The sequence below is a fragment of the Niallia sp. genome, from assembly GCF_031978665.1.
GTDB lineage: Bacteria > Bacillota > Bacilli > Bacillales > Cytobacillaceae > Niallia.
Genome location: NZ_DALZDK010000015.1, coordinates 34,675 through 92,345, shown reverse-complemented (window position 1 = coordinate 92,345; position 57,671 = coordinate 34,675). Strand labels below are relative to the sequence as shown.

Here is a 57,671-nt window from a genome sequence, read left to right as displayed (position 1 = left end):
CAATCGTCCAGCTCTTTCTGTGATTTTCCCATGCGTGACACCAAAATCATCCAAACGTTTTACCCAGTAATCTAATGCTTTATCACTTGGCACCCGAAGCGAGGTTGCTGAAATACTGCTTACACCTTCTCTGTTAGGTGCCATATGGGGAATTTCAAAAAATGTAAGCTCTGTCCCAGGATTTCCTTGTTCATCTCCATAAAATAGATGATAGACAGAAGGATTATCTTGATTAACCGTTTTCTTTATTAATCGGAGACCTAGTACAGTTGTGTAAAAGGCATAATTTTCTTTTGCTTTCGCTGTCATGGCAGAAACATGATGAATTCCTTTTAAATTCATATAAAAAGTTCCTCCTTCTCATTATGTATGGATGAATCTACGATAATATATATCGTTCCATTGTTAAGCTTTAGTAACCACTAAATAGTTATAGGTAATTTAGGCAAAGTGGAAAAAAGGCATCTGCCTTTTATTCTAAGGATATGATTATCTCTTTAGAATGTTAGCTAAAATGATGCCCTTTAATTATATTATATTTGGATTTCAAGTTGCACAGGGCAATGGTCGCTTCCCATTACATCGCAATGGATATTTACATCAGAAATATTGTCTTTTAATTGATTGGAGACGATAAAATAGTCAATTCTCCACCCAATATTTCTTTCTCTTACCTTTGCCATATAGCTCCACCATGTGTACATATCTGTTCGTTCTGGGTATAAATATCTAAAGCTATCTACAAATCCTAATTGTAGTAAGCTAGTCATTTCCCCTCTTTCCTCCGTGGTAAAACCTGAATTTCCAATATTCGGCTTCGGATTTTTTAAATCAATTTCTTGATGGGCAACATTCAAATCTCCACAATATATTACTGGCTTCATTGCTTCCAGTGATAAAATGTAATGCTGTAGTTGTTTTTCCCATTCTATTCGATAGGACAATCTGCTTAAATCACGCTTTGAATTTGGCGTATACACATTCAGTAGAAAGAAGTTTTCAAACTCTAACGTAATGGCTCTTCCTTCTAATTCTTCAAAGTCTTCCCCGATGCCATACTGGACAGAAAGGGGGTTTTCCTTTGTAAAAACCGCTGTTCCTGAATAGCCCTTTCTTTCTGCATAATTCCAAAACTGGTGGTAGCCTTCTAATTCTAATTTAATTTGTCCTTCTTGGAGCTTGGTTTCTTGAAGACAAAAAATATCTGCATCTATTTGCTGAAAAAAATCCAAAAAGCCTTTTTTCACACAGGCTCTAATTCCATTAACATTCCAAGTTACTAATTTCATAAAAATACTCCTAACTATATCATTCTTCTAATAAATAAGAGTATCATGAAATAGGGATTCGTTAAAGGATTATATCTTGGAAGAAAAAGCTATTAATTTACTAGCACATCTCTAAAAAAATGTTGTTTTATCTAACTATCATTTACCAACATAAAAAAATGCTCTATATGTCTACATTAAAATAAGTATAAATGTCTTATTAATCTTTTCCTACCAATAACCATTATCTTAGCTATTCATTTTTCATCACAAGAATTCATACTTAGTAACCATAAAGGTAGATTAACGCTTAGTTATTTAATTGATTGAATTCTGGATATTGTAACAATAATGTTTCGTTAGCTAATTCCATCTGTTTACAATATGCTGAGTAAGAACTACTTAATTTTTTCATTGCAGGAATAAATACTTCATAATAACCACTAGTTTTATTAAACTCTTTAAAAATATTATGGATTTTATAAACGGGAGAGTTCTTATATTCTTCGGATTTTTTGTACTCCAAATATCGCTCAATTGCTTCCTTGTTTTCTGTTAAGAATATATTAGGATTTTCAATAGATTGTTTTGTACTTTCTATCATCTCATGAATATTTTCTGTTTTAAAATCTTTTGTATTTTCTATTAAGAACAATTTTAAATCCTCCGTTAACTGCAATGTAGGCACATTATCTAAAAACGATATTATTTCTTTATACGCCGACTGCTGCACAGAAGTTGTAATAGGCTCTTTCAAAAAATATGCAAAATGCAGACAAATAAATCGACCAAAGTAGTCCGGAAAAGCCTCCAATATCTTTTCTGTAACAGTTGACCTCTGTTCTAACGTTTTTAGTTCCTTGAGTATTTCAGAATAATCTTTATCAAAACTTAGTTGATCCAGAATAGATTTTTTCGTTTGATCCCTTTGAATAGTTAATTCTCTTTGTACGGATATCTTTTGTAATGTGTTATTTGTCTTATCGGCAAGGGCTGACTTAATTTCTACTATACTAAGCCCAAGTTTTCGAAAAACATAAATTTTCCTTAAACAATCTATATCATTTTCACTAAAATCACGGTAACCATTATCCAAAATTTTAGGACATATCAACTTTTGTTCCATATAATACTCAATAGCTTTTTTAGTCAAACTTGTTAATTTACTTGTTTCATTAATTAACATACTGTCACCTCTAAAATTAAGCTTAAGCTAACACCCAAGGGGATAGTCAATAAATTTTAGTAAATAATTCTTGTTTCCCTACTATTCAAATATTGAAACGACATGATTTAATTCAATTAGAGCTTGAGGTTCAATTTTTAACGAGCATGTTGATTTTCCTGTCCCTCCAAAGACATATTCGAAAAGTTTTTTATCAAGCACACAAGGTAAATCAAGACCTACCATACGAACATTTCCAACCTCAAATCCTGTAACCTTTTGAACTTCTTTGGGTGAAGCTAATTTTACTTTACTACATCCTAATATATCTGCGATTTTTACAAAATCAAGTTTGTCACGATTACCCGATACAATGAAAACAAAGTATCCCATATCAGTTTTTAAAATGAGAGTTGGAGCGGTTTGCCCCACCTCTATCCCAAATATTTTGAACCATCCTCTCTCGAAAGTATTGGTTTTTGATGCTCAATTATTTCGTATGTATATTTAGATTTTTCCAGAATTACTTGTAATTTATTCACAAGAACACCTCCAATTACGACTTAAATATATCATGTTCGGATGACATTAAAAAGAAGTAACTGCATGACTGTGACAGAAAAAAGCCTCTCCGTTGTATTAAGGAAGGCAGCAAACTCGTTTATAGTCAAACGTTAAATCGCAAAATTACATTTGTATATTTTGTAGTGTCTAATAATTTAACAGTCAATCTCCTATTTTATACATAAATAAAGACGATGTTAGCAATTGTTAGCATCGTCTATCTAGTAAGTTCCAATAAAACTTACTATTTTTTATTTAAATTTATTAGGGATGAAACTGTTTAATTTGTGAATATAAGACGCAGACATTATTAACAAATACAAGCTCCCACAATGATTAATAAAATAAACAACACGACAACTAAGACAAAGTCATTCTTTTGATATGTTGGGCCGCAATAACTGTAAGCGGGTGCTGTGTAGGTAGGGAAAGATGGAGCATTCATAAAAAAAGCAGGCGACGTGTTCGGCTGAGGAGGAACATTCGCACCTTGAGTTGGAGATGCATTTACGTTAGCATACATTTTCATTCATCCTTTCTTATAGTAAGGTTATCACTACATGATACTCTCAAAAATGAAAATGGAGCCCGTCTACTGAAAAATGGGTATGTACCCATTCGTGCAAAAAGAATCTTACAGAATCGATAAACTGAATCAGCCTTTAAACAGATACCCTAACTGTATTAGATACTTCTGATATCTTAGAGTTGATATGGAACTGTGGTTATGATGCACAACAGGTAGTCGGAGTTTGTAAGCAATGTTTCTTGTTTGCCCCTTTGCCAATCCTGATATATGGATAAAAGATGGTCTTGTCACCAAACTTGTTAGTTCAGCAGATCGATTACTTCCTGCTATTCTTCTTTCATTAAGAACCTGAATGATTTCATGATTAGTCTTTATGGAAAATCCATGTCCGAAAAATCTACCATCATCAAGAATAATAGCATTCAATCCTCTAAACCAGGGTGTTTTTAAATCAAAGTCTGGATTTTCAAAGTAAACAATGTCTCCAGGCAAAAAACTACTTGTATAAAACGTAACTAAACCAAGGTCAGTATCCGCATGCCAACTGTAAAGATAAAGATTTTGAAAATAAGCATCGAATAAATGTTTTCCGATAGTCTGTAACATTGCATAGTAATAGATAATGACAGAAGCAGTTGCGCATTCAAACGCATACAGCGAACTGTTCTGATAAATATCCATAATGGCATCTGAAGGTTTCACATCCAATCTCTGCAAAAAACCACCAGCCGCCGTTAATTGCCAGTAAGCAGGGTTGCACCTTGATTGCTCGAAAATTGTAAACTGAGCCTTGGTTTCATTCATTTCTGTTGCACTATTTATGATATTTTTGCGCATTTTAATTTCAAACTGCAATTCCTCCAAAGAAGGATAAGAATAGATGTTATGAGCATCTTGCATGTGCTGTAAGATGCTTTTTTCAATGTGATCCAATGGCCAATTTTCTTTAAACTGAAAGGTTGTTCCCGATATTTGTATCATCTGCTCCTCCACTTATCATTCTTTCCTCTATGATATTCCCCTCCGTACTTAATTCTTCCTTCGTAATAATCAGCAAATCAATATTTTACATTCCGTCGAGGTTATTTCTTCCATTTTTTTAGCTATTTCCATTTTAAATAATCAAAAGGGTAACTAAATCTAAAATCAAATAAAAGGCAATGCCTCATTCAAGCATCACCTCAAAAATGTTATTTAGAAACATGTAAACGAAACAATTCTTCTTGTATCAATACCAAAAATCACCCAAAATCTTCCGTTCCATCTGAAACCGGCGACAGATCTTGGACCTATGATAATAGGATAAAACCAAAATCCCTGACCATTACTTAGCCATATAAAGGTATTACGAAACATGCATAAGCTAATTGCTCCTGGATCAATAGCAAATGGCGAAGCAACCGCTTGTTGAGGAATAAATGGTGGAGGGGGAGCCGTTGGAGCTTGTGAAGGTTGTAATCCAGGTCCTGGGAAACCAGGAATACCTGGAGGTCCTCCCAATCCAGGTGCTGGAAGAGATGGGATTAGAAAATTCAGAAATTGTCTCTCTGCTTGTTGATTAACATTTACAGCGGGATAGACTTCTTGATTAAACATTCAAACATAACCACCTTATTTTTAATAAATCTCTAAAGTATTGTATGTTTTCCTGTATTTTGTGAAGCTTATTCGCTGTATTAAGGACCGCCCAATTTCTACTGAAAATATTTTGCGACTACAAATATGTGTTTGGTAATATATTTAAATTCAAAAAAAGCCAAAAAGATGCAAAATTAATCCATGCATGTTTTCAGCCTATTCATAATTCTCATCCTTTATAAACACTATCACATGTTCCAGCCTTTGGTTCATAAAAACAATGTTGTTTAAATTGACCAGTAAAAGGTTGGTCATACCAGGTTGGAGGACATGCTCCACTTGGATTAAAGTACCATAAAGCAAATCTTGCTGGGTGATCTCTCCAGTATTTCACATTTTGAAGTGCTAATCTTCTTTCCGACTCTCTTGCTCTTTGATAAAAGACATTGCCTTTTTGAACAGCTTCAAAAGAGTAATTTCCCCCTTGGACTTGGAAAATTACTTGTTGAACGGTTCTTACATCTTTAAAGTCTAAACAATTTCCTATAACACGGTTTACGATTACATTTCCAACATATAGCATTCCTTGGTTTCCTTCGCCTTCAGCTTCAGCTCTCATCATTCTTGCCATTAAATCAATATCTGAATCTCTGTAAGCTATTCTTGCCATTTTTTCACCTCCAAAATATTGTACGAAAAAAAAACATCCTATATGACCTTGTTTTGAAATTTTCATCCTAAGTTTTTTATAGTATGGTTGATTTAAGTAAGTAGCCTGTACAAAATGGATCCTATTTAACTTAATTAAATGCAAAAGATGTTCTCCGATAGTTTAAGTGTATTCTATCACAATAGAAGCTTTCACTTATTACAGGAATATTGCATCTATTTTTATATAAGTAATCACTTTTTTATGAAAATAAGCTTTAACTTCTAGATTGAGCGTTAAATCCTTCTTATGCTTAAATGTGGTATAATAACTAAAACGTCTAATCCTTTATGTATCAAGGTTTTAGACGTTTATTATTAGAAAAATATCGAATTATTAAATGATATAATACGAATAATTGGATTATCCTTCTTAAAAAAGCATGGATTAATTATTTGGTTATCCTCAAATAATCAGTATTTCTTTTATGCACTCCAAAATATTATAGAATTTAGAACTTTAATATTGAGTTGAGGTAATTAATCCAATTACGTATATTTTTTTGTTTTCTAGATTGTTTTTTCAATGATAGAAATATTAATCTTATGTTTTATTAATGAAGTATAGCTTAACAATTGATGACATCAGAGACTCGAAAGATTTATGGATCACTATTTCCTTTTAATTTGCATGGTACAATTCTTCTCTTTTAATATTAGCAATTTCACCCGCATTTCCACCTACTCTATACTCCTTTTACTAAAGCCTCTTCAGAATGCTGATAAAGAAGGTCGCTAATTCCTTCCCTTATCTCTTTTCCATACATTGGCACTCCATGCCCTGTATATAAAATTTGTGGATTAAGTTCTAGTAGCTTTTCAATGGACGTTAAGCTAGTTTCTACGTCTGGTGTAAAGTATGCTGGTGGCCCATGAATCTCCTTCTTCTGGGTTAAGACCGCAAATAGCGACTCTTGTTTGACTGTAATCAGTGCATCTCCTGCAAGAAGTAACCGATCTTTTTCTCTAAATAAGGAAATATGTCCGTCCGTGTGTCCTGGCGTATGGATCCATTTCCAGCCATCTAAAAATGGTAAGGAATCTTCACTTGATATAGGTTTTATTCTAGAATGAAAATTGATTCCATCTCGCGGATATAATGGCGAAAGAAATGACATCATTCCTTTTTCTTTAAAAGGTGTAGGCGGCGGATATTTCTTCTTGCTTTCTAAATAGGGAATTTCTTTTGCGTGGATATATACAGGCACATTCCACTCATTCACAAGTGTCTGCAATGCTCCAATATGATCAAAATGAGCATGGGTTAAAATGATTGCTAGCGGCTTTTTTTCGTTAAAAAGTTTCTTTGTGTTTTTCAAAATAAACGGTGCTGAATATGGTATCCCTGTGTCGACAAGTACCCAATCATCTTTTGTAGACCCTAATCCTGCTATATAAGCTATGTTAGCGATTGCTGTACGATAGCCAAATACATTTTCTGCAATTTTCATGCTCTTGCCTCCACTTTTTACTTTTAGTGTGACCAAATCAATAAAAGAAACACATCTTATCTAGTTGAATTATTCCTTTCCTTGTAGTGTAAATATAGTGTTTAAGAGAAAATAATTGATAATTGAAATGAAAAGGTGTACGATACAGTTAATTAAATAGTTATGATTACACAATATGTGTGATCGCCTTCGGGGTCGGGTGAAAATCCCAACCGGCGGTGATGAGTGAACGTAAAACTCTAAGCCCGTGACCCGTTTTATGTGAATAATTATTGGCTAATTTACAATACCTATTTTAAATCGTGTATCTGTTACATATGGCCAATTTATAAAACGGTGGATTTGGTGCGAAACCAAAGCCGACAGTAAAGTCTGGATGGGAGAAGGCAACTAACAATAAACAAATAGGTATGATTTATAGAATGAAAAAGAATGTGTACTCCTTTCTTCTTGCTGTTTTTCTATAGTTTTGTTTTGGTAGTATTTTGTAATGCTGTAAAGTTTGCTCAGTTGTAGCTGTTTATATTTATACAGACTAAAACTAGGCTTCGTTCTTTCTTTTTTGCCAAAAAAGAATATCCACTGACAGCACAATTTACAAACAACAATCAACGAAAAAACAGCTGTTCTATCATACGATACGTTTATTACGTTTATTTAAGTATGTATTTGACCCCGTATAATTTTTTATACGGGGTTTTCTTTTGTATTTTTTTATGGACTTATAGAATATTTATTTCTATCCATTAAAAAATGTATGGACCCCTTTAGCTATTTAAGAACTTTACAATACACTTTGCAGAGAGGAGGAAATTCCTTTGTTTACTGGGCTAGTCGAAGAATTAGGAGTCGTTAGACATAGCAAAAAAACGGGTCATACTATTTCCATATCCATTCAAGCAGAACAAATCATGGAGGATATTAAAATCGGTGACAGCATTGCTGTAAACGGAGTTTGTTTAACGGTTACTTCTTTTAATAACAATTGGTTTACTGTCGATGTTATGCCAAACACTTTCTATGATACAACGCTTAAACTTCTAAGCGGTGGGACAAGCGTTAACTTAGAACGAGCAATGGCGGCTAATGGCAGATTCGGCGGACATTTTGTATCTGGACATGTTGATTGTACAGGTACTATTGTTTCGACAGAAAAAATAGAAAATAGTACGGTAGTAGAAATTCAGATTCCAGAAGACCAGTTACACCTAACAATGGATAAAGGCTCCATTACAGTTGATGGAACGAGTTTAACTATATTTAAAACAACTCCTAACTCCATCTTTGTATCGCTTATCCCGCATACTTCGAAAGTTAGCATGATTGGAAATAAACGAAAAGGTGATCTTGTTAATATCGAATTTGACCTTTTAGCCAAATATTTTCATTCATTTATGACGAGAGACAAAGATCCAGTCATAAAACAAGAATCAAAAATTAATGCTACATTTTTAAGAGAAAATGGTTTTTATTAATTAATTTATACAACGAAAGGAAGAAAACGATGTTTGATTCCATTGAAGAGGCTTTAATCGATTTAAAAAAAGGCAAAGTAGTAATTGTTTGTGATGATGAAGATCGGGAAAATGAAGGTGATTTTATTGGATTGGCAGATCATGTCACTCCAGAAATGATTAATTTCATGGCAAAAGAGGGACGTGGCCTAATTTGTGTTCCCATTCAACAAAATTTAGCAGATAAACTACACCTCCCTCCTATGGTTACAAATAGTAGTGATCCGAGAAGCACTGCATTCACAATTAGTATTGACCATAAAGAGACATCAACAGGTATTAGTGCATATGAACGCGCCTATACAATAAGCAAAATGGTTGATACAGACACCAGTGCTGATGATTTTACAAGACCAGGTCACATCTTTCCTCTTATTGCAAAGGATGGCGGCGTGCTAAATCGCAATGGACATACGGAAGCAGCAGTTGATTTAGCGATGCTTGCAGGCGCAAAGCCTGTTGGGATTATTGTAGAGGTCTTAAAGGAAGACGGAACAATGGCGAGAGTGAACGATTTGAAGCTGATTGCGGAAAAATTTGATTTAAAAATGATTACAATTCAAGATTTAATTCAATATCGACAAAATTTATTACAAAAGGTGGAATAGCAAATGAAACAAGTATTTGAAGGAAACTTAATTGGAACAGGCTTGAAAATTGGGATTGTTGTATCCCGCTTTAATGAATTTATTACGACAAGACTTTTATCTGGAGCAGAAGATGCGTTAAAACGTCACGGTGTTACAGAAAATGATATATCCGTAATGTGGGTGCCTGGCGTTTATGAAATTCCTTTAGCTGCCAAAAAATTGGCTGCTTCTGGTAAATATGATGCGATTATTACACTTGGAACTGTTATTCGTGGAGCAACTCCTCATTTTGATTATGTAAGTAACGAAGTCGCAAAAGGTGTGGCAAACGTTTCGTTAAGTACGGAAATCCCTGTAATCTTCGGTGTTCTTACTACAGAAAATATTGAGCAAGCGATTGAACGAGCAGGTACAAAAGCTGGAAATAAAGGCTGGGAAGCTGCGGTTAACGCGATTGAAATGGGCAACTTATACAACCAATTAACAAAGTCTTAAAAGAAATACAAAAACCTATAAACGTGTGAAAAACCTCGTTTATAGGTTTTTGTTTATTAATATGGGAAAAAAGTAAGCAGTGTCCCGCCAACTGCACCTGTAAGAACAACAACCCATGGTGGTAGCTTCCAATATACTAACATCGAAAATAAAATGGCAGCTAAAGCAAAATCACTAGCATTTATGATACTACTCGTCCATATTGGATGGTAAAATGCAGCAATTAGTATACCAACAACTGCAGCATTTACCCCCATTAAAGCACCTTGAATTTTTGGATTTTTCCTTAAGGAATTCCAGTACGGAAGCGTACCAACGATTAATAAAAAGGCTGGCAGAAAGATTGCAAATGTAGCAAACAGGCCACCTCCCCATCCATTCATTACAGTGCCAATATAGGCAGCAAATGTAAACAAAGGTCCCGGTACAGCCTGGGTTGCTCCGTATCCAGCAAGAAAAGCTTCTTCACTCAACCATCCACCTGGAACAAATTCACGCTCTAAAAGAGGCAGCACCACATGGCCACCTCCAAAAACAAGTGAACCAGCACGATAAAAACTATCAAACATAGCAATCCATGGATATGTATAAACTTCCCGAATGACAGGTAAAAGGAAAAGAAGGACAAAAAATAACACTAACGATATACTTGCGACTCGCTTCGAAAGCGGGAAAGAAACATCCCCATGGTTTTGTTTTAAAGATTGCTGTTTATATAGAAAATAGCCGACTATGGCTGATAGTATAATAACCCCTACTTGCGAAAAAACACTTTGCCATAAGAGTGTAAGTACTAAAGCAAAGAGTGCAATCGTCTTCCTTTTTAAGTCTGGTGTTAAATTCTTCGCCATACCAAGTACCGCATGCGCAACAATGGCAACTGCTACTATCTTTAGTCCATGTATCCATCCTGCATTCCTGATGTCTAGCCCCTCGATTAAGTAAGCGAAGATTATTAAAGCGATCACAGAAGGAAGTGTAAAACCTAAAAAGGAAATAATCCCACCAATAATCCCACCGCGCAAGATTCCAATTCCAATCCCGACTTGGCTACTGGCAGGACCGGGTAAGAATTGACAAAGAGCTACTAAATCAGCATAACTTTTCTCATCAAGCCATTTCCTCCGCCGTACATATTCATCATGAAAATAACCTAAATGTGCAACGGGCCCACCAAAAGAAGTCAATCCGAGCTTTGTAGAAACAAGGAAGATTTCTAAAAAAGTCTTACTTTTCTTCAATTGTTTTGTTTTATCCAATGACAAACCTCCATTTAAATTAGTAACCTTTATCATATCGGACGGTATCTATTTAACCAAGTTAATGGAGAAAAACTTTACAAAAAATTTATAAAGAGTCTCCTATTTATGGAATAATCCAATAAATAGGAGACTCTTATTCTTTTGTTTACATAATATAATTATGGTAAATTTTCAATTGCTGTCCGGACAGCTTCCGTTAATTCTTCCGCCATTTCCTCTAATTTAGGCTCCATAAGATTATTTGTTAAAGTCGGAAACGTTCCTGTAGAATTGATTTCTAAATATCCTGTCATTTTTGTTTCAATTCCATCCTGTATTTCTACCAAAAAATATCCATTTCCTTCAAAATGCTCATTAATTCCTACTAAATTAAAGGTAACTTTCGATGGTTCTTTCCATTCTAAGATGGTTACTTCCATTTCTACTTTTTTCTTGAAAAGTCCCATATCAATTTTAAACTCCCAGGTTGAAACCTTTTCATTTAAAATGTGATGACTAATATACCCTGGCACTAACGGAGCCCAGTTATTCATAGAGCGAACAAAATCCCAAACCTTTTTCGCATTTGCATGGACGATAATAGAATGTTTTTTACTCGGCATGGAAAAACACTTCCCTTATCTTTCGTAGACAGACTAATCCCTCCTCTTAGTGCAAGCACATCGGATATGGCTTTGCTGTAAAGAAAAGGGGTTGTATTTTCATCTTTAATCATGGTTATATATATTCTTACCAAAACAAAAATATGTATAGGAAAACTCTTTAGTTTACATAATGTAATTATGGTATTCTTAAAGATACTCTGATATTTCTAAATCCATCGCTTTTTCCTTTTGCGAATCAGAAACATGGGTATATTTTTGTGTTGTATTTAAATTGGTGTGCCCAAGCAACTCTTGTACCGTTCGGATATCACGACCATCCCGCACTAAATGTGTTGCAAAACTATGTCTTAATTTATGGCTAGAAATCCCTTTTTCCTTCCATTTTAATTCTGGATAGTCTTTAGCCATTTGTTCAATAATTCGTTCTGTAATTTCTTGGATTCTTCTTCTGGAAATTCGCTTTCCTCTTCGCGAAATAAAGAGTGCATCTTCCTGCCCTTTCATGGGAAAAATCCGATTTTCTTCTATATATAATTGTAATTCTTCCATTAGTTTTTTTGGCAACGGAATATATCGTGACTTATTCCCTTTTCCCAGTACGTGAATGCCTCTATTTTGATTAATGGAAGACAGATTAAGAGAATGAATTTCCATTACCCGCAAGCCAGCGAACGCCATTAGACCGAGGATTACTTTATTTCGTCTTTGATGTTGCTTTTGCGATACCTTTCCAACCATAACAAAAAAAGATTTTAATTCGTCTTTTTCCAAATAGCTTGGCAATTTGCCCTTCTGCTCTTTCGCACTCTCTAAATCGATCGCTGGATTTTTTGGAACAAGCTCATAATCTACTAAACATTTATAAAAGGAACGAATGGCCGTTAATCTTCTATTTCTCGAACTGGAACTATTTGCGCGCTTCGTTTTTAGTTCATTCATAAATAGGGTAATCTGTAATTTCTTGACCGTACTTAAATCCGTATACGCTTCTTTTTTTCGCGTAATAAACTCTAAAAAGAAATAAACATCCCGCATATAATTTTCAATCGTAAAGTTACTATAATCTTTATTGTCCATTTCTGTCCGAAAAAGGGTCAGCTCTTCTTCATACCAAGAAAATAGGGTTTCCTTTGTGATCATATGTATAGTCATCCAATCTATTAAGTAGTAATTTTAGTATACTATATTTCTTAATAAACCGCACATAAGAGATATTATGCGCGGTAATGTTGTAAAAACTCCTACAAAAGAATGAAATATAAAATGACCTATATCAATCTATCGCTAAAATTGGGATAATTAGGGATAATGAAGAGGAGTGATTATTTGAAGATTCTGTTTATTTCGCTAAGCTTATTAAATTTTTTTGATGGTATTCTTACCTTTCTCGGAATTAAATCAAACCAAATAGCTGAAGCTAATCCATTGATGAACTCTCTATGGAAAATTTCACCATCTTTATTCCTTATCCTAAAATTAGGTTTGTCCATTTTCCTCTTTTATTTAGCCATCTATTTTTATAGCAAGAATGTGCGCCTTTGGATTTTTCTTTTATCCATTCCATTAGTCTTATATTCTTCCGTCCTCCTTTTACATATGTTTTGGATAACAAAAATCGTTAGTTAATCATAATCTAATTATGTAAACAACAAAAACCTTTCTTTTTAATCGATTAAATATTAAAATAATTATATACAAAATGTAAGGAGCTAGAATATGAGTGTACATAAGGCGATTAGCAAGCATGTAAAACAAGTGAATTCTCTAGTCAATCATTATAAGCAATTAGATCAACTGCGTGAATCCTTCATTGAAGAAGCAATTTTACGATGCAAAGCTGGGGAGAATTTTTCTGTTGATAAAATAAACGAAGTAACGGAACAAATGAATGAGTTAGCTCGGCTTGGTGTCGTTCCACCACGAAAAAAAGTTTCTATAGAGATGGTTTTTGAATTTGTTAATCGTTCCAATTAATTAAGAAAAGCGTTGGTAGATGATATGAATTCTCCACCAACGCTTTTTCGTTGTCTATATTAGTACTTTTCTACGATTGGATAAAATCTGAAAATCGCCTTCCCGATAACAGCCTTCTCTGAAATACACCCTATCTGTCTGCTATCCATACTATTTTGCCGATTATCACCTAATACAAAAATATGGTTCTTTGGCACTGTTATCTTAATATTTTCTGTTAATTTTTGATTAGGAAGCAATTCGCTTTTATTTTGCTGTAAATACGGTTCCTCGAATTTTTTTCCGTTTATGTAAAGAGCATCATCTTGGATTTCAATCGTATCGTTAGGTAAGCCGATAACTCTTTTTATATAATCTTCATTCTCAATCGGTGAATGAAAGACAATGGTATCGAAATGCTTGATTTGACCAATTTTGGAGACAATTACATGATCTTGATTTTCATATGTTGGCTGCATTGATTGCCCGACTACTTTAACAGGAGTAAATATAAAGTTCCTGCATATGAAGACAAATAGCAATGCACATACAAGAGCAATTATCCATGATTTTAGTTCTTTCTTAAACTCTGTATCCATATCTATATATCGATCCCACCCTCACCCTTTATTAGCTACTATTTAAGAATTTCCTTATAATTTTGCTGTTGCTCCATGTCTATATCTAAACTGTTTATTTAATTAAATAGAAATTCAAAACCAATCTGGAATTATTTTCATTATACCATATTATCTGTTTGTCCTATTCCTGAGGTTTTCTCTTTTTTCTATAAATAAACCAAATGATTAAAACAATTACAAGTGGAATGATAATTGGTGATAAACCAATAACAAATACGACTACTCCAGATAAAAAGGAAATAACTCCATTAACCGTACTGACGAATTGACTTTTTGCTTTTTGCCATGTGTTTAAAGAGTCCTTGTCTTTAATTACGTCAACCTTTACTAACTCCTCTTGTAACTGGATCGTCACAGTCGAATAGTCGACATTATTTTGTAAATATTTCATTCTACCTAAAATTTGTTCCTTTTCTTCTTGCACTGTTGCGAGATCATTTGATATTTTTAAAAGATCCTCAGTTTTATCTGCTTGGTCCATTAAAGTTAATAGCCTTTTTTCCACTGCTTCCTTTGCTTTTAATCGAGACTCCAGATCAACAAATTCCTCTGTGACATCATTTCCGGTAACGCTTTTCTCTGTCACCTTGATACTGTTTTTTTCCACTTCCTTTATATACGATTGAAATTGTGCCTGTGGAATTTTAACAATAATTGTGCCATTAATATATTCGCTCCCACTATCGTAAATAGATGATTCTACAACATAACCACCAAGCTCTGTTGCTTTACTTTGAATATTTGCTTCTACTTGCTGATAGCCTTTTACCTGAATGGACAAATTCACATTGTAAATAACCATTCGTTCCTTTTTGGTCATTTCGGCTTCAGTTCTGCCACTATTTTCTTTATTAGCAGTAGTCGATGGTTCGTTCATTACTTCTCTTTTGCTAGAATCTAATTCCGCCATTTCAACATTCTGTTCAGCAGTACTAGTGCTATCAGCACTTTTATTTTCGGAATTTTTGCTACTACAGGCAGTTAACAATAATAAAAACAAGAGAAGCAAAAGAAAGATAATACGAAATTTCTTCATCTCTATTTCCTCCTAAGATTAGTTACTCATTAGACGGATAAGAAATAAATTAGTTTCAAATTTATTGCATTTTCATTACGTCACTTTTATAAAGTGGAACACTTATAAAATTTCTACAATTATAGGGGTAATCATTTACACCAATTCTCTATTCTGTGTATATGATAATACAAGTTTACTTTCGGTGATATTTCCATTTGGTGAACATACAATGGTATAAAAAGTATTAGAAATGACACTTATATGGAGGGATATTTGTGGAGTTAGACAGGCACAAGGAAATGACCTTTCAAAATCTGCAAGAAAAAAAGATGACGTTTGATATTGTTTTTCAGCGCATCCTTTCCTTTATGACTAGGAATCCGGTCGGCAATTATCAATTAATGATTGGCACAGATTCTCAGGTTCATGCAAAACATACGACTTTTATTACCGGCATTGTAATTATGAATAAAGGCAAAGGAGCTTGGGCGTGTATAAGAAAAGTAATTTTGCCGAGGAAGGTTTTAAGACTACATGAGAAAATTTCCTATGAGACAACACTGACAGAAGAAGTTGTTAGTCTTTTTACAGAGGATAAGAAAAACCAGTTAATAGATATCGTTCTCCCTTTTGTATACCAAGGAGCCACTTTCTCGATTGAAGGGCATATTGACATTGGTGCAGGCAGAAGGAATAAAACTCGTGATTTTGTTAACGAAATGGTAGCAAGAATTGAGTCAATTGGGATTGAACCGAAAATAAAGCCAGATTCTTTTGTAGCTTCTTCTTATGCTAATAAATATACGAAGTAATGCCACTTTATCTGCATAAAAAAACCTGTCCCAAATCAGAACAGGTCTATCCATTATTTTTCCTTTGTCGAAGCAATTTCTTCGGATACTTTTTTGTTTTTATTAATAATATGAATGATAAATGTGATAATAAACGCTGCAATTAGAATTGCAAAAAATACATAGTGATCTAATTCGAAACCAAAGATACTTGCAAACATTTTCGCCGCGATAATACCGATTAATACAAACGCGGTATTCTCTAATTCTGGTACTTTTTCAATAAGAACTAGGAATAATTTTGCGACAGTCCGCATCATCAATATCCCGAGCATTCCGCCAATTAATAGTATCCAAATTTCATTTGATACAGCGAGTGAAGCTAGTATACTGTCAACGGAAAATGCTAAATCCATTAACTCTACGGAAATAACCGTAGCCCAGAAAACACCGAAAAGTCTGATTGTCCAACTATCTTTTTTCATCGCGGAAGCATCGTCGTCATCCCCACCAAGCCAGAAATGCTTGATAACGATCCAAGCTAAGTATGCTGCGCCAACTACTTTAATCCATGTAAAATGGATTAAATAAACACCTATTCCAATAAAAAAGAACCGGAAAAAATAGGCTCCGAATAAACCGTACGTTAATGCCTTTTTTTGTTTGTCTGGCGGTAAATGTTTTACCATAACCGCTAAAACAAGTGCGTTATCTGCTGATAATAAGCCTTCTAAAATGACTAATGATCCAATTAATCCCCAAGAAACAGGATCTGTTAATACTTCTCCCCACATCTTCCAATCAAAAAATGAAGCGTAGGTTGATAATATCTGCTGTAAAACGTCCACTTAAAAAGCCTCCATTATAATACAAATGTAATGATATGGAAGCTATTATACTCCTATCAATTTCAGATAGCAACTATTAACAGGAAAGTGAAATCTCTTATTCTTCATAAATCATTTTTACGGTCATTCCGCCATCTACCATTAGGTTCGTACCAGTTATAAAGTTATTTTGTGGATTTGTTAAAAACAGACAGGCTCTAGCTATATCCTCTGGTTTGCCGACTCTTTTTGATAAATGCTGTTCATGATCGATGCTTCGGAGATTTTCATAATCTTTCGTTTCAATCCAGCCCGGTGAAATGCTGTTTACGGTTATGTGATCTTCTGCAAGACTATTTGCTAATGCATGGGTAATCGCCATAATACCGCCTTTACTCGCACTATAGCTTTCCGTATTTGGTTCAGACATATATGCTCTACTAGACGACATATTGATAATGGAGCCACCTGCCTTTTGTTCACGCATGATTTTTGCCACTTCTCTTGAACAAAGAAATACACTTCTTAGATTGGTATTTAGTACATCGTCCCATTCATCAATGGATAAATCATAAAAAGATTTAAATATCCCTTTGCCAACATTATTAATAAGAATATCAATTTTTCCAAACTGATCTTTTGTTGTTTGAACCAGTTTAATGACATCCGCTTCATTTCGTACATCTGTTTTGATAAAGATGGCTTTCTCCTTCTGATTCATATGTTCAAGAAATTGCTTGCCTTGGTTTTCATCAATATCTGCTAAAACGACATAGGCGTCCCCTTGTAAATAGGCTTTAGCAATGGCTTTTCCGATTCCATTGCTAGCACCTGTCACAATTACAACTTTTTCTTTAAACAAATAAATCTACCTCCTTCATACCAACTAAATAAGTAGCATATATAATAAAAAGCAATTTACAAAAAAAGCAAGCTAATTTCTCAGCTTGCCTTGTTTCTTTATTATTCAGTGATTTCTACTTTTTCCATTACATCGCCATTTTTCATTGCTTTAACTGTAGACATGCCAGATGTAACTTGTCCAAATACAGTGTGAACACCATTTAAATGTGGCTGTGGCTCATGAACGATAAAGAATTGGCTGCCGCCTGTGTCACGACCGGCATGTGCCATAGAAAGAGAACCTTCTACATGTTTATGAGGATTTCCAACTGTTTCACACTTAATTGTGTAACCAGGACCACCTGTTCCATTGCCATTTGGATCTCCACCTTGGCTTACGAAGCCAGGTATGACACGGTGGAATGTTAGACCGTTATAGAACCCTTTATTAATTAGTTCTACAAAGTTAGCTACTGTTCCAGGAGCTTCATTTGGATATAATTCAAATTCAATTTTTTCACCATTTTGCATTAATATGTATCCTTTAGTTGCCATGTATAACATCTCCTTATTTCAAAATCAGCTTTTATCATACCATCTTTTGCTTAAGAAAGAAAATAAAACGTTTATATTATGAATTATTCGTTTACTTTCTCAGGTTCTTCGTACTCTATCCCTTTTGTATCAACTGTGACATTTTTCATTTTTATATCTTTCAAAGGTTTATCCGCATCATCTCTCTCCACAGATACAATCTTATCGACTACATCCATTCCCTCTATTACCTTACCAAATGGTGCATATTGGCCATCCAAATGCGGTGCGTCTGCTACCATGATAAAGAATTGGGAGCCTGCTGAATCTGGCATTTGTGATCTTGCCATACTTAGGACGCCTCTTTCGTGCTTTACATCATTTTCGAATCCATTTTCTGTAAATTCTCCTTTAATCGAATATCCTGGATCACCCGTTCCATTCCCGTTCGGATCTCCACCCTGGATCATGAAATCAGGAATCACTCGATGAAAGATTAATCCATCATAAAAGCCTTTATTGATTAAGGAAATGAAGTTATTCACTGTATTAGGCGCTTTATCAGGATATAATTCTGCTACAATTTTAGAATCATCCTCCATCGTGATAGTTACGATTGGATAATCCTCTGAAGATATAGCTTTTCTCTCTATTTTATCCCCTTCGTTTGATGGTGCATTATCCTTTGTTCCACATGCTGTCAGTAATAAAAGCATGGAAGCGCAAAATACAACCATCATCCATCCAGTCCGTGTTTTTCTCATCATGACTACTCCTCCTTTACTTGAGTTACCTCCCCATTTTAGCGAATTCTTCCCTTCTGTACAATTAATAACCTTGTTTTAATGATAATGAAAAAGAATTACCACTATAGCCTGTGGGCCAAGTGATAATCCTTTTTTAAATAATATATTTTAATAGATAAGAAGCTAGATAAGGGGAATGAATACGTACCGCTAAAGATGGTGGCGTGCTACCTCGAACTAATTCTAACGGAAAACCGAACCAAACAACCTTCTGATCGATAATAACCATGGGAAACGGAATATCTGATGAAGACACAACATTTGATTTAGCGAAAAGCTGCTTCCATTCTGCATTAAGAGCATCTTTTGTTCCAGGGACCGATACGAATACCTCTTTTTGTGAACGAGCCAGATCCTTCTTTAATAAATCTATTCTCTGTCCATGCGTCCAATAAAGTTTAGGATTCTTTTGTTTAATCCACTCTCCAATTTGTTGATTGGTTACAACTTTATTAACCTTTTCTTGGTGATTGACAAGCTGACGAATCGTTTTCCGATGATCAATCATAGCTTTGATATAGTTTCTATTGGCAATATGAATAAATTTCCCTTTTGCTCTACTAATCGCAACATTGATTAATCGTTCACTCTCTTTTCCTGTTAAAAGCATTCCAGGCCGTGAAAAAGCGGAACCTTCTACACTATCAAAAACAATAACATCTCTTTCGCTCCCTTGAAAACGATGAACGGTGGCAACAATTAAACGTTTATCAGCCATTGCTTCTGGGAAAAATTCGAGAGCCATCGCTTCCATTATTTCTGCCTGTGCCCTGTAAGGCGTTACATAGCCAATACTTGTTCCTTTTTCACTTAATGCCTCATGGATCACTTGTAAGGCAAGTAAAAGATGGATATAATTCATTCGTGATTTAGAAGCTTTTTCAAAAGCTTCATATGCTCCAAAATGACTAGAATCCAATAAAATGCTGGCGTTTCCATAGAAAGGCGCATTATCAGCTATCGATTTCCTTTTCTTTTCAACGGATTTATGATCTCCTACTAATGAATGATAGATATATTTATTTGTAAATTCAGAGATGGTTGGATGCATACGTCTTTGCTCATTTAACAACAAAAGCTGAGGATGCATCGACGAAGAATGTACCGTGCCGGCTACTCCTGTTCCATGGAATACATCCTCCTTTAACCATTTATCTACTATTGCATGACGGCTAGAGGCAATGGGCGGTAATTGTTTAAAATCTCCACAAATAATAATTCGTTTTGCAAGCGATGCTGCAAAGGCTACTTGTGGGATATACGCCATACTTGCTTCATCTAAGATAACCAAATCATATTCATTCTCATAAATAGCTGGATCCGTTGCAGCCTTTGCTAGCGTTGTTCCCACAATCTTCGCCTTTTGGACAAATTGTAATTCTCTTTTGCGGATTTTTTCCATTACGCTTGCTAATTTCTCTTCCATTTCTAACAGCTGAGATGAATCTCTAATCGTAAAGGCGCTTGCAAGATCTTGTTTAAGCTTTTGCTTTTCTTCTATAAATTGTTGTTTTTGCTTCGCAAGATCTATATCCTTCTTATCAAGTAGAGAGCTTGTTGTAATTTTCTCTTGTTCCAGATTTCCATTACTGCTATATCCACCGTATCGAAGAATATCGCCAAGTTTAAAACGGTCTTTTTCTTTAATGGTTGATGTTATTTCTGTTATCAGCACATCGACTGCCTGATTACTTTGTGCTAAAAGCAGGATTCTTTTCCCTTTCCAGTAACGCTGTAAGGCTACTCTCGCCAGCGTGTATGTTTTTCCTGTTCCTGGTGGTCCCCATACAAAGGAGACAGGATTATACTTACATCTTAATGAAAGCTCATGAATATGATTTTTTAGTTGATCAGTAGGATGCTTTGTTGTTTCACTTGGACGCATTAATTTTACTATTCTACTAAGCTTCCGTTTATTTTTTTTTATCGTATCAAAGCGTATTTGCAGCTGTTCTAAAAGCTCCCAAGGATCATGGGATAAATAGGCTTCTGCAACATCCTCGCCAATCATCTTTTCCAAGATGACTAAAAGACTCTTGCCATCTGCTGATAACACTCTCCCTTTAATCATTGCCGTTCCCCAGTGGATCATTACATTTGCACCAATTGGAACCTTTAGATTGCCGAGACTTTCAAAGTAATACGTAAAATCATTTTCTGTATTTAATCGTACCCCATTATATAATGCCACTTTAGATTGTCCGTACTTTTTTAAATGATTTATTTCTATTTGAAGTGCTTGCTGCCATTCTTTGATGGTTGTGATAATGTTGGTCATTTCTTTCTATTCCTTTTCTAAAAATCGATTTTTCTATTATAGCACTTATAAAAAAAGAAGGATAGAAACAGGAAATTCCATTTCTATCCTTCTTTATTATTTAGGCTTTATCCTTCTGTTTTTCTAAATACTCATCTATCTTGGTATCTAAGCGTTCTAAGCTTTTTAGAGCTCGGTCCTTCGTTATCGTGCGATAGTGATGATGTCCACCTGGCTCCTCGTCCTTTTCATCGGCCAATTTTACGATTTTTTGCAAGGGAGAGAGAATGACAGAACCTCCTGGAATAAAACTATCGGTATGGAAAAGGACTGCTAACGCAATTTCTTTTGCCTTTACAGGATTTTCTCCTAAACGAATTAATAATTTATGTGCTCTTTCCGCACCTTTAATTGGATGAATATCGTTTTGTCTATATAATTTATAATCCCATTTCCCGTCTTTATACCAGGTGTAATGCCCCATGTCATGTAAAAACCCGGCTTTAGCTGCATTATCGACATCGACATTTGATTCCTTTGCCATTTCAAAAGCATGATAAGCAACTGCCAGAGCATGAGCTAAACCTGAACGTGTAATATATTTTTGTGCAATATGGTGGTTGTAGATATCGATAAGTTTAACATCTCTCATCTCCGACACTTCCTTTCTTTATTTGAATACTCTATTTAATGTGTTTTTGACAGGTCTGCTTCAGACCTAATCATCTTCTTTTGCGTTTTTCTCCACTAGGATACAATAGTCTAAGCTATTTATTAATGCTTGTAGCGACATGGTTCAGATATTTATAAAAAAACACCCCAAAAGGGTTGTTTCTCTAATTGTTCCATTGGTTTTTCGCACCTGTAAAAAAGTATTTTTCCTATTATATTATATTTTTAATAAAATGATAATAAAAAACACCTAAATCAGGAAAGAAACTTGAAAATAGGTATAATTTTAAATGGATTTAAGAATTTTTTTGATTTTAATTTTTTAAATATTTTGAATGCGTAAAATTTATTGGAAAGACTATTTATACATACTCGATTTACCTGCTAAGCGTTCTGTTAACATGAATTTTTTATAGCTTTTTTGTAAACAAATAGTATACGCTAGGAATAGTTTTATATTGTTAAAACTGCTGTTTCCCTATGGCAAGAAAGTTATTTTTCAACACAATATATATATTTTGCTCACAAAAGAGTAAATTTAACAAGACTAGAATTCTATTTATAACATGTTAAAATAAAAAAATCAGTGTGTAGAGATATTGGTTTAGGTATTCCTTGCCAAAAATATATGTCGCATGATACGTCTGCCATCTGAAATTTTAAAATTTTTCGGAGGGTAAAAATGTATAAAGAAGAGAGACTGCCTCAAAACGCCAAAGAAGGTATCTTATTTTTATTAATCATTTCCATTATCTCGGTAAATACCATTGCGCCGATTATTATGGGAATGCAACTAGGCTTCAGTAAAGAGAATTATATCGAAACGCTGAAAGTTATCCCTTTTATGTGGGTTATTGTTGTTTTATTAGTAAAATTAGTTGCAGGGCCAATCGTTGCAAAAGTCATGCCAAAATTTGTTGGAAAAACAGATGGTTTTAACGCTAGAGTATTATTAAATATTTTCTTGAATGTAACGATTCTTTCAATGCTTCTTACGATAATTGGAAATTGGGTTGGCACAAAGCATATTAGTTTAGATCCTTTTCAGACTTTCTTTTACAACTGGTTTAGAAACTTCGGAATTGCATTTTGGATTGAGTTATTGATTGCACAGCCTATAGCTAGATATGCAATGAAAAAATTACATGCTAACCAAGCTAAGAAAAGCAGTGCTGTAAATATCTAAGCAGCATATGTAAAATATTATATTGATTTATAGTATAAATGAAAAAAGATGTGATAAGGATTGCTATCACATCTTTTTTTCTTAAGCATTAACAGTAGGTAAAATCGAAGCACCCATTAAGTATTCGTCAACTTTTCTAGCAACTTCTCTTCCTTCGTTAATTGCCCACACTATTAAGCTTTGACCTCTGCGTGCATCTCCGGCTGCAAATACACCTTCGAGATTTGTTTCAAAATCACCATATGCTGCTGCGACTTTGCGGTTCATCGTTTCAAGACCAAAATGCTTTAGCACTGGTTGTTCTGGGCCTTCAAAGCCGATTGCAATAAACACTAGCTGTGCTGGCCATACTTTTTCTGTACCTGGTATTTCTTTAAAAATAAACGTACCATCTTCTTGCTTTATTTTTTCCATTGAAACAGTGTGTAATTCTTTTAATCTTCCATTTTCATCTTTTACCATCTTTTTCGTTTGAATTCCATACTGTCTTGGATCATCGCCAAACTTTTGTTCAGCTTCTTCGTATGCATATTCTAACGTAAACACATTTGGCGCTGCTGGCCACATATTATCACTCGTACGCATAAGGCCAAGCTTTGGATGTTTGCCGAATTGGACAACACTTTTACAGTTTTGACGAAGCGCTGTGGCAACACAATCTGCTCCAGTATCTCCACCACCTATTACAATAACATCTTTTCCTGCAGCGTCAATGAATTTTCCATCTTTGAAATTAGAATCTAGTAAACTTTTGGTAACTCCAGATAAATAATCCATAGCAAAGTGTACGCCCTCTGCATCTCTGCCTTCCATCACTAAATCTCTTTGCTTTTGAGCTCCAGTACAAAGAATTACTGCATCATATTTTTCTCTTAATTCAGAAGCAGTTATATCTTTCCCTACTTCTGTGTTCGTAATAAAATCAATACCTTCTTGTGTAAGCAATTTTACTCTACGCTCGACGTCTTTTTTCTCAATTTTCATATTCGGAATGCCATACATTAATAATCCGCCTGGTCTATCTGCTCTTTCATAAACGGTTACAGAGTGACCAGCTTGATTTAATTGATCAGCGCTAGCCAGACCAGCTGGTCCAGACCCAATAATTGCTATCTTTTTTCCTGTTCTCTTTTTAGGAATGCGCGGTTGAATCCAGCCATTGGCAAAGCCTTTATCTATGATTGTACGTTCGATATTTTTAATCGCAACAGCTGGGTCAGAGATAGCGACAGTACAAGAACCTTCGCAAGGAGCTGGACATGCACTGCCGGTAAACTCTGGAAAGTTATTCGTTTTTAATAATCTGTCTAACGCTTCTTTCCATCTCCCTTTATATACAAGGTCATTCCATTCAGGGATTAAGTTATGGATAGGACAGCCAGATGTGCTTCCGGCAATTTCCATTCCAATATGACAGAATGGTGTCGCGCAGTCCATACATCGCGCTCCTTGTCTTTGAAGTACCTCATCAGCGAAAGGAGCAGAATATTTTTTAAAATCTTTTAGGCGGGAAAGCGGATTTCTTTCTTCCGCTTCCTCCCGTTTAAATTCGATGAATCCAGTTGCTTTACCCATTCTGTTCTCTCCTTTCTACTGCACTAATACGGTTATTTTATTTGTTTGTTTTTTTTTGTCTTGTTTGGAATTATTCTCGAATGCTTCCATTGCAGCTGCTTCTTCTGATAAGCCACTTTCTAGACCTTTTTGAATATTTGCGATCATTCGTTTATAGTCTTTCGGAATTACTTTAACAAACTGGCGTACGTATTTATCCCAATGAGCAAGCACTTGCTTCCCTACTAGACTATCTGTTAAAGCTACATGTTTTTCAATTAATCCTTTTATTCTCTCAATTTCTGCTCTTTCTTCTAATGTTTCAAAAATAATCATTTCTTTATTGCATAATGTTTTAAATTGGTCTGCATCTTTGGATAATACATAGGCAACTCCACCGGACATACCAGCTGCAAAGTTTTTACCTGCATCTCCTAAAATGACCACTTCTCCACCGGTCATATATTCTAAGCCATGGTCGCCAATGCCTTCTACGACGATGCTTGCACCACTGTTTCGAACGGCGAATCGCTCTCCTGCTTTTCCATTAATAAATGCTTCACCACTTGTCGCTCCGTAAAATGCTACATTTCCAATTATGACATTATCTTTGGCAGCATAGGAATTTGCTGCTGGTGCTTTTGCAACAATTCTTCCACCTGATAGTCCTTTGCCAATATAGTCGTTTGCATCTCCTGTTAAATAAAGGCTCATACCTTTCGGGATAAATGCACCAAAGCTTTGACCAGCAGATCCTGTAAAATGAAGATTGATTGTATTTTCTGGAAGACCAGCTTCTCCGTATAGCTTCGAAATTTCACTACCTACAATTGTTCCAGTAACACGGTTTGTATTCCGGATTGTATAATGCAAATCTAATGTTTCTTTATTCTTAATTGCTTTTTGAACTGCCGGCAAAATCTTTTGGATATCTAAGCTTTCATCAATCTTGTGATTTTGCGGTGTTTGGAATGTTCTTGGTCCATCTATTTTATACAATAATTTAGATAAATCTAAATCCTTCGCTTTCCAGTGTGATTTAGCTTCCTCACTAACAGTTAGCACATCCGTTCTACCAACCATTTCTTCCACTGTACGGAATCCTAATTGTGCCATTAGTTCACGTACCTCTTCCGCAACAAAACGCATGAAGTTTACGATATGGTTTGGATCTCCAGCAAATTTATAACGCAATTCTGGGTTTTGTGTAGCAATTCCAACTGGACAAGTATCCAAATGGCAGGCACGCATCATGACACAACCCATTACGATTAACGGAGCTGTTGCAAAACCAAATTCTTCTGCTCCCATAAGAGCCGCAAGAACTACATCTTTCCCTGTCATCAGCTTACCATCTGTTTCAAGCACTACACGATTTCGTAAACCGTTTAACATTAATGTTTGATGTGCTTCTGCTAAACCTAATTCCCATGGAAGCCCAGTATGCTTAATACTTGTTTTCGGTGATGCTCCTGTTCCCCCATCATAGCCGCTTATGACAATTACGTCTGCTGCACCTTTTGCAACCCCTGCTGCAATGGTCCCAATTCCGCCTTTTGAAACTAATTTAACAGAAATTCGTGCATCTCTATTTGCATTTTTTAAATCATGAATAAGCTGTGCCAAATCCTCAATGGAATAGATATCATGATGTGGCGGTGGCGAAATCAATCCTACACCTGGCGTCGAACCGCGAACTTCTGCAACCCAAGGGTATACTTTATTACCAGGTAGCTGCCCACCTTCTCCAGGCTTCGCACCTTGCGCCATTTTAATCTGCAATTCTTTCGCATTGATTAAATAATGACTTTTTACCCCAAATCGTCCAGAAGCAATTTGTTTAATATTACTTCTGCGATTATCGCCATTTTCATCGATTGTATAACGAGAAGGATCCTCTCCACCTTCCCCGCTATTGCTACTTGCGCCTAATCTGTTCATCGCGATTGCCAATGTTTCATGCGCTTCCTTGCTTAAAGAACCGAAAGACATAGCACCTGTTTTAAACCGTTTAACGATTGAATCGACAGATTCTACTTCGTTGATATCAATTGGCTGTCTTTTTCCATCAAATGCGAATAAATTCCGTAAAAAACTCATGCTTTCTTCATTGGCAGCTTCAGAAAATTGTTTGAATAATCCGTAGTCTCCTTGTCGACAAGCCCATTGTAATGTATGGATTGTTTTTGGATTAAAAGCGTGGTGCTCCCCGCCTTTTCTCCATTGAAAATCACTTCCAGAATCTAGTGTTTCATCGATTGATTCTTGATATCCTAATAGATGTCTTTTGGTGGCTTCTTCCGCAATAATTTCCAATCCAATGCCGCCTAGCTGCGAAACAGTACCAGTAAAGTATTGATCAATTACATCTTTGCCAATTCCAACCGCTTCAAAAATTTGTGCACCGCGATAGCTTTGTACAGTAGAAATGCCCATTTTAGACATTACTTTTACGACACCTTCGGTTATTACGGTATTGTATCGAGCTACCGTTTCTTCATAAGACAGGGACAGAATTCCATCTTCAATCGCTTGATTGTACGTTGCATATACTAAATATGGATTGATTGCATCAGCCCCGAAACCAATTAGACTCGCGAAATGATGAACTTCCCTTACTTCCCCTGACTCTACAATAATACTTGCTTTCGTACGAAGGCCTTTTTTAATTAACTCCTGATGTAATGCACTTACAGCAAGTAGAACAGGAATTGCTTTTTCTTCTTTATTCATTGCTCGGTCTGAAAGAATAAGTAAAGTGACACCTTGTGCAATTGCTTCCTCTGCTTTTTGTACGAGGTGGTTTAAGCTTTCCTCTAAATTGTTTGTAAACAATGTATCAATGGTTCTAGCAGCAAAAGCTCTTAAAGAATTCGTACGTAATTGGTTAACATCGCTATTGGATAAAATAGGTGTTTTCAATTGTATTCTATGACAATTATTTGCATTTGGATGGAGTAAATCACCTTCTGCTCCTAACCAAGAAAGAGTGGATGTAACTAACTGTTCGCGAATTGCATCAATTGGCGGATTTGTTACTTGTGCAAATAACTGTTTAAAATAATTAAATAAGGATTGTGGCTTATTAGATAAGACTGCTAATGGTGTATCATTTCCCATTGATCCAATTGGGTCTTTTCCTTCTATAACTACAGGGATGAGATTCTTTTGCACATCTTCATACGTATAGCCAAAAGCCTTCTGTCTTGCCATTAAATCTGCAAATCTTTCTGCTTTTTCTTCTTTTCCTTCCTCTAAACGAACTACTTCCTCTAACCAATCTGCATATGGATGCTCGGAGGCAATCGTATTTTTTAATTCCTCATCTGAAACAATGCGGCCTTCTTCTAAATCAATTAGCAGCATTTTCCCAGGGCTTAAACGCTCTTTATAAAGGATATCTTCTTCTTCAACTGGAATAACCCCAACTTCGGAAGAAAAAACGATATAATCATCTTTCGTTACATAGTATCGTGCTGGACGCAAGCCGTTACGATCAAGAATCGCTCCAATTTGCTTTCCATCTGTAAATGTAATCGCCATAGGTCCATCCCACGGTTCCATTAAGCTACTATGGTATTCGTAAAAATCTCTTTTTTGCTTTGAGATATGCGGATTTTCTGTCCAAGGCTCTGGAATCATCATCATTGCTGCATGTGCTGGTTTGCGGCCAGATAGGATGAAAAATTCTAATGCATTATCAAATACGGAAGAATCACTTCCATTTGCATCCAAGATCGGCAACACTTTTTCTAAATCTGCTCCAAATACCTCTGAAACAAATTGTTGCTCTCTTGCTTTCATCCAGTTGAAGTTTCCGCGAAGTGTATTAATTTCTCCATTATGAATTAAGTAGCGATTCGGATGTGCTCTTTCCCAGCTAGGAAATGTATTGGTGCTGAAACGAGAATGCACAATCGCAAAAGCGGAAACAAATGCTGGGTCCTGCACATCTAAATAAAAGCTTTCCACTTGATCAGATGTTAATAGCCCTTTATAAACGATGGTGCTAGAGGAAAGACTTGCAAAGTAAAACTCTTTTCCTTCCGTTCTGCCCCAATTTTCTGCTAATTTTCTGATAATATATAATTTACGTTCAAACGCTATTTTATCTATGTTCGCTTGATTGGATTGAATAAATACTTGGCGAATTACCGGACAGCTTTCTTGTGCAACTTTTCCGATTTTTCTGAATTCTGTCGGTACAGTTCTCCAACCAAGAAGCGCTTCACCAACTTCTGCAATATATTCATTTATTTTGGATTCAATTTCATCTCGATTTGGATCATCTTTTGAAAAAAAGATCATGCCTACAGCATATTGACCACTCTCTGGAAGGTGGATATCTTTTAATTCTTTTCGAAAGAAGGCATCAGGTATTTGCACCATTAAACCAGCCCCGTCACCTGTTAATGGGTCACTTCCTTGCCCGCCACGATGATCTAATTTACAAAGCATACTTAAACCTTTTTTAACGATATCATGCGTCGCTTCCCCTTTAATATGAGCGTACAGTCCGATTCCACATGCATCATGTTCAAATTCCGGTCTATATAAGCCCTGCGCTTTTTCCATTTGGTTGTACGTCATTTCAACCACCCCTGTCAGATTTTCTAACAAATTTTTTTATTCAGATAATTTAATTATACTATACAAATTCATATGTACAATATATCATTTAGATAGAAATAATCTAAAAAAGAGATAATACCCAAAGTACAAACTCCTTAATCATTGTATACAACATAGTCGATTAGTTGACTGTTGCTAAGACCAACATCGACAATAGATATCCTGCAAGTTGAAAAACGGCATATTCATTCGATAAGAAAACTAAGGATCGCTTGCTTTTTTCCTATTGATTATTAAAGCTAGTTGTTAGGCACCACGTACAAATCAGACTACTATGACAATATATTCATTCTGATACTCACAAAAAAGAAGGTCGATAATAATGGAACTTAGACAATTAAAATATTTTATTGAAGTGGCGGAGAGAGAACATGTATCAGCAGCTGCTGAACATCTTCATGTTGCTCAATCTGCTGTTAGTCGTCAAATTGCTAACCTAGAAGATGAATTGGGCGTTCAGCTATTTGAACGAGAGGGTAGAAATGTGAAGTTGACTTCAATCGGAAAGATTTTTCTAACTCACTCCCTTGCTATCGTCAAATCGGTTGACCGTGCCATAGAACAAGTAAACGCCTATTTGGATCCAGAAAGAGGCTCGATTAAAATCGGCTTTCCAACTAGTCTTGCAAGTCACTTATTACCAACGGTTATTTCAGCCTTTAAAGAAAAACATCCAAATGTGAAATTCCAATTAAGACAAGGATCCTATCATTTTTTAACAGAAGGAGTTAAAAACAGAGATTTAGATTTAGCCTTTTTAGGTCCTGTACCAACGGACGACTTTATGTTAACAGGAAACATTTTGTTTACGGAAAAAATCTTTGCATTATTACCGAGTAATCATCTGTTAAGTGAAAGAAGAGCCCTTCGATTACGAGATTTACGGAACGATCAATTTGTTCTATTTCCAGAAGGATATATTTTGCAAAAAATTGCCATTGATGCGTGTAAACAAGAAGGATTCTTGCCTAATATTAATGCGGAAGGCGAGGATTTAGATGCGATTAAAGGATTGGTTTCTGCGGGAATGGGTGTGACGCTTCTACCGGAAAGTACTGTTCATGACACTGTACCTAAGTTTACGGTGAAAATGCCAATTGAAGATCCGATTATCAGTCGAACAGTTGGGATTATTGTACCTAGCAATCGTGAATCATCTCCATCTGTTCAAACCTTTCGACGATTTGTGATCGACTTCTTCACTATTTTAGAAAAATATCAGTAAAAGGAATGAATAAGGGTCTAACTTCCTTTAAAAGGTATAGACCCTTATTTTTTCTACCCATTTCTTATTTTTCTAAAACTTCCTTCACTAAGGAATGAAAAATAGTTAATGCATGATTGATTGGGTCCGGAGTAGTTAAATCAACACCAGCTTTTTTGAGAAGCTCAAGTGGATAATCAGAACTTCCGCTCTTTAAGAAGTTCAAATAATTTTCTACGTCCTTCGCCTCTCCCTCTAATAGTTTATCGGCAATATTAATCGCGGAAGCAAACCCAGTCGCATACTTATACACATAAAATGGACGATAAAAATGAGGGATTCTTGACCATCCATACTTCACTTGCTCATCTACTACTAATTCACTGCCATTATACGCTTTAAACAATTCTTCATAGGTCGAATTGAAAAAATCCAAGGATAGTGGCATCCCCTTTTCCGCTTGCTCATGCACTGTTTTTTCAAATTCACTGAACATCACTTGTGTAAAGAATGTTCCTTTAAAGCTATCAATAAAATGATGCAATAAATGCTCTCTTTTCAATGGATCCTTCTCTATTTTTAATAAATGCCTAATTAACAGTACTTCGTTCACAGTAGAAGCAACTTCTGCGACGAAAATACTGTAGCCAGCACTTATTTGTGGCTGATGCTTACTACTAAAATAGGAATGCATCCCATGACCACATTCATGAGCAAGTGTAAATAAGCTATCTAAATCATCGCGATGGTTTAGTAGAATATATGGGTGTACGCCATATAAGCCTAAATTATAAGCACCGGAACGTTTACCAGGTGTTTCCCGCACATCTAAGTACCGCTTTTCTTTAAAGGCTTTTAATACAGATATATATTCTTCTCCTAACGGCTGTAACGCATCAAGCATGATTTGATATGCTTGATCATAACTTATCTCTTCCTTTGCTGCTTCCCCTACTAATGGAACACTTAAATCATAGGCATGTAGCTCATCAAGCTGGAGTCGTTTTTTCCGAAATTGCATATAGTCATCCATATAAGGTAAATTTTTTCGTGTGGTCTCAATTAAGTTATTGTACACTTCTACAGGTACTTGGTCTCCAAATAAACTTTTTTCTAAAGCAGACGGATAGTTTCTAAGTTTTGCTGTTTTCACATTGTTTTTTACTGCTGCACTAAATGTTGTGGTAATGGTATTTTTCAGTCCAATATACGGCTTATAATATGCTTCGTATGCTTCTTTCCTTACTGCTCTATCTTCACTTTCAATTCTTTTTGCATACATTCCCCTTGTTAACTCAATCTTTTCGCCGTCCTCATTTGTAACTTCCCCAAATGTTATATCTGCATTATTGATCATCCCAAAAACATTGCTCGGAACACCTAGTGATTCGCCTAGCTCTGATAATATCTCTTCTTTTTCCTTACTTAACACATGCGTCTTATAGCGGAAAGACTCTAATAAGTCTTTTTCAAAATACGCTAAGCCTTCTTCTTCTCTTATGTACGCTTTTAATTTGTTTTCATCTAACGATAGTAAAAAAGGCATGAAAAAGGAAGTTGCACTACTATATTTCTGCCCAACATAGCGCACTTTTTCAATCAGACTTTGGGCATGTGTATTGCGTGTATCTAAATCTAATAAAAGCATCCCATATGCATATACTTTGCGATAGATAAAACTAACTTCTTCTGATAATGCTAGATATTCTAATAGATTAGAACCATCGAAAATATTGCCATTAAATGCTGCTAGCTCGCCGATTTTTTTCTCCACTAATTGGAGATCATTTTCCCAGTCTAGTTCTGTTTTGTAAATATCCGTCAAATCCCATTTTTCCAATTCAGCAACTTCTTTTCTTGTTTTATATGTATTCATAAACTTCCTCCCATACATTTGGTATTCTATTATTTAATGGTATACCCATTAAGTAAATTATGTATATGCTGTAATCATACCTAGCATTATCCTTTCGTGTAAAGTGCAAACGTTTATGCAAGTTTTAATAGGAAATTTCAGATGGTTAATTATTGTTATATAATGCAGTTTTCCACTTACTAAAAAATATTCAACGAAAAGTTATTTCAGATTAATCGCATCAAAATTTTTCAAAAACACCAATGTAAACTTAATCAAAAGAAAAAGCTTGCTAATATTCTAGTAATTATGTTATATTAGTCAAGCGATGAGCTATATTGAATAAGTCAATGAACGCTATTGCGCTATGTGGAGCGTAGTTTATTGCCTCAATACGTAGGACACATTTAAGTGTCCCATATACTGCCGATAAACTTATGTTTATCGGCAGTTTTTATTTTGTCAGGATATTAAAAAAGCTATCCTTTTTCGCAAGGAAAAACCTCACTAAATTTTCTAGTTGAAAATTCAGCGAGGCATATCCCCTACTAGGACAGCTGTTATGTTACGAATAGTATAAAATATTGAGATTATTATGCGGTTAACTGCTTTAACTCTTCTGTTAAGCGATAAAACTGTTCTTTGTTACCAGCAATTAATGTTTCGTCAATTTGTTTTTTTAGTTCAGCTTTTCGAAAGTCGTAAAGGGCCTTTTCCAATACCATTTCAGCAAATAAAGAATCCACAACATTTCCTACAGACTGTTTTGGTGCATTTAATAAATACTTTTCCATTCGAATCAACCCCTTGTTCTTTTTTACATTATAGCAGTAATTTTCTGATAATTCAAATACTTTTTTAAGGAAATTTATTCCTTTTAAAACTTTTGTTAAAATATTGAGTTATATATAGGCTATTTTCTATTTTTCATGTATTCTTTATAGAGGTTAGGAAAGGGGAATGTAAAATGACTTATAAAATGATCGTTTTAGATATGGATGATACTTTATTGACAGATGAACATACCATTTCAGATGCTACACAAAAAGCATTAATGCTTGCGCAAGAGAATGGAGTTAAAGTTGTCCTAGCATCTGGAAGACCAACATATGCCATGCAGGATGCTGCAAAAGAGCTAAAGCTTGCTGAGTATGGCAGTTTTATTCTTTCGTTTAATGGCGCAAAGATAACGAATTGTAAAACGAATGAAGAACTATTCAGCAGTACACTTACTCCTGAAATCGTTCACGAGCTATTTGAATTAAGCCAAAGAGAAAATGTGTGGATTCATACTTATATGGAAGACGCAATCATTACACAACAAAATAATCCTTTCACTGAAATCGAAGCACAAATTACCGGTTTACCTATTAAAACCGTTTCTGATTTCAAACAGACAGTTTCTTCTCCTGTCGTAAAGGTATTAATGGTAAAACAAGAAGATCACTTAAAAGAGGTAGAAGCAAAGCTGCAAGAAGAATTAGCGGAACATTTAAGTGTAATGCGCTCAAAACCATTCTTTCTTGAATTTACTGAATTAGGTGTCACAAAAGGGACAAGCTTAGCGATCCTTATCGAAAAGCTTGGTATTACAAGAGAAGAGGTTATCGCCATTGGTGATAGCTATAATGATGTGGCAATGATTGAATTTGCCGGTCTTGGAGTCGCAATGGGAAATGCCCCTGATGATGTAAAGGAACTTGCAGATTATGTAACGGATACCAATAATAACGATGGTGTCGCTAAAGTTATTAATGATTTTATTCTTGAGCCTTTAGTTACTAAACAAATCTAAACGGTAAAAATAAAGAAAAGCATACATATGTATGCTTTTCTTTATTTTTACATTGTCAATACACTAATAATGCTTTACTTACTCTTCCTCATCTGGCTCATTAAAAACCTTAATCGTTTTAAAAGCCAAATTCACTTTAAAATGAAGATTCCAATTACTACGAAGGACCTCTATCTCATGGTCTTGAACAGAAACACATAAGACAACATCTCCATCCCAATCCATTAATACATATTCATTTTGATTAGAGAATAATTTATAGTCTTTATGTGCTATTAAATTCCATCCAAAATTTAGCGTGTGGCTTTTATTCGCCATGTAGATGCTCCTTTATTTTCCTTGTAAAAGGAATTATTTCACTTCGACTGTCCAGCCAAATGGATCTTCTTGTCTTCCGTTTTGAATATTTGTAATGGTATCATATAATTTTGTTGCTAGTTCCCCTGTTTCACCATTATTTAAGACAATTTTTTCTTCATTCCAGAAAAATTCACCAATTGGAGAAATAACAGCAGCAGTTCCTGTTCCAAACGCTTCTTCTAATTGACCATTTTTATGTGCTTCAAAAATTTCTGCGATTGTTATTCTTCTCTCAGTAACAGGAATATTCCAATATCGCAGCAATTCCATAATACTTCTTCTTGTAACTCCCTCTAAGATGCTTCCATTTAATTGAGGAGTCACTACTTCTCCATTAATTTTGAAGAAAACGTTCATCGCGCCTACTTCTTCAATGTATTTCTTTTCTACTCCATCTAACCAAAGCACTTGAGAGTAGCCTCTTTCTGTTGCAATTTGCTGTGCTTTTAAGCTTGCTGCATAGTTACCAGCTGTTTTTGCTGAACCAGTACCACCTGCAACTGCACGTACGTATTCATTTTCGACGAAGATTTTTACTGGTTTTACACCTTCTTTATAATACGAACCTACAGGAGATAAAATGATCATAAATTTATAGCTGACTGATGCTGCAACACCTAAATACGGTTGTGTAGAAATAATAAATGGTCTTATGTATAAAGAAGTACCTTCACCATTTGGAATCCATTCTCTATCGATATTAATTAATTGTTTTAAAGCATTTAACGCAAACTCTTCGTCAATTTCTGGGATACAAAGTCTGTCATTTGATTTATTTAAACGCTCCATATTTTTTTCTGGTCTAAATAAAAGGACTTTTCCCTCTTTTGTTAAATATGCCTTTAATCCTTCAAAAACTGCTTGTCCATAGTGGAAAATAACAGAAGCAGGATCTAAAGTAATTGGTTGGTATGGAAGAATTTGTGCATCATGCCATCCTTTGCCAACTGAATAATCCATCATAAACATATGGTCAGTAAAAACTTTACCAAATACTAATGTAGAAGGATCCGGTTTTGGTTTCTTTTCTTTTGCTAATGTTACAGTAATCGTTTGTTCTGTCACTTTCCATTCTCCTTATCTTAACTATTATTTCTATTTATTATAACGCAAACTTACTGTAGAGAAAGTAATTTTCATAAAAAGTTATAAAATATTTTGCTTTACTAAGGAATTTGTGGAACTTTTCAATAAGTTGACACATCACACGAACACAAAAAAACAACCAAAATCTACAATTATGTACATTTGGTTGCCTTTATTAATTCCAATGCTTTGTGTCTTCTAAAAGTTCGTCAATTTCTATATCAATTAAATTCCATGAGGATATTTCCTCCTCTAAATCGGTTGTGTTTGTTAAAATTTCGTCGATGTCGGTTCTAATTAAATGCATTGATTGCCTCCTTTAAAACCGTCTTAATTCTGTCTAGAGTTTATGTCTAATAAAAGTTCCAAGCTGGAAACGGTTATCTCTATTATAGCAGTAATTACTTTTACATATAATAAAGCTGCTTTACAAATTGATTACACCTTCTAGACAAAATGATGAAATTCTTTCCTTTAAAGAGAAACAGCAAGAACATGTTATAATAATGGATACTACATAACGATGGTCGAAAACGCTTGTAGGAGAGGAAATATAGATGTTTATCTTAATCGATCCATTTCAGTAATAAACAGTCTACTGTTAGACTAACCTAATTTACTAAATACATGCGTTATGTATCCACTTTTCTTTGGTTATACTGGATAAACAACTGGAGGTTAAACAATATGACAAAACTTTTAAAATGGGTTATTACCCTTCTTTTAATATATACGGCATACAATTTCTTTATTAATGGCAGTGAAAAAAATGCAACAAATTCTCATTCTATTACACTGAAAAATAGCATCAATCAAGATTCCGTTACCTCCTTTATTCAATCACTCACACAGGAGCTAGGAAATCTGAAATCCTTCTTTCAAGAAGCTCAAGATATTCTGCCTGACTGGAATGTAGAAGAAAATACAAAAGAAATTAACAAACCTGAATTGAAAACACCAAAGGATCATCCTTTTTCCATCTATAACATTACCCTAGGCGAGGATAAACAAACGGTAGAAAATTCACTAGGCGCACCACAGCGAGTGACAGCCAATGAATACGGAATTTCATGGTTTACTTATCATAATAATTATCAAAATTTCTTCATGATAGGATATGATGAAAACAATAAAGTCGCAGCCTTATACACTAATCAAGATTTGATTTCTTCCACCAATGGCATTAAAAAAGGGACAAACAAAGAGCAAGTGTTAGAAACATTAGGAGAACCTTTAACAGAGTTAAGAAAAGGGATGGTTTTTTATAAAATGGCAGAGGATAGGGATTATGAGATGTTTTCCCTCGACGATTCCTATGTCACTGTATTTTTTGATAAACATGAAAACAACACGGTTACCGCCCTTCAAATCGTCAGTTCTTCCTTAGAGGAAAATCGTAAAGATTTTTACGTAGATGGAACAGAAGAACTAAAGGAAGGCTTTGAATATCAACTGTTTGATTTAACCAATGCGAGTCGAGTAAGTAATCATTTAAAACCATTAACATGGGACGAGGCAGTAAGAGAGACAGCCCGCAAGCATAGTTTAGATATGGCAGAAAATAATTATTTCAGCCATACGAATCTGGATGGAGAATCCCCATTTGACCGTATGCTTAACGATGGCATTCGCTACAGCATGGCTGGCGAGAACCTAGCTTATGGCCAAAACAGCAGTGTTTTTGCCCATGAAGGCTTAATGAATTCAATCGGACACCGGGAGAATATCCTTCAAAAGGATTTTGCTTCCTTAGGCGTTGGAGTAGCCTTTAACAACAATGCCCAGCCGTACTATACAGAAAACTTCCTAACAAAATAAAAAAAAACAACCTCCCTTGGTTGTTTTTTTATTTACAAGTGTTAATGGTTAAACAATCAAATTACCAATCATCCAAATTAAGAAAAAACTAATCACAATCGATAAATTCGCAGCAGTGCCGACAAAGCGTTGGTTATATTTGAACTCTACACTATACGGGAGAACACTGGATGCCATAGGTAAAATTAAGCAAATTAAAATCGTTGAGCGGAACATATCTTCTGCTGGCCATAAAAAAAAGGCAAGTAATCCCAATAAAAGACCGGTTCCATACCTAATACCAAGCACTCTGCCGATTCCTTTCCAATGCTTCTTTTCAAATGAAAAATTCAAATAAATACCGAGCAGTAACAGAGACAGTGGCATATTTGCCTTTGAAATGGTTGTGGTTACATCTATCACCTGATGCGGCAAGTGAATACCAGTTATACTAATAATGAAAATAATTACATATGTCATTAAAGGAATGGATTTACTTAGCCTTCCCCCAATATGTTTTGCAGTAAGCACCATTCCATCTTTCGAATAATAACTCCCGATTAAATAACTAATACCAAAGGTAACGATAGCATTGCCAATATCAAACATGCCAAAATATTTAATCCCTTCTGTTCCCCAAATACCTTGGACTAAAGGATAGGCAAATATTCCAATATTGAAACCAGGGATAAGCATGCCTAACATCCCTTTTTCCTTGTTTTCTTCTTTTCGAAACAGAAAAAGGCCAATAATAGAAATAATCACTCCATAAAATAGACCTAGAAAAACTAATACAAGCAACGACTTCTCAATAACAACATTATGTAAGGTGGCAATAATCAAACAAGGCAAAGTGATATTAAAAATTATACGTGCTAAACTTTCTCCATCCTTTTCTTTAATAATATTTTTCTGTTTAAAAAAATAACCGATTGCAATGATAATAACCGAATACAAAAACTGGGTATTAAAATTTTCCATTCTCTAATTTCCCCTAACTAATGAGTTACAATACTAATGAAACTACTATACTACTAATCATAATGCTTGCAAAGGCTTTGTTTAGAAAAAAAAGGATCCGATACGAGATAAGAAAATGATCTTATCAAGCGTACCTAATCCTTTTTAACTATATCAATTAAAAGCTATTGCTTTCAGTCACTGTTTTATTTATTTCTTTCAATCTACGAATATCTAAACGAATTAACAAGGAAACAGACAATGATAGAATAAACAGACAAGCGAAAACAATTAACGTTCCTTGGTAGCTGCCTGTAGTAGCACGAATCCATGACACGATGCTAGGTCCCGCAACACCTGCCGCAGACCATGCAGTTAAAATATAACCGTGAATAGCACCCAGTTGTTTTGTACCAAACAAGTCGCCAATATAAGCTGGTATCGAAGCGAATCCTCCACCATAGCAAGACATAATAATAAATATAATGATAGAAAAAGCAAGATAATGATGTAAATGAGGAAGCGCAAAGAATGCTACTACCTGTATAGCAAAAAACAATGTGTATACATTCGGTCTGCCAATATAATCAGAAATAGCAGCCCAAGCAATTCTACCAGCACCATTGAATACACCCATAATACCTACTAGTGTTGCAGCTCCTGCAACAGACATTCCTGCTAACTCCTGTCCCATTGGAGAAGCAACAGCGAGAATAGCAATGCCACATGTGATATTGATAAATAGCATAATCCATAACGCCCAAAATCTCTTTGTCTTTACTGCTTCATTCGCTGTTAACTGAGACAAATCTTCTTTTACTTTCATCTGACCAGTTTCCACTGATTGTTTAAATCCTTTTGGCAGATAACCTTTAGGTGGTGCTTCTAAATATTGTGCGGAGCAAAGAATAACGACAAAATATACTGCTGCAAGAATATAAAATGTATTGGATATGCCAACAGTATTAATCAAATGATTCATAACGGGACTGCTTATCATCGAAGCAAAGCCAAATCCCATAATTGCAAGCCCTGTTGCTAAGCCTCTACGATCTGGAAACCACTTAACCAATGTCGATACAGGTGTAATATAGCCGACTCCTAAACCTATTCCTCCAAACATACCGTATGTGATATATAGTAGAGGTAAAGATTCAATACTAGTTGCAAAGCCAGCACCAGCCATCCCTATACCAAACATAAAGGCGGAAAGTCTGCCAGATGCACGAGGACCATATTTCTCTACAAAATGACCAAGAAAAGCAGCAGATAAGCCCAAAAATAAGATAGCGATACTAAACGTCCATGAAATACTAGTTAAACTCCAGTTAAACTGAGCTTCAAGCGGCTTCGTAAAAACACTCCATGCGTAAACAGACCCGATTGAAATATGAATACCAACTGCAGATAATGCGATTAGCCAACGATTTTTTGTTTTCATTTGTGTCATACCCCTAATATGTTTATTTGCCGATCATAACTATTTAACAAAGTATAGATTTATTCACTATAAGAAATAGCAAGCGGGTCTGCTGCTTTTCTTACCCCATCTAATGCTAATTCAACTGTTTCATTCGTATGCAATACTACTGCCATTCTTCTTCCTTTTGTCGTTTTCGGTTTACCAAACACCCGAACCTGTGTGTTTTCAACCGATAACGCTTCATCAATACCAGTAATCAAGTATGTTTCACTTTCTTTTGTTGCTTTTAAAGTCTTGCTTGCACCAGGAGCATATAATTTTACACCTGTAACAGGATAGCCAAGAATCGCTCTCACATGTAAAGCAAATTCGGACAGGTCTTGGGTAATCATCGTAACCATCCCTGTATCATGGGGCCTTGGTGAAACTTCACTGAAAAACACACCATTTGCGGTTAAAAATAGTTCGACACCGAATAATCCATATCCACCTAAGCTATCTGTAATTTTCTTTGCGATTTCCTCTGCCTCCGCTAATTGTTCAGCGGACATATAATGAGGCTGCCATGATTCAATATAATCCCCATCTTTTTGTGTATGACCAATTGGAGGACAATAGGTAGTACCATTAACGGAACGGACTGTCAAAAGTGTTATTTCAGATTCAAATGCAACAAACTCTTCTACAATTACGCGTGTTTTCTTGCCTCTTCCTCCATCTACTGCTTCCGTCCAAGAGGATTCAATTTCTTCCACTCTGCAGCAAATACTCTGCCCTTTACCAGAGGAACTCATGACTGGTTTAATCACGCAAGGAAACCCAATATTATGTACTGCTTCTTCCAGTTCTTCTATATTGTTTGCAAAAGCATACTTTGCTGTAGGTATTTTTAGCGTCTCGCTTGCCAATCTTCTAATTCCTTCGCGGTCCATTGTTAAATAAGTAGCATTAGCGGTTGGAATTACCGTATAGCCGTCTTTTTCTAAATCTAATAGAGTACTAGTTGCAATTGCCTCAATTTCAGGAACAATATAATCTGGCTTTTCTTTTTCAATCAGCACCTTCAATTGTTCGCCATCAAGCATATCTATTGTATATGAGCGATGTGCAACTTGACTTGCTGGCGCATTGTCATAACGATCCACAGCAATCGTCTCTACTCCTAAACGCTGGGCTTCAATAATCACTTCTTTTCCTAATTCCCCAGAACCTAATAACATGATTTTTCTTGCTTGTGAAGTATTTGGAGTTCCTACCACGATGCCAATCCCCCTAAACAAAATAATTATCCCTTTATTCTGCATAATAACGTAAAATCATTGTCGATTCAAGCATTTTTTTCTTAATTTCCGAACATTTATTTATGTTACTTGTAAATAATTCGGATTTTGCTAAACTAATGTAATCGCTGTATTTTTTGACAAAAAGCATTTTTTTTAAGTAAAATGCAAAAAAAGCATCAGATTTTTTCCAATGCTTTTTTCCATGTTCATATTAATCTGTCCGATAGCAAAATAATCGCTTTGAAGTGAATGAATTACTATCCTCAAAAGGCAGAATATACAATTTCTCCTCTACTTATTGTTGTTTTTACTTTCCCCCGAAAGGTCTTTCCGATATAAGGGCTTATTTTATTTTTATAATATAAATCTTCCTTTTTTAGTGTAAACTTTTCATTTAAATTGACTATCGCGATATCTGCATCACTCCCTATCGAAACGCTTCCTTTATTTGGATATAACCCGAATCTTTTGGCTGGATTTGCACTTGTAATTTTTGCGAGTGAACTTAACGAAATCCCCCTTTGCCAATAACCCTCTTCAATTAACACAGAAAGAGTAGTCTGACAGCCAGAAATACCGCCCCATGCTTCTAGTAGATTTCCATTTTTCATCGAAGGTAAAGAAGGCGAATGATCAGACCCAATCACATCTATCTCTTCTTTTCTGATAGCTTCCCATAGATTATCAACTTCTTGTTTTGATCGTAAAGGTGGTGCGCATTTCGCCACAGCTCCTAATTCCTCTAAATCATCTACTGTTAAGGATAAATAGTGCGGACAAGTTTCCACACTTATATCAAGTCCTTTTCGTTTCGCTGTTAATATTGGCTCTAAGACCTGTGAGCTGCTTATATGAACAATATGCACTTTGCATTTGGTTGCTTCTGCGTATGCGAGAATGCGTTGAACTGCTTCTATTTCGGAGAAAATTGGTCTAGCATTCGAAAAAGCTAAAGCAGTATTATCACTTAGACTATTAATCTCCTCACTTAAAAACTCTGTAATCGTATCACTTTCTGCATGTACAGCTAAAATACTATGTAGGTCTGCGATTTTTTTCATTGCCTTTAGTAGAGTCCGATCATCTGCACTTTGAAAATCATCTATTCCACTATTGGACATAAACGCTTTAAAACCAATTACACCGCATTGTGCAAGCTTTTCTAGCTCGGCTATATTACCTGGCACAACTCCGCCCCATAAACGATAATCAATGATTGATTTCTCTGTGGCAATTGCATCTTTTTGATGAAAAGCTTGTTCTGTTGTTGTGGGTGGATGACTATTTAACGGCATATCAAAGAATAATGTAGCGCCGCCCGCAGCTAAACTTCGACTACCAGTCTCCAATCCTTCCCATTCACTTCTACCAGGTTCATTGAAATGCACATGGGAATCAATAATTCCTGGAAATAAATATAAGCCATCTGCATCGATGATTTGATTTGCTTGATTAGTCTTGATATGTATACCTATTTCTATTATTTTCCCGTCTTTTATCCCAACATCTGCTTTAGATAGCTTTTCTTCACTTACAATAATTCCATTTTTGATTACTAAATCGAATTCCCTCAAATTTATTCAACTCCCTCGATAGGTCTGATATCCCCAACCAGATAATAATAAAGGAATGTGATAATGCCTTTGTGTTTTGTCTGTAGAAAAACGGATTGGGATTATCGTCAAAAAATTATTTTTCACTTCTAATCTTTGAAAATACTCTTTTACGAAAAATACTAATTCATATTCCCCGTCTTCTACTTTTTCTAATAATATGGTATCGACTCTGCCATCTTCATTTGTGACTCCACTAGCTAGAAAGGCTCGACCTGAATCTGATATTTTCCATAACTCCACTTTAATTCCTGCACCAGGTTTTCCCTGTGTCAAATCCAATACGTGAGTTGTAATTCCTGTTTTCATACTATGCTCCTTGTCCTTTTGTTTCTAGTTTAACAATTTCATCTAATCGAAATTTTGAAATCGCGAATATTTGCGTTAACGCTGTTTGAAATTCTTGCTCTTGGGTTTGAGTTATTCTTCCCTTCATCGCTTTATAAATACTATCCTTTGTATGCCCCTTCACTGCAAGTATAAATGGAAACCCAAATTTTTCGGCATATGCTTTATTTAATGCCGCAAATTCGTAATATTCTTCCTCCGTAAGTTTATCTAGTCCAGCTCCTTTTTGCTCTTTAACCGAAGAATCGGTCATTTTTAACTTGCCGCCTAAATCAGGATGGGCGCGAATTAAATCCAATTGATCGCCAAGAGGCGCTTCTGTTACTGCCTGTACCATTAATTGATAGAGCACATGTAGACTGGGAAATGGTCGATAATCCCATGTCTTATTGGCAATCCACGGACTATGCTCAAAAACCCAGCCAATTTTTCCAATAAACTCCTGTCGATTCATCGCATTAATTTCTTCTATCGAATACATATCCTCATTCCTTCCGCTTTTGTTCGTTTATTTATTTGTTAAAAGGTCGACTGCTCGCAATATCCCTTCATAGCCTGTGCACCGACAAAGATTTCCGGATAATGCTGTTAAAACTTCCTCTTTTGAAGGTTGTTCCTTCTCATCTAGTAAGGATTTTAACGCAATAATCATACCAGGTGTACAATAACCGCATTGAAGAGCGCCAGCCTGTAAAAATGCCTCTTGAATTGGATGAAGTCTCTCTTCTGATAAGCTTTCAATCGTGAAAATTTCCGCATCTTCCATCTGATAAGCCATAATTAAACAGGAGTTTACTAGTTTGCCGTTCATGATGACCGAACACGCTCCACATCTTCCAACTTCACAAGCTACTTTCGTTCCAGTAAGGGATAAAGAATCACGAAGTATGTCAACAAGACGAAACGTTGGCGGGAGCATTAGCTCTATTTGTTGTCCGTTGACTTTAAAGCATGTTGTTTTTTCGATTATCTTCTTGGTATCCATCTCACGCCTCCTATCCGATTAAAATTCTCTCTTCTACAGCTTTCAATATTGTATCTGCTTGAACAGGCAACTTATTCAGCCAAATCCCTGTAGCATCATGGATGGCAGAAACGATGGCCGGTGCAACTGCAACGGTACCAATTTCTCCGACTCCCCTTGGTCCATATATATCACCACTAACTAGTTCTTCAATTGCAAAGACATTTGTTTCTTTAGGAATATCTAAAATGGTTGGGATGAGATAAGTATCCAAGTTTTCTGTCATATATCGACCATTTTCCATAACAGCGTCTTCCATCAGCGTAAAGCCTAATCCCATATTTGCTCCACCTTCAATCTGACCTAAATACCCCATTGGATTTACAACCTGCCCTGCAGAAATGACATGGTCCATTTTCATTACCGCTACTCTCCCTGTTAAGAGATCCACCTCCACTTCGGCCGCTACACCTGCAAATGTATATAAAAAATGTCCCCCATCAATTGAATGAGGAGTAGTCGGAAAATGATAACTAGTAGTAACAGTTAGCAGCTCATCACATGATATTGCTAATTCTTTATATGTTAATAAAAGCTGTGGTTCCTTATTCTCTTCTCTAAGCCAAATTCCCCTTTTGCCAAGAGAAAGGTTTTCTTTCGGTATGTTTATTAGTTTTTCTACTGCAGCAAACACTTTCTCACTAAAAGGATCTTTCAATTTATTTACACCTAGCCACACCATATTCGTCGCTCGAGATGCAGTTGATGAGCCTGAATGAGGTACTTTTGCGGTATCTCCGATTATTATTTCTACATCCTTTGAGTCACAGTTAAATGTTTCCGTCATAATCATATCAATGGTTGGGATTAATCCTTGCCCACATTCCTCAAAGCCGAAGGAAACCTCTAATTTCCCGTCGCTATTTAAGGATAAGCGTGCACCAGATGGATCTGGTCTGCCATAACCAAGTCCACCGCCATGCATAGTAATACTGTAACCTCGCCCTCTTATCTTCCAGTCATTTGAGGAAAAAGGATCATTCTTCCTTTGAAGAATAGGTGATTTTACGATTTCTGTAAGGACAGCATTTGCCCCATCTGTAGGAACAATCGGTTGATCTACTGGCCCAAGATCCGCAGTCTGCCGCAAGTTTTTTAGACGAAATTCTGTTGAATCTATTCCTACCTTTTCAGCCAACCGCTCGATTTGGGTTTCTAAGGCAAAGGTTATTTGATTTCCGCCAAATCCACGAAACTCACCAGCAACTCCGTTATTTGTATAAACTGAATATCCATGGACCTCTATATTTTTCATAAGGTATGGTCCCGCACTATGCTCTACAGCAAAATCTAAAACCGCGGGACCTAACGTTGCGTAAGCACCAGTATCTGCAATGATCTTTACTTGATGTGCAAGTAGTTTTCCTGCTTTATTCGTTCCTGTCTTCATATAAATTTTCATTGGATGTCTTTTTAAGCCCGCTTTTATCGAGGTTCTTCTTGATTGATGAATTTTAACAGGTCGCTTAGTTTTAAAGGCTAAGATGCTAATATATGGCTGGATATTCAATTCATCCTTCCCTCCAAATGAACCTCCAATCGGACTTGAAATAATGCGGATTTTTTCCGGAGAAATGGCTAGTATTCTAGAAAGCTGCAATTGATCCTTAAACCCATGCTGGGTTGGTGCATATACAGTAATTCCTCCATCCTCATCTGGAACAGCCACCCCACCCTCTGTTTCCATATACGCATGCATTTGCCTTGGTGTATAATACGTTTCTTCTACGATGATGGTACACTCGTTAAAAGCCTCTTCTATCGCCCTTTCTCCCTTCTTAAAAGCAGCCTGATGAAGGAGGTTGCCTTTTTCATGCAACTTAATTGCGGATTCCAACAAAGCCTCTTCCGGATCTGTTAATGGTTGTAATGGACTGTATTCTACTCTAATTAACGAGATTGCTTTTTGGGCAATTTCTTTTGTTTCAGCAGCTACAGCAGCAATAGCGTCCCCAACATATCTAACTTTATCTTCACAAAGTACAGGCTGATCCTGTATAACAATTCCAAAACCATTTAATCCTGGAACGTCTTTATATGTAATAACAGCAGCAACCCCTGGGAATGCCTCTGCTTCTTTTGTATCAATTGATTTAATTTCTGCATGTGGATGCTCGCTTCTTAGTACCGTTCCATAAAGCATTTTGGGGAAAGCCATATCGGTTAAATACTTCAGCTTACCTGTAACTTTAGGTTCACCGTCCCGGCGTATTTTCCATCGGGTGCCTGCGCTAGTTATATCAAGAACCATTTGACTACTCCTTTCATTTTGGATTTAGAGCTTCTTTTATATTTGCTATAAACAGGTTTGCTGCGACCTTTTTTCGGTATTCTGCTGTGACAAAGGGATCTGTATACGATGAAAAATCATCTTGTATTACTTCATATAAAAGTGGCCACTTGATATCTTCAACTGCTTTTTCGAGCTCATTTTCAGCACTAGTTAATCGACAAGGTAGATGTGCTCCTCCACCAATTGCAAGTCTTGCAGCTTGTATATGGTTTTCTTGAAACACTATATAGCCTGCAATAGAAATAATAGCTGCTGTAAAGCTTTCTCTTCTGCCTATTTTTCTAAAAAAAGAATAGTTTGGTAAATTCGTAGAAGCAATGGGAATGTATACACTTGTTAACAGCTCAGATGATGGCGGATTTGGCTTTGTCAGCCATTCCCGTAAAGAAATCATGTATTCTAATTCCCCGTTGTACAAGGATAGCTGGGCATCTAAAACTAATAGGGCCGGTATGGTATCGCCAATTTTACTGCAAATATTGCCACCTATTGTTCCCCGATTACGAACAGCAGGTGCAGCGATTTTTTCACAGGCTTCAGCGAGGATGGAGGCATTCTTGCGAACGATTGGACTATTCAAGCATTCTGCAATCGTCATACCTGCCCCGATTTTCAAGTTTAATTGCCCTTCCAAATAGACTGCTGAAATGCCTTTTAACTCCTGTAATTTGTCCGTGCTTATAAGGTGTTTAGGTTTTTCTACACCAGCTTCCCAATTAATTTGGAGAATCGTTCCACCGGAAATAATCATTGTATGTTGATTTTGCAGCTCGTTAACAGCAGATAAGGTGCTTGGTACCTCAACAGTGGTCGGATAAGCGTCGGCAGAAATTTTCATCTTATCTCCTCCTTTCTAGCGCTTTGACGTAATCATTTTTTGTATCAATATCGATAAAGTATATTTCTTCTGAAAATTCAATCTTTTCACCTTGCAAAATTCCTCTTTTTAATAGCTTTCTAGCTCCCTCATCCCCTAAAAGTTGACTTATTTTTTCATAAACATTGGGATGAAAAAGAATAGGGGGCATTATCACCCCATTATGCATGCTTGCCACGTATTCATCAGGTGGATGCAAGGGCGTTTTGACTAGTTTGCTAAGCATAGTTGCCGTAACAAAGGGTTGATCTGCTAAGCATATTAGGATTTTAGTTGCCTTTCTTTCCATTGCTGCTGCAAATCCTGCCTTTAAAGAATATGACTGGCCTTGATTTGCCTCCTCACATCTAATTACTTTGCCTTTCTTTCCATTTAACAAAGCTTTGTTTTCTTGTGAAATCCACCCTAAACAGTCAGACGGTTGAACAACGACTAGTACATAATCAATAAATGTTGCTGATAGTATTTCGGATAAAGCTACATTGCCAATGGTATCCTCACTAAGAGGCAGCGATAATTTATGTTCTCCCATCCTACTACTTTTTCCAGCAGCTAAATAAATAGCTGTAATCATAGACTTACCCTAGCTTCAGCATTTTTCTGATTTTTTATCTTGATTAATTCTGCTACAATACTAATTGCGATTTCTTCAGGGCTTTCTGAATGAATGGGCAAACCAGCTGGATAGTGGATCCAATCTGCTTCTGTTTTTCCAGCTAATAATCTTTCCGACCTCTTTTTGGATCCCAGAAGACCTAAGTACTTCACCTTTTTAGGAAGGAAGTAATCGACAATTTCTTGATCTTTCATAAAGCTGTGAGTCATCGTAATGACATAATCATTTTCTGTAGGATTTATTTCTTCCATTACTTCTTTTGGAGAACCTAGAACATATTCATTCGCATCTGGAATATATTCTTTTGAACAATACGCTTCTCGCCAATCAGATAAAGTAACATGAAAGCCTGCTTTACTTGCAAAATATACGACTGGCCTTGCATCAGGTCCTGCCCCGTATATAATTAATTTAGACTGGGGAGATATTTTCTGGGTGAACAAGACTATTTCACTGCTAAAATTTGTGTTAACAGGCAAATCATTTACATGATCCTCTGCAATATCTATTATTGTGTTTTCAACATGTTTACTAAATTTGTTAAATGCTTTAACAAGTTTTACACTTTTGCCATTTATTAAATCGATTTTCAATTTTTGAAAAACCATTCTTGTTTCCATCGTAATCGGCTCAACCATGATATAAATTTTCCCATCACAACCGACTCCTTGCCCCCAAGATAAATCGTCTTCTGAGCGTAAATCGTATTCCATAAGGAAGGGCTCCGCTTGCTCCTGCTGGTGAATTCTTGCAAGTAAATCCTGCTCGACACAGCCGCCGCTAAGCAAGCCTCTTTCCAAGCCTTTGTCAGAGATATACATCATCGTTCCTTCTTTACGATAGGCTGAACCTTCTACTTTCACAATTGTTGCTAAATAACCGGTATTCTTCTCGGTTATGACAGAATCAATAACAGAATAATGATCGGAAGACATCGACATTCCTCCAATAGTTAGAATTTATTCACCGCTCTTTGTTACTTTTTATCACATATCATGTTATTACATCATATTAATTGCTACATTTTTATATGTCATTGGACTAATTATATAATAAAATTACATCAATTTAGTTATTTCGAACAAATTTTCTAAATTATTAATCATTTTCATTTTTTCACCTTTAAATCATTCTTAACAATATATTTTACTAGCTTAATATATTTACATTTTTATCATTATCATCTATAATGCACGTATCTTGAATTAATACATTCTTCTTTTCGTCTTTCTTATTTATACTTTTTATTTAATTAAATGAGGTGGACTATGAATAAAGAAATCATTAAATTTATCAGAAAAAATTATGAAATGACACAAAGAGACTTTGCACGTGTTTTAAATTGTAGCTTTGCATTAATTGCCTTGGTGGAAGTCGGAAAACGAAGAGTTAGTAAAGATTTAGAAAATAAGATTAGGCAAACGTTTAATATTGACGATCAAGATATCGCATCCATTACTTCAATATTAACAGAAATAAGTAAAGGGATTCCTCCGTTTATGTAATTACAGGAGAAGAAAATAGAAAGTACTTACAGACCCAAGCTGTTTTGTTCAATGTAGATATTTCCTATTTTCTTCTCTTTCAAGATTATTTGCCTCTGCACCCTTTCACCTTCCTTAAAATAGGATAAAGAAGGATGAAAGGAGGAGTAAAATGCCCACAAATAAACATGTTGTACCGTCCTCTAAGGTTTATCTTCCAAAACTTCCTGCAGAAACATTAAATAACCAATCACGCTTTCAATACAATTATTTACAAGATTATTTATTAACTCAAAAACTTCAAAATGATTATTTAGCCAATTTAGTTGCGAAATTTCAGGAAGATTCAATCGAGAGGCAGGAGAAACATTTTAAGCAAATCAATGCAATTGATTCCAAATTGCAGCTTAATGACGCGGTTTCAAAGGATTTATTAACAAAGCTCGCTACATTAGATAAGGAAACATCAAAAATAGAGGGACAACTGGATTCCCTTGTTGCACTTTCAAAAGAACAAAAAGAAATAATGAGCGAAGAAGCACTTCGTCACACAGCCTTATTTGACCAATTGACATTTCAGGAGCAGGACATTTCCTTAATCGCAAAGAAAATGGATGAATTTAATGATCTTGCTGCTGAAATGAAAACAAAACTAGATGAAACAGGATCCAGCTATCATAATATCTCAGAAAAGTTAGATATCCAAGAGATATTTCACCAAACTATCCTTGAAAGTATGGAAGAGACGAATGGCAATGTGAATAAACTAAGTCGACAAATAGAGCATTTGAAAGAAATTCTCTTTGAAAGGGTTCATTATTTAGCTGAGAAAATAGAGAATAATATGAAGAGCATTACACAGCCAATCCAACGGTTCTTTCTTCATACTGAGAAGGATGAGACGATAAATAAATAATACTAACTTCCATTAGAGTGTTATGATTTTTTTCATGGCATGAATTGAGCAAAAGCCTCCAAAAAAAGGACTGTCCGAAAAAATTGGCCTTTCACTACTTATTAAGTGAAAGGCCATGATCTTTACGAACAATTTTTATTTTTACTTAGTCAAGAATTTTTACTGATACTTCTTTTCTTCCCCAGTTTAATGCCTCAGAATTTGTTGGTACATGAACATCGATTTTCTTCCCTTTGATCGCTCCGCCGGTGTCTCCAGCAATCGCTGTTCCATATCCGTCGACATATACTTTTGAACCAAGTGGGATTACATTAGGATCGACGGAAATAACCTTTTTATTAGGGTTATCTTTTAAATTAATACCTGTCGCTGTAATACCGGAACAACCTTCACAATCAGCAGTATACGCCGTAGCTGTTACTGTAATTTCTTTTGAAGCTGTTGTTTTTGGTTTCTCCGTTTTCACTGTATTTTCCGCTTTTACTGTTTTTTCAGCTTTTACAGCTTTATTTACTGTAGTTGTCTGCCTTTTACTGCTAGTTGTTGAACCATTATTTTTTGAAACAATCAATACGTCACCTTTATGTATTGTATCGCTCTTTAATTTATTCCAGCTTTTCAGTTGATCAACAGTTGTATCGTATTTTTGAGAAATTTTCCAAAGATTATCTCCTGTTTTAACTTTATACTTCTTCTCTTCTTTAATGGTTAGTGTCTCATTTACTTTAATGATATCACTATCTAAGTCATTCCATTTTTTTATATCATCAATACTTACATTTTTTTCTTGTGAAATGGACCAAAGGGTATCGCCTTTTTCTACTTTGATTTCTTCCGCACCTACAAACGGAGCAGCTGTTGTAAGTAATGATGCACAAGTTAGAATAGAAAAGATTTTTTTCATTTTTTTATACCTCCTAGAATAGCTCCAGTTGAGCTAACAGGTATAATCTTATCATGAAAAAGCCAAATAAAAAGAACAGGCAGTTGTTAATTCGATTACTTATATGACAATCCATTAACAAACAGAATACGAATCGTCAGAATAATCGAATAACAGTTGCCTGTTTCGGTTTAATTGGAAGTAGTTGTTAAAATTAGATTTTTCTTTGGTTTTCGCTATTAAATTAACCATTTCAATAATCTTATCAAGCTAGCTATATAGAATATCTTTCATTTATCGATCCACTGCTGGTAAAGTGATATGAAAGCTTGTTCCTTTATTTAGTTCGCTGTCTATATATACTTCGCCATTCAGATTTTCAATAATTTTAAAGCTGACCATTAACCCCAGTCCGTTTCCGTCTTTTTTGGTCGTGAAAAAGGGTTCTCCTAATTTCTTTAATTGCTCTTTTGACATCCCTATTCCAGTATCTTTAATGACAATACTAATGTTCTCATTCTCTTTTTTTACCGTAATATCAATAGATCCACCGTTTGGCATTGCTTCCACTGCATTTTTAATAAAATTCAAGAAAACCTGTTTTAATTTGTTTTCATCACATTCAACTAGAAGGTTTGGGTCTTCATAGGAGCGATGCAATTGGATTTTATTTTTCCGTAGCTGATAATCTAATATAGAAGCAACATTATCTATGATCGGAAGTAGTGGCTTTTTTTCTAACACAGAAACAGTTGGTTTGGAAAGAAGCATAAATTCTTCTACAATCGAGTTTACTCTTTCTATTTCGTCTAAAATAATATCAAAGTATTCCCGTCTATCCTTTTCCGTTTCCTCCATGCTTAAAAACTCAGCATAGCCTTTAATAGAAGTTAATGGGTTCCGAATTTCATGCGCAACTCCAGCTGCTAATTGACCAACAGCTGCCAATTTATCTTGTCGATGAAGAACTTCCTCCGTTCTTTTCTTTTCGGTGATATCATTTCTAATCGCCAAATATTGATACGGTTTATTGTTTTTATCTAAAAAAGGAACGATGGTCGTGTCCACCCAATAATACGTACCAGATTTGGTTTTATTTCGAATTTCGCCTTTCCAGATCTCTCCTTTTGCTATCGTTTGCCAAACGTTTCGGAAAAATTCTTTAGAATGATATCCCGAATTAACAATACGGTGTGTTTTGCCTATCAATTCTTCGCGACTATAGCCAGATATCTCACAAAATTTTGCATTAACGTTTGTGATTATCCCTCTTTTATCCGTAAAAGCGATTATGCTCGATTGCTCTAAAGCATATGTAATATCACTTACTTCGCGTACAGACTCTTCTAGTTGATGCTGTACGTTCTTTTGCTCGGTGATATCTCTTCTTATTGCAACATATTGATATGGGGCTCCCTCTTTATTTAAAAAGGGGACAATAACTGTATCCACCCAGTAAAGCGTGCCATCCTTTGCTTTATTAAGGATTTCCCCTTTCCAAATTTGTCCTTGCTTAATCGTTTTCCATAGCCCACGAAAAAATTCAGGTGAATGATGCCCTGAATTGACAATTCGATGATTTTGACCAAGTAATTCTTCGCGGCTATATTTTGATACTTCTATAAATTTGTCGTTTACATAGGTGATAATGCCATTATTATCCGTAAAAGCAACGATTGCAGACTCATCCAGTGCGTGCTGCATATCTCTGACATTAATTGCTCCAACATCTATTCGTTCCCCAATTAATGTACTCGTTCCAATTAATCCACCTAAAACTAATAAAGACACAAATAAAGCTATGTAAATGATAAAACTGCTTTCATATGAATCTCTTGCAATGGCAACTTCTGGCGCGCTAATATTGCTTAACAGAATAAAATGGCTAATCATACAAACACCTGTCATCAATAAACTGCACAATGGACGAATCCATTTTTTTAAGGAAGCTGCAACATTAACAGGATAAAAAGAAAGCCAAATCGAAATAAAAAAGCCGAAAAATAACAACATAAAACTTATTAATAATTGCGGGACTTGATAATACACCTTACTACCAATCGAATAAAAGCCAATGATGGAAACAGATAATAAAGATAGACTAAAAAAGAATGCCGATACGTAAATTCTTCTTTTCTTCTTTTCCTTATCTAATAACGCATAAAATGCCATTCCACTAAAACAGATACCAACTACCATCGATAAGATAGTAATAGGGATATTATAGTTTGCCGTAGCATAAACATTTGTAATCATCATGTCAATAAAACTTAATATCCAAAATCCAAACCCAATCGTAAATGTACTTGCTAAAAATAAAAACCTACTATTTTTCTCCCTGTTTTTCACTAGTTGAAATAAGTCAAAGGAAGAGTAGCATGCCATATAGACGATTAGGATGCTAATAAAAATCAAAATGGAGTTATACAACAAAAATCCTCCTAATCTATTCCAAAAAATAATACACCCCCAAAGCGGTGAGTATCGTTCACTTTAGGATTGCATTCTATTTGATTGTAAATCAAATAAAACAGATAAGAAAGTGTTTTTCTGCAAATCATTCACAAATTAGTCACATTAATTCCCCTAATTTATCTGTTTAATAAAAAGGTACTGGTTGTTTAAGGAGAGATGGAGAAATCGGAGTATATAGAGGAAGTGGGTCAAAGCTTAGTTATAGTTAATAGTCTATCACTAGAAAAACGCTGTTAGCCTAATATTAAACTTCAATCAATGGGAGTTCGTCCACACTAATTGAAGTTTAAGACAATCGCTCTTTTAACGATTAATTACTAATTTGGGGAAGCTCTCTCATTTCCACCGATGTTTGGTCTCCACATAATGGACAGAGGAGATCATCTGTAGCAAAATCCTTTCTCATCCAGCCATTACACGAATTACATGCATAAACTTCCATACTCATTAATACTTCTTCTGGTTTTTCTTCTGCACCTTTCCGGTTAAAAAACATCTAAGCGCCCCCTTTTTTATTTATTATTGCCAGTACAGCCAATATTTATGTGTAAGGAAGATTTTTTCTAGATTTCGCAGCGCTATTTCACGATTATTATCGATGCTTTTGCTTATAACAAGTTGGCTGAAATGTTTTCACTCCGAAATTACTCAAAATTAGCTGAATTTGAAAAATATCAGGCAATCCAACTCACTTATCAGCCAAACTTTGAGTATTTCAGCCAAACCTGCTTACTTATCAGCCAAACTTTAAATTTTTCAGCCAAACTATCCTCACCAATCATAATCCACCAATAAAAATATTCCCCCACCCACAACCACAAATTTCTATCCACTCTATTTTCAAAACTCATAACTATGGTAAAATGAGGGAAAACGTTATAAAGGAGCTACAAATGTCAACGAAATTGTATTATGCCACACCATATGAAACAAAATGGTCAACCAATATTGAAGATATTATAGAAATAGATAATCAAATTTTTGTCATTTTAGAAGAAACCGCCTTTTATCCAGAAGGTGGCGGTCAGCCTGCAGACACTGGAACAATTGGTGGCATCAGCGTATTAGATGTCCAGATTAAAGACAACAAAATCTATCATCTCGTTGAAAACAAACCAGCAAGTAAGTATGTTGATTGTGAATTAAATTGGAACAGAAGATTTGATCATATGCAGCAGCATACAGCTCAGCATCTTTTATCAGCTGTACTAGATGAGCTTTATCGTATTCCGACAGTGAGCTTTCATTTAGGAAAAGATTATACCACGATTGATGTGGATACACCCGAATTAACAAATGAGCAAATGGAGAAAATTGAACATATCTGTAATACATACATTATGAGGAATTTAGAAATTAAAACCTATTTTACGACCCATGAAGAAGTTAGCAAAATCCCATTAAGAAAACTACCTAAAGTAACGGGCGATATAAGAATTGTGGAGATTGATGGAATTGATTTTTCTGCATGTGCCGGTACACATGTACTAAGAACTGGCGAATTAAGCGTTTTTAAATTAATCAAGACGGAAAAACATCGTGGGCAGACGAGAGTATTTTTCCTTAGTGGCTGGAGAGCTATCTATGATTATCAAGCATCTCAATCGATATTAGATGATTTAAGCAACCATTTTAAAACAAATAAACAGCAACTATCGGATCGCGTAAACAAATTAGAATTAGAGAAGAAGGCTTTAAACCGTGAATTAGAAACGCTAAAATTAGAATATACTACGTTTCTCGCAGAACAAATTCTTGCTAGTCAAAATGAAATAGTTATCTGCGTCCCCTTTGAAGAGAAATCAATGAAAGACTTATCTAACCTAGCTAAATATATATTGCAAAAATCTAATCATATCATTCTATTTAGTTCAGAAATAGATAAAAAAGTACTTCTGCAGCATAATGGAGCTTATGCTGTTCATTGCGGCAATCTATTTAAAGAAATCATTCAATCTTTTGAAGGAAAAGGCGGCGGAAATGAACGATTAGCACAAGCAACCTTCCCTTCGATTCAGCAAGTCCAGGCATGCATGAGTAAATTAAAAGAAACTTTACTAAGCAGTTTATAATACAAAAAAAGTCATTGAGGAATGATTTACTTAAATCAATCCATCAATGACTTTTTTGTTTATCAATTTAAAATTTGCTGTTCGCGCTTTTCTAGCATAATGGCTGCTTTAATCATAAAATAAGTAATCCTATCTGGAAGTTCTTCTTTAATCGGTTTTAGTTTATCCATACCTACTTTTTGAAGGACATCAATAATCAGCGTTTGGTCTTCAGGCTTAAGAATTTCCGTCCAATCAAACTCTAAATCTTCTTCTCCACATCGAAGTAAATGATTTTCTATTGTTTGCACATTTAATTGTCTTTCTTTCGCTATTTCCTTCATGGATAAACCGTTTTTCCATAAATCTAACGTTAGTAAATGGGAATTTTCCACACTTTTCTTTGTTCGTTTTTCCCTTTTTGTGTCTGTCTCCACTCTATCACTTGTATCTAATTCAGATAAATCAGGCTGGTTATTTTTGAACTTTACGATATGTTCTATTATGATATCTCCATATTTTTGGAGTTTATGATCGCCAATTCCTTTTATTTCTCTAAATTCATCTTGCGTCACTGGCATTGTTATCGAGATATTCCGCAACGTTTGATCAGAAAAAACAACAAAAGGAGGAACATTTTCTGCCTCTGCCAACTGTTTTCGAATCGTTCTCAAATATTCAAATAAAGCGTTGTTTTCGGATACTTTCACCGTCACTGCCTGTTCTTTTCGTTCGACCGTTAAATTGCCTAAAAGAACTTCTTTCCCTTTATTTGATACTTTCAAAATGGGCATTGCACCTGAACTTACATCAATATATTGTTCGGAAATAAGAAATTCAATAAAATCACTAATTTCCTTTGCTGATTGCTCTTTCATAAGCCCATAGGTTTTTATTTGATCTAAATGGAAATCGATTAATTTTTTGTTTTTCGAACCAGTTAATACTTGCGCAATCATGGTTTTACCAAATCTTTCACCCATTCTAATCATGCAAGACAATACCTTTTGGGTATCTACTGTAACATCAATTACACTTCGTTCATCCGTGCAGTTAGAGCATTGGCCACACTTTTCCGTATGCTCTTCCCCAAAATAATTCAATATATATTCTTGCAGACAATCTTCCGTATGACAAAAATTAATCATCGATTGTAATTTTTCTATGTCTTGCTTTTGTTTATCTGGATCATTAATTGTCTGATCTATTAAAAAGCGCTGAATGCGAATATCCTGTGCGGAGTACAATAAAATACATTTACTTGGTAATCCGTCACGTCCAGCTCTCCCTGCTTCTTGATAATAGCCTTCCATATTTTTAGGAAGTTGATAATGAATGACATATCTAATATTACTTTTATCAATACCCATTCCAAAAGCATTCGTTGCAATCATAATCGACACATCATCTTTTATGAATGCTTGCTGCTCAGCTTCTCTTTGTAAATCACTCATTCCTCCATGATATTTCGAAACAGCATACCCTTTTTTCGACAGACGATCATAGAGCTTTTCAACCTCTTGTCTAGTCGCTGCATAAATAATGCCTGATTCGTCTTTATTTTTCTTTAGAAAGGATTCAAGAAACTTCCCTTTATCCTGGCCCTTTACAATAGAAAAGGATAAGTTCTCACGTGCAAAACCTGTCTTAACAGTATTTTCCCATGGAATATTTAATAAATGACAGATATCCTCATGGACTTTAGGTGTCGCAGTCGCTGTTAACGCTGCGACTAAGGGTGTTACAGATAATTTATTGATCATGTAGCCAATCTTTGCATAGCTTGGCCGAAAATCATGTCCCCATTGTGAAATACAATGAGCCTCATCTACCGCGATAAAGGAAATAGTAACTTCCTTTAAAATATCCATGAAATAATCTGCTT

54 protein-coding genes, 1 pseudogene and 1 riboswitch (1 of these 56 running past the window's edge) are annotated in these 57,671 nt (G+C 35.4%); of the genes and pseudogenes, 13 read left to right on the top strand and 42 right to left on the bottom strand.

Annotated elements, in window-relative coordinates; genetic code table 11:
- From RTL21_RS10300 to RTL21_RS10260, 9 genes are all read right to left on the bottom strand, one after another.
- Positions 1-342 carry the start of a ring-cleaving dioxygenase gene (locus tag RTL21_RS10300; protein ID WP_312095791.1) on the bottom strand. It extends 633 nt beyond the left edge of the window, so 342 of the gene's 975 nt are visible here — the first part of the coding sequence; the start codon lies at positions 340-342; its stop codon lies beyond the left edge, outside the window.
- A gap of 191 nt (positions 343-533) precedes the next feature.
- On the bottom strand, positions 534-1,289 hold the full coding sequence (locus tag RTL21_RS10295) for an exodeoxyribonuclease III (RefSeq protein WP_312095790.1): 756 nt from the start codon (positions 1,287-1,289) through the stop codon (positions 534-536).
- A gap of 289 nt (positions 1,290-1,578) precedes the next feature.
- On the bottom strand, positions 1,579-2,454 hold the full coding sequence (locus RTL21_RS10290) for a MerR family transcriptional regulator (protein ID WP_312095789.1): 876 nt from the start codon (positions 2,452-2,454) through the stop codon (positions 1,579-1,581).
- A gap of 81 nt (positions 2,455-2,535) precedes the next feature.
- Positions 2,536-2,865: an aminoacyl-tRNA deacylase gene (locus RTL21_RS10285; RefSeq protein WP_312095788.1), complete on the bottom strand. Its 330-nt coding sequence runs from the start codon at positions 2,863-2,865 to the stop codon at positions 2,536-2,538.
- A 442-nt stretch (positions 2,866-3,307) separates the two neighbouring features.
- Positions 3,308-3,442, bottom strand: coding sequence for a YjcZ family sporulation protein (locus RTL21_RS10280; protein ID WP_312095810.1), 135 nt, complete (start codon positions 3,440-3,442; stop codon positions 3,308-3,310).
- A gap of 210 nt (positions 3,443-3,652) precedes the next feature.
- Positions 3,653-4,507, bottom strand: coding sequence for a protein-glutamine gamma-glutamyltransferase (locus RTL21_RS10275; protein ID WP_312095787.1), 855 nt, complete (start codon positions 4,505-4,507; stop codon positions 3,653-3,655).
- A 213-nt stretch (positions 4,508-4,720) separates the two neighbouring features.
- Entirely contained in the window at positions 4,721-5,122 is a 402-nt protein-coding gene (locus RTL21_RS10270) for a collagen-like protein (protein WP_312095786.1), read from the bottom strand.
- A gap of 211 nt (positions 5,123-5,333) precedes the next feature.
- Positions 5,334-5,774 (bottom strand): cell wall hydrolase, encoded by a 441-nt coding sequence (locus tag RTL21_RS10265; protein ID WP_312095785.1) that lies wholly within the window; start codon positions 5,772-5,774, stop codon positions 5,334-5,336.
- 724 nt (positions 5,775-6,498) lie between these two features.
- Complete coding sequence (locus RTL21_RS10260) at positions 6,499-7,263, bottom strand: MBL fold metallo-hydrolase (protein ID WP_312095784.1); 765 nt, start codon at positions 7,261-7,263, stop codon at positions 6,499-6,501.
- A 181-nt stretch (positions 7,264-7,444) separates the two neighbouring features.
- Positions 7,445-7,655: riboswitch (FMN riboswitch) on the top strand.
- 426 nt (positions 7,656-8,081) lie between these two features.
- Between RTL21_RS10260 and ribE the strand changes: the two genes are divergently transcribed.
- The 3 genes and pseudogenes from ribE to ribH all read left to right on the top strand — a co-directional run bounded on the left by ribE (position 8,082) and on the right by ribH (position 9,862).
- Positions 8,082-8,738, top strand: a complete 657-nt coding sequence (gene ribE / locus RTL21_RS10255; RefSeq protein ID WP_312095783.1) for a riboflavin synthase — start codon at positions 8,082-8,084, stop codon at positions 8,736-8,738.
- A gap of 29 nt (positions 8,739-8,767) precedes the next feature.
- Positions 8,768-9,358: pseudogene (ribB, locus tag RTL21_RS10250) on the top strand (3,4-dihydroxy-2-butanone-4-phosphate synthase); the annotation flags it as partial.
- A gap of 30 nt (positions 9,359-9,388) precedes the next feature.
- Positions 9,389-9,862 carry a 6,7-dimethyl-8-ribityllumazine synthase gene (ribH, locus tag RTL21_RS10245; protein ID WP_312095782.1) on the top strand — a complete coding sequence of 158 codons (474 nt, stop codon included), beginning with the start codon at positions 9,389-9,391 and terminating at the stop codon, positions 9,860-9,862.
- 56 nt (positions 9,863-9,918) lie between these two features.
- Here the strand turns inward: ribH and chrA are convergent, their stop codons facing one another.
- From chrA to RTL21_RS10230, 3 genes are all read right to left on the bottom strand, one after another.
- Complete coding sequence (gene chrA / locus RTL21_RS10240) at positions 9,919-11,121, bottom strand: chromate efflux transporter (RefSeq protein ID WP_312095781.1); 1,203 nt, start codon at positions 11,119-11,121, stop codon at positions 9,919-9,921.
- Positions 11,122-11,282: 161 nt separating this feature from the next.
- Entirely contained in the window at positions 11,283-11,726 is a 444-nt protein-coding gene (locus RTL21_RS10235) for an SRPBCC family protein (protein ID WP_312095780.1), read from the bottom strand.
- A gap of 189 nt (positions 11,727-11,915) precedes the next feature.
- A complete protein-coding gene (locus tag RTL21_RS10230) occupies positions 11,916-12,869 on the bottom strand; it encodes a tyrosine-type recombinase/integrase (protein WP_312095779.1) in 954 nt (317 codons plus the stop codon).
- 168 nt (positions 12,870-13,037) lie between these two features.
- Here RTL21_RS10230 and RTL21_RS23230 point away from each other — a divergent pair, with 168 nt between their 5' ends.
- Positions 13,038-13,355: a DUF5658 family protein gene (locus RTL21_RS23230; RefSeq protein ID WP_396954432.1), complete on the top strand. Its 318-nt coding sequence runs from the start codon at positions 13,038-13,040 to the stop codon at positions 13,353-13,355.
- A gap of 90 nt (positions 13,356-13,445) precedes the next feature.
- Positions 13,446-13,703 carry a DUF2533 family protein gene (locus RTL21_RS10225; protein WP_312095778.1) on the top strand — a complete coding sequence of 86 codons (258 nt, stop codon included), beginning with the start codon at positions 13,446-13,448 and terminating at the stop codon, positions 13,701-13,703.
- 59 nt (positions 13,704-13,762) lie between these two features.
- On the opposite strand, the gene lepB is transcribed toward RTL21_RS10225, so the two are convergent.
- Both lepB and RTL21_RS10215 read right to left on the bottom strand, forming a co-directional pair.
- Entirely contained in the window at positions 13,763-14,281 is a 519-nt protein-coding gene (lepB, locus tag RTL21_RS10220; protein ID WP_312095777.1) for a signal peptidase I, read from the bottom strand.
- Positions 14,282-14,444: 163 nt separating this feature from the next.
- Positions 14,445-15,359, bottom strand: coding sequence for a DUF4349 domain-containing protein (locus RTL21_RS10215; RefSeq protein WP_312095776.1), 915 nt, complete (start codon positions 15,357-15,359; stop codon positions 14,445-14,447).
- Positions 15,360-15,640: 281 nt separating this feature from the next.
- On the opposite strand from RTL21_RS10215, the gene RTL21_RS10210 reads away from it, so the two are divergent.
- Complete coding sequence (locus RTL21_RS10210) at positions 15,641-16,153, top strand: ribonuclease H-like YkuK family protein (RefSeq protein WP_396954435.1); 513 nt, start codon at positions 15,641-15,643, stop codon at positions 16,151-16,153.
- A 53-nt stretch (positions 16,154-16,206) separates the two neighbouring features.
- Here RTL21_RS10210 and RTL21_RS10205 read toward each other — a convergent pair whose 3' ends face one another.
- The 6 genes from RTL21_RS10205 to RTL21_RS10180 all read right to left on the bottom strand — a co-directional run bounded on the left by RTL21_RS10205 (position 16,207) and on the right by RTL21_RS10180 (position 22,051).
- Positions 16,207-16,980 (bottom strand): TerC family protein, encoded by a 774-nt coding sequence (locus RTL21_RS10205; RefSeq protein WP_312095774.1) that lies wholly within the window; start codon positions 16,978-16,980, stop codon positions 16,207-16,209.
- Between the two features lie 97 nt (positions 16,981-17,077).
- A complete protein-coding gene (locus RTL21_RS10200; protein WP_312095773.1) occupies positions 17,078-17,821 on the bottom strand; it encodes an SDR family NAD(P)-dependent oxidoreductase in 744 nt (247 codons plus the stop codon).
- 101 nt (positions 17,822-17,922) lie between these two features.
- Complete coding sequence (locus RTL21_RS10195) at positions 17,923-18,357, bottom strand: peptidylprolyl isomerase (RefSeq protein ID WP_312095772.1); 435 nt, start codon at positions 18,355-18,357, stop codon at positions 17,923-17,925.
- Between the two features lie 83 nt (positions 18,358-18,440).
- Positions 18,441-19,100: a peptidylprolyl isomerase gene (locus tag RTL21_RS10190; protein WP_396954434.1), complete on the bottom strand. Its 660-nt coding sequence runs from the start codon at positions 19,098-19,100 to the stop codon at positions 18,441-18,443.
- A 136-nt stretch (positions 19,101-19,236) separates the two neighbouring features.
- Positions 19,237-21,420 (bottom strand): DEAD/DEAH box helicase, encoded by a 2,184-nt coding sequence (locus RTL21_RS10185; RefSeq protein ID WP_312095770.1) that lies wholly within the window; start codon positions 21,418-21,420, stop codon positions 19,237-19,239.
- Positions 21,421-21,520: 100 nt separating this feature from the next.
- Positions 21,521-22,051, bottom strand: a complete 531-nt coding sequence (locus RTL21_RS10180) for an HD domain-containing protein (RefSeq protein WP_312095769.1) — start codon at positions 22,049-22,051, stop codon at positions 21,521-21,523.
- A gap of 702 nt (positions 22,052-22,753) precedes the next feature.
- On the opposite strand from RTL21_RS10180, the gene RTL21_RS10175 reads away from it, so the two are divergent.
- Positions 22,754-23,257 carry a hypothetical protein gene (locus RTL21_RS10175; protein ID WP_312095768.1) on the top strand — a complete coding sequence of 168 codons (504 nt, stop codon included), beginning with the start codon at positions 22,754-22,756 and terminating at the stop codon, positions 23,255-23,257.
- A gap of 81 nt (positions 23,258-23,338) precedes the next feature.
- On the opposite strand, the gene gltD is transcribed toward RTL21_RS10175, so the two are convergent.
- A complete protein-coding gene (gene gltD / locus RTL21_RS10170) occupies positions 23,339-24,832 on the bottom strand; it encodes a glutamate synthase small subunit (RefSeq protein WP_312095767.1) in 1,494 nt (497 codons plus the stop codon).
- A gap of 15 nt (positions 24,833-24,847) precedes the next feature.
- Positions 24,848-29,401 carry a glutamate synthase large subunit gene (gene gltB / locus RTL21_RS10165; RefSeq protein ID WP_312095766.1) on the bottom strand — a complete coding sequence of 1,518 codons (4,554 nt, stop codon included), beginning with the start codon at positions 29,399-29,401 and terminating at the stop codon, positions 24,848-24,850.
- Positions 29,402-29,765: 364 nt separating this feature from the next.
- Here gltB and gltC point away from each other — a divergent pair, with 364 nt between their 5' ends.
- Positions 29,766-30,668: a glutamate biosynthesis transcriptional regulator GltC gene (gltC, locus tag RTL21_RS10160; protein ID WP_312095765.1), complete on the top strand. Its 903-nt coding sequence runs from the start codon at positions 29,766-29,768 to the stop codon at positions 30,666-30,668.
- 64 nt (positions 30,669-30,732) lie between these two features.
- On the opposite strand, the gene pepF is transcribed toward gltC, so the two are convergent.
- Together pepF and RTL21_RS10150 are read right to left on the bottom strand one after the other, a co-directional pair.
- Complete coding sequence (pepF, locus tag RTL21_RS10155) at positions 30,733-32,523, bottom strand: oligoendopeptidase F (RefSeq protein WP_312095764.1); 1,791 nt, start codon at positions 32,521-32,523, stop codon at positions 30,733-30,735.
- Between the two features lie 572 nt (positions 32,524-33,095).
- Positions 33,096-33,296: an IDEAL domain-containing protein gene (locus RTL21_RS10150; RefSeq protein ID WP_312095763.1), complete on the bottom strand. Its 201-nt coding sequence runs from the start codon at positions 33,294-33,296 to the stop codon at positions 33,096-33,098.
- Between the two features lie 173 nt (positions 33,297-33,469).
- On the opposite strand from RTL21_RS10150, the gene RTL21_RS10145 reads away from it, so the two are divergent.
- Entirely contained in the window at positions 33,470-34,297 is an 828-nt protein-coding gene (locus RTL21_RS10145) for a Cof-type HAD-IIB family hydrolase (RefSeq protein ID WP_312095762.1), read from the top strand.
- 78 nt (positions 34,298-34,375) lie between these two features.
- Here RTL21_RS10145 and RTL21_RS10140 read toward each other — a convergent pair whose 3' ends face one another.
- The 3 genes from RTL21_RS10140 to RTL21_RS10130 form a co-directional block, all read right to left on the bottom strand.
- Positions 34,376-34,615, bottom strand: coding sequence for a hypothetical protein (locus RTL21_RS10140; RefSeq protein WP_312095761.1), 240 nt, complete (start codon positions 34,613-34,615; stop codon positions 34,376-34,378).
- 33 nt (positions 34,616-34,648) lie between these two features.
- On the bottom strand, positions 34,649-35,722 hold the full coding sequence (locus RTL21_RS10135; RefSeq protein WP_312095760.1) for a branched-chain amino acid aminotransferase: 1,074 nt from the start codon (positions 35,720-35,722) through the stop codon (positions 34,649-34,651).
- Positions 35,723-35,918: 196 nt separating this feature from the next.
- Positions 35,919-36,050, bottom strand: coding sequence for a hypothetical protein (locus tag RTL21_RS10130; protein WP_312095759.1), 132 nt, complete (start codon positions 36,048-36,050; stop codon positions 35,919-35,921).
- 380 nt (positions 36,051-36,430) lie between these two features.
- On the opposite strand from RTL21_RS10130, the gene RTL21_RS10125 reads away from it, so the two are divergent.
- Positions 36,431-37,561, top strand: a complete 1,131-nt coding sequence (locus RTL21_RS10125; RefSeq protein ID WP_312095758.1) for a CAP domain-containing protein — start codon at positions 36,431-36,433, stop codon at positions 37,559-37,561.
- 48 nt (positions 37,562-37,609) lie between these two features.
- Here the strand turns inward: RTL21_RS10125 and RTL21_RS10120 are convergent, their stop codons facing one another.
- The 11 genes from RTL21_RS10120 to RTL21_RS10070 all read right to left on the bottom strand — a co-directional run bounded on the left by RTL21_RS10120 (position 37,610) and on the right by RTL21_RS10070 (position 48,912).
- A complete protein-coding gene (locus RTL21_RS10120) occupies positions 37,610-38,521 on the bottom strand; it encodes an AEC family transporter (protein ID WP_312095757.1) in 912 nt (303 codons plus the stop codon).
- Between the two features lie 157 nt (positions 38,522-38,678).
- Positions 38,679-39,941: an L-lactate MFS transporter gene (locus RTL21_RS10115; RefSeq protein WP_312095756.1), complete on the bottom strand. Its 1,263-nt coding sequence runs from the start codon at positions 39,939-39,941 to the stop codon at positions 38,679-38,681.
- A 59-nt stretch (positions 39,942-40,000) separates the two neighbouring features.
- A complete protein-coding gene (gene purT, locus RTL21_RS10110) occupies positions 40,001-41,182 on the bottom strand; it encodes a formate-dependent phosphoribosylglycinamide formyltransferase (RefSeq protein WP_312095755.1) in 1,182 nt (393 codons plus the stop codon).
- 287 nt (positions 41,183-41,469) lie between these two features.
- A complete protein-coding gene (locus tag RTL21_RS10105) occupies positions 41,470-42,780 on the bottom strand; it encodes an allantoinase (protein ID WP_312095754.1) in 1,311 nt (436 codons plus the stop codon).
- Between the two features lie 6 nt (positions 42,781-42,786).
- Positions 42,787-43,128: a hydroxyisourate hydrolase gene (gene uraH, locus RTL21_RS10100; protein ID WP_312095753.1), complete on the bottom strand. Its 342-nt coding sequence runs from the start codon at positions 43,126-43,128 to the stop codon at positions 42,787-42,789.
- A 1-nt stretch (position 43,129) separates the two neighbouring features.
- Positions 43,130-43,648, bottom strand: a complete 519-nt coding sequence (gene uraD, locus RTL21_RS10095; protein ID WP_312095752.1) for a 2-oxo-4-hydroxy-4-carboxy-5-ureidoimidazoline decarboxylase — start codon at positions 43,646-43,648, stop codon at positions 43,130-43,132.
- A gap of 27 nt (positions 43,649-43,675) precedes the next feature.
- On the bottom strand, positions 43,676-44,152 hold the full coding sequence (locus RTL21_RS10090; protein WP_312095751.1) for a (2Fe-2S)-binding protein: 477 nt from the start codon (positions 44,150-44,152) through the stop codon (positions 43,676-43,678).
- Between the two features lie 10 nt (positions 44,153-44,162).
- The gene (pucD, locus tag RTL21_RS10085) at positions 44,163-46,442 is read right to left on the bottom strand and encodes a xanthine dehydrogenase subunit D (protein WP_312095750.1); all 2,280 of its coding nucleotides are present in this window, start codon (positions 46,440-46,442) and stop codon (positions 44,163-44,165) included.
- A 13-nt stretch (positions 46,443-46,455) separates the two neighbouring features.
- Positions 46,456-47,322: an FAD binding domain-containing protein gene (locus tag RTL21_RS10080; protein WP_312095749.1), complete on the bottom strand. Its 867-nt coding sequence runs from the start codon at positions 47,320-47,322 to the stop codon at positions 46,456-46,458.
- A 1-nt stretch (position 47,323) separates the two neighbouring features.
- Positions 47,324-47,935, bottom strand: a complete 612-nt coding sequence (locus RTL21_RS10075; protein ID WP_312095748.1) for an NTP transferase domain-containing protein — start codon at positions 47,933-47,935, stop codon at positions 47,324-47,326.
- Positions 47,932-48,912 (bottom strand): XdhC family protein, encoded by a 981-nt coding sequence (locus tag RTL21_RS10070; protein ID WP_312095747.1) that lies wholly within the window; start codon positions 48,910-48,912, stop codon positions 47,932-47,934. Before RTL21_RS10070 ends, RTL21_RS10075 begins: the two co-directional genes overlap by 4 nt.
- A 375-nt stretch (positions 48,913-49,287) precedes the next feature.
- Here RTL21_RS10070 and RTL21_RS10065 point away from each other — a divergent pair, with 375 nt between their 5' ends.
- The gene (locus RTL21_RS10065) at positions 49,288-49,482 is read left to right on the top strand and encodes a helix-turn-helix domain-containing protein (RefSeq protein ID WP_312095746.1); all 195 of its coding nucleotides are present in this window, start codon (positions 49,288-49,290) and stop codon (positions 49,480-49,482) included.
- A 151-nt stretch (positions 49,483-49,633) separates the two neighbouring features.
- Positions 49,634-50,377 carry a hypothetical protein gene (locus tag RTL21_RS10060; protein WP_312095745.1) on the top strand — a complete coding sequence of 248 codons (744 nt, stop codon included), beginning with the start codon at positions 49,634-49,636 and terminating at the stop codon, positions 50,375-50,377.
- A 145-nt stretch (positions 50,378-50,522) separates the two neighbouring features.
- Here the strand turns inward: RTL21_RS10060 and RTL21_RS10055 are convergent, their stop codons facing one another.
- From RTL21_RS10055 to RTL21_RS10045, 3 genes are all read right to left on the bottom strand, one after another.
- Positions 50,523-51,281, bottom strand: coding sequence for a 3D domain-containing protein (locus tag RTL21_RS10055; RefSeq protein ID WP_312095744.1), 759 nt, complete (start codon positions 51,279-51,281; stop codon positions 50,523-50,525).
- Positions 51,282-51,554: 273 nt separating this feature from the next.
- Positions 51,555-53,690: a PAS domain S-box protein gene (locus tag RTL21_RS10050; protein WP_312095743.1), complete on the bottom strand. Its 2,136-nt coding sequence runs from the start codon at positions 53,688-53,690 to the stop codon at positions 51,555-51,557.
- 355 nt (positions 53,691-54,045) lie between these two features.
- Complete coding sequence (locus RTL21_RS10045) at positions 54,046-54,231, bottom strand: cold-inducible protein YdjO-related protein (protein ID WP_031536551.1); 186 nt, start codon at positions 54,229-54,231, stop codon at positions 54,046-54,048.
- 367 nt (positions 54,232-54,598) lie between these two features.
- On the opposite strand from RTL21_RS10045, the gene RTL21_RS10040 reads away from it, so the two are divergent.
- Complete coding sequence (locus RTL21_RS10040) at positions 54,599-55,807, top strand: alanyl-tRNA editing protein (RefSeq protein WP_312095742.1); 1,209 nt, start codon at positions 54,599-54,601, stop codon at positions 55,805-55,807.
- 62 nt (positions 55,808-55,869) lie between these two features.
- On the opposite strand, the gene RTL21_RS10035 is transcribed toward RTL21_RS10040, so the two are convergent.
- The coding region (locus tag RTL21_RS10035; RefSeq protein WP_312095741.1) for a RecQ family ATP-dependent DNA helicase at positions 55,870-57,671 on the bottom strand (1,802 nt) is incomplete at its 5' end.

What these genes read in the sequence shown, in the direction of transcription:
- pepF (WP_312095764.1), bottom strand. Translation starts at nt 32,523, where the DNA reads ATGAATACATATAAAACAAGAAAAGAAGTTGCTGAATTGGAAAAATGG.
- RTL21_RS10290 (WP_312095789.1), bottom strand. Translation starts at nt 2,454, where the DNA reads ATGTTAATTAATGAAACAAGTAAATTAACAAGTTTGACTAAAAAAGCT.
- pucD (WP_312095750.1), bottom strand. Translation starts at nt 46,442, where the DNA reads ATGGTTCTTGATATAACTAGCGCAGGCACCCGATGGAAAATACGCCGG.
- RTL21_RS10150 (WP_312095763.1), bottom strand. Translation starts at nt 33,296, where the DNA reads ATGGAAAAGTATTTATTAAATGCACCAAAACAGTCTGTAGGAAATGTT.
- RTL21_RS10055 (WP_312095744.1), bottom strand. Translation starts at nt 51,281, where the DNA reads ATGAAAAAAATCTTTTCTATTCTAACTTGTGCATCATTACTTACAACA.
- lepB (WP_312095777.1), bottom strand. Translation starts at nt 14,281, where the DNA reads ATGGATACAGAGTTTAAGAAAGAACTAAAATCATGGATAATTGCTCTT.
- RTL21_RS10295 (WP_312095790.1), bottom strand. Translation starts at nt 1,289, where the DNA reads ATGAAATTAGTAACTTGGAATGTTAATGGAATTAGAGCCTGTGTGAAA.
- RTL21_RS23230 (WP_396954432.1), top strand. Translation starts at nt 13,038, where the DNA reads ATGAAGAGGAGTGATTATTTGAAGATTCTGTTTATTTCGCTAAGCTTA.
- gltC (WP_312095765.1), top strand. Translation starts at nt 29,766, where the DNA reads ATGGAACTTAGACAATTAAAATATTTTATTGAAGTGGCGGAGAGAGAA.
- gltD (WP_312095767.1), bottom strand. Translation starts at nt 24,832, where the DNA reads ATGGGTAAAGCAACTGGATTCATCGAATTTAAACGGGAGGAAGCGGAA.
- RTL21_RS10180 (WP_312095769.1), bottom strand. Translation starts at nt 22,051, where the DNA reads ATGAGAGATGTTAAACTTATCGATATCTACAACCACCATATTGCACAA.
- RTL21_RS10120 (WP_312095757.1), bottom strand. Translation starts at nt 38,521, where the DNA reads ATGGAAAATTTTAATACCCAGTTTTTGTATTCGGTTATTATCATTGCA.
- RTL21_RS10075 (WP_312095748.1), bottom strand. Translation starts at nt 47,935, where the DNA reads ATGATTACAGCTATTTATTTAGCTGCTGGAAAAAGTAGTAGGATGGGA.
- RTL21_RS10215 (WP_312095776.1), bottom strand. Translation starts at nt 15,359, where the DNA reads ATGAAGAAATTTCGTATTATCTTTCTTTTGCTTCTCTTGTTTTTATTA.
- RTL21_RS10090 (WP_312095751.1), bottom strand. Translation starts at nt 44,152, where the DNA reads ATGGATACCAAGAAGATAATCGAAAAAACAACATGCTTTAAAGTCAAC.
- RTL21_RS10040 (WP_312095742.1), top strand. Translation starts at nt 54,599, where the DNA reads ATGAGGGAAAACGTTATAAAGGAGCTACAAATGTCAACGAAATTGTAT.
- RTL21_RS10225 (WP_312095778.1), top strand. Translation starts at nt 13,446, where the DNA reads ATGAGTGTACATAAGGCGATTAGCAAGCATGTAAAACAAGTGAATTCT.
- RTL21_RS10275 (WP_312095787.1), bottom strand. Translation starts at nt 4,507, where the DNA reads ATGATACAAATATCGGGAACAACCTTTCAGTTTAAAGAAAATTGGCCA.
- RTL21_RS10270 (WP_312095786.1), bottom strand. Translation starts at nt 5,122, where the DNA reads ATGTTTAATCAAGAAGTCTATCCCGCTGTAAATGTTAATCAACAAGCA.
- RTL21_RS10060 (WP_312095745.1), top strand. Translation starts at nt 49,634, where the DNA reads ATGCCCACAAATAAACATGTTGTACCGTCCTCTAAGGTTTATCTTCCA.
- RTL21_RS10230 (WP_312095779.1), bottom strand. Translation starts at nt 12,869, where the DNA reads ATGATCACAAAGGAAACCCTATTTTCTTGGTATGAAGAAGAGCTGACC.
- RTL21_RS10045 (WP_031536551.1), bottom strand. Translation starts at nt 54,231, where the DNA reads ATGTTTTTTAACCGGAAAGGTGCAGAAGAAAAACCAGAAGAAGTATTA.
- RTL21_RS10065 (WP_312095746.1), top strand. Translation starts at nt 49,288, where the DNA reads ATGACACAAAGAGACTTTGCACGTGTTTTAAATTGTAGCTTTGCATTA.
- RTL21_RS10190 (WP_396954434.1), bottom strand. Translation starts at nt 19,100, where the DNA reads ATGAGAAAAACACGGACTGGATGGATGATGGTTGTATTTTGCGCTTCC.
- RTL21_RS10080 (WP_312095749.1), bottom strand. Translation starts at nt 47,322, where the DNA reads ATGAAAATTTCTGCCGACGCTTATCCGACCACTGTTGAGGTACCAAGC.
- RTL21_RS10210 (WP_396954435.1), top strand. Translation starts at nt 15,641, where the DNA reads ATGACCTTTCAAAATCTGCAAGAAAAAAAGATGACGTTTGATATTGTT.
- RTL21_RS10140 (WP_312095761.1), bottom strand. Translation starts at nt 34,615, where the DNA reads ATGGCGAATAAAAGCCACACGCTAAATTTTGGATGGAATTTAATAGCA.
- RTL21_RS10115 (WP_312095756.1), bottom strand. Translation starts at nt 39,941, where the DNA reads ATGAAAACAAAAAATCGTTGGCTAATCGCATTATCTGCAGTTGGTATT.
- RTL21_RS10280 (WP_312095810.1), bottom strand. Translation starts at nt 3,442, where the DNA reads ATGAATGCTCCATCTTTCCCTACCTACACAGCACCCGCTTACAGTTAT.
- RTL21_RS10195 (WP_312095772.1), bottom strand. Translation starts at nt 18,357, where the DNA reads ATGGCAACTAAAGGATACATATTAATGCAAAATGGTGAAAAAATTGAA.
- ribH (WP_312095782.1), top strand. Translation starts at nt 9,389, where the DNA reads ATGAAACAAGTATTTGAAGGAAACTTAATTGGAACAGGCTTGAAAATT.
- gltB (WP_312095766.1), bottom strand. Translation starts at nt 29,401, where the DNA reads ATGACGTACAACCAAATGGAAAAAGCGCAGGGCTTATATAGACCGGAA.
- RTL21_RS10235 (WP_312095780.1), bottom strand. Translation starts at nt 11,726, where the DNA reads ATGCCGAGTAAAAAACATTCTATTATCGTCCATGCAAATGCGAAAAAG.
- RTL21_RS10070 (WP_312095747.1), bottom strand. Translation starts at nt 48,912, where the DNA reads ATGTCTTCCGATCATTATTCTGTTATTGATTCTGTCATAACCGAGAAG.
- RTL21_RS10260 (WP_312095784.1), bottom strand. Translation starts at nt 7,263, where the DNA reads ATGAAAATTGCAGAAAATGTATTTGGCTATCGTACAGCAATCGCTAAC.
- RTL21_RS10145 (WP_312095762.1), top strand. Translation starts at nt 33,470, where the DNA reads ATGACTTATAAAATGATCGTTTTAGATATGGATGATACTTTATTGACA.
- RTL21_RS10185 (WP_312095770.1), bottom strand. Translation starts at nt 21,420, where the DNA reads ATGACCAACATTATCACAACCATCAAAGAATGGCAGCAAGCACTTCAA.
- RTL21_RS10130 (WP_312095759.1), bottom strand. Translation starts at nt 36,050, where the DNA reads ATGCATTTAATTAGAACCGACATCGACGAAATTTTAACAAACACAACC.
- uraD (WP_312095752.1), bottom strand. Translation starts at nt 43,648, where the DNA reads ATGTATTCGATAGAAGAAATTAATGCGATGAATCGACAGGAGTTTATT.
- uraH (WP_312095753.1), bottom strand. Translation starts at nt 43,128, where the DNA reads ATGAAAACAGGAATTACAACTCACGTATTGGATTTGACACAGGGAAAA.
- RTL21_RS10125 (WP_312095758.1), top strand. Translation starts at nt 36,431, where the DNA reads ATGACAAAACTTTTAAAATGGGTTATTACCCTTCTTTTAATATATACG.
- RTL21_RS10265 (WP_312095785.1), bottom strand. Translation starts at nt 5,774, where the DNA reads ATGGCAAGAATAGCTTACAGAGATTCAGATATTGATTTAATGGCAAGA.
- RTL21_RS10175 (WP_312095768.1), top strand. Translation starts at nt 22,754, where the DNA reads ATGTATAAAGAAGAGAGACTGCCTCAAAACGCCAAAGAAGGTATCTTA.